This is a genomic window from Cedecea selenatireducens (assembly GCF_042138895.1).
Classification (GTDB): domain Bacteria; phylum Pseudomonadota; class Gammaproteobacteria; order Enterobacterales; family Enterobacteriaceae; genus Cedecea; species Cedecea selenatireducens.
Genome location: NZ_JBHIKW010000008.1, coordinates 113,806 through 171,476, shown reverse-complemented (window position 1 = coordinate 171,476; position 57,671 = coordinate 113,806). Strand labels below are relative to the sequence as shown.

Sequence of the window (57,671 nt, the reverse complement as noted above, 5' to 3'; positions counted from 1 at the left end):
GCCAGCTCCAGCCTGGCGAAGAGTCCGTGTACGATAGGCCTGTGACCAGCACCTGCGAAGAAACGCTATGGTTGCACTGCGTAAAAGCCATTAAGCACGGGCTGCGGTTTGGCCCGCATGGCCTGCCGCTAATGGGCGCAGGTGACTGGAATGACGGCATGAACCTGGTGGGCATTGAAGGCAGAGGTGAAAGCGTCTGGCTTGGGTTCTTCCTGTATGACATTTTACAGCGCTTCGCGGACCTTGCAGAGCAGCGTCGGGACGCTGATATTGCTTCACTGTGCCGCACGCAAGCGCTACGTTTGCAGCAACAGCTTGAGGCCACCGCCTGGGACGGAGAATGGTACCGGCGAGGATATTTTGACGAGGGCACCCCTCTTGGCTCTAAAGCCTCACAGGACTGCCGAATTGACGCTATCGCACAGAGCTGGTCGGTGCTGTCCGGAGCCGCCAGTCCGGCGCGCAGCGAGCAAGCCATGCAGGCCCTGGACAAGCACCTTGTGGATGAAGATGCCGGGTTGATTAAACTGTTAACGCCGCCGTTCGACGGCCATGGGCCTAACCCTGGCTATATCCAGGGTTATCTGCCGGGCGTGAGGGAAAACGGCGGGCAATATACGCACGGAGCTATCTGGGCAGTTATGGCGTTTGCCAGAATGGGCAATGCAGAGCGAGCCTGGCGGCTGTGGTCGCTTATCAGTCCGATAAATCACACAGGAAACTCCGCCTCAGTCGGCATATATAAAGCGGAACCTTATGTAATGAGCGCGGATGTTTATAGCGTCAAGCCACATACAGGGCGGGCGGGATGGAGCTGGTATACCGGTTCCGCTGGCTGGGCATATCGGCTCCTTACGGAGGAGCTACTGGGGATTACATGTTACGCCACCACCTTTACGGTTCACGCTCGGCTGCCGCATCACTGGCCGTCTGTTTTTATGAATTACCAATACAAATCAAGCAAGTATGAGATAACTATTACTCGAGGTGGTGAAGATTACCAGGTTGCCCTTGACGGTGTGACGCTGCCGGACGACAACATTCCGCTACTTGATGACGGGCAAAATCACCGGGTTGATATTATTCAGCGCTGAGGTGGCACTCAGCTACACGCATGGGCGGAAGTGAAGCGAAGCAGCTGTTCAAACGTTCATCGGCATTCTTTTATTGATTAGCCGCTATACCTCGCCCGCAGGTGAGTTAAGCCTCACCTGTTCCGTTGAAAGGTATAAAACCAGCAGCGCCTGCGCCTCGGCGAGCACCGCCTTACGCTCCTTTTCATTCTGAAGATTGGCCGCCGCCGCGCCTTTGAGCATTTGCAGAATCACAATAGTCATCAGGCCGGCTCGTTCGGCGGATAAACCAGGGATAACAATCTGGAGCGCGCTGGAAAACCCGCCACGCATGGCATCCCTGAACTGAAGTCGGGCCGCTTGATGCTCGCCGCGCTCTTCCACCAGCCTGAGGGCAAAGGTGCGCTGTGACTGAAGCGAGAGCACAAAGCGGGTGAACAGGTCTGCCGCCTTCGGAATATCCACCCCGGTCACGCTGGCCTCCAGCACCTCCAGCCGGTCAATCACCTCGCGGGTGTACTCCAGCAGCAACGCATCGGCCAGCGACTCTTTGTTCGGGAAAAACCGATACAGCGAACCGATTGCCGTGCCGGAGCTGGCGGCGATTTCGGTCATAGTCACGGCATCAAAGCCCTTTTCGGCGAAGAGCCGGGTTGCCGCTTCGGTGATAGCCGCCACGCGGAGATGGCCACGCAGGCGTTTAGGCGGTGTGGGCGTTAAGAGAGCTGGTTTTGTCATAAAAGTATTTCGTTTCCATCCGCTAACATTTAATCGCATGCATCGATTGAGATATGCGAGGACATCCTCTAGAATCCTGAGTTATGCGAGGACTCCCTCGCATAATGTAACTTCCCATGAGTTTAAGCCACGGCTCTGGCGCGAGCCAGCTTAAACCGAATATTCTTCCGCGCTGCGGGCGGCTATGGAACGATGAAGAAACAAGATCCTGCTCAACCCAACGGTAATCGCCTGCTGTCACCCCAGCGTATGCAGTGGAGCACGCTGATTATTGCCACCGTGCTTTGCGGGGGACTGCTGACCTGGCTGAACATTCCTGCCGCCCTGCTGCTGGGGCCGATGATAGCCGGGATCGTTATCTCCCTTAACGGCGCCAGAATTCAGCCCAACGGCACGCTGTTTCTCATCGCCCAGGGCATCATCGGCTGCATGATTGCCAGCAAAATGCCCCACAGCCTCGCCGACACCTTTGGCGCTCACTGGCTGCTGTTTATCGTCTGCGTCTTTTCGGTGATTTTTATCTGTATGCTGCTCGGCTGGATATTAACCCGCATGCGTATCCTGCCCGGCACCACCGCGTTCTGGGGATTAAGCCCCGGCGCCGCAACGGCCATGACGCTGATGGCCGAAGCCAACGGCGCGGACACACAGCTTGTCGCCGCCATGCAATATCTGCGCGTGATCATGGTGGCAAGCGTTGCTTCCGTGCTGATGAAAGTCTCAGGCGAGCACGTGCCTGCCACGTCGGTGGCGATAGATCTTTTTGCACACGGCTCTTACGTTGCGATGGCAGAAACCTTCGGGCTTATCGCCTTCGGCTGTATTGCGGCCAGACTGCTACGCCTCCCCGCCGGGGCGCTACTGATAACCCTGGTGGCTGGCGTGGTGCTCTCACAAAATAACTGGATAGAGATAGCCCTGCCGCAGTGGGTGCTGGTCCTCGCGTACACCATTGTCGGCTGGCGTATTGGGCTGAAATTCACCCGCCCGCTGCTAAAACATGCCGCCCAGGTACTGCCCCGCATCGCGGTCAGCATTGTGATTCTGATTGCCCTTTGCGGGGTGATGGCGGCGGTGCTGGTGAAAGTTACCGATATCGACCCGCTCACCGCTTATTTAGCCATGAGCCCCGGCGGCGCGGATTCCATAGCGATTATTGCCGCCTCCAGCAAGCACATTGACATCGCCTTTGTGATGTCGATGCAGATGACCCGCTTTATTATTCTGGTCGCCTTCGGGCCAATCATCGGCAATATCATGAGGCGGCAGGCTAAGAGGTAAAACTCAATTCCTGGCTGAACCCCGTTTCATCGCATCTTCAATATAGTTTTCGATATGAATGTTGTGCTCCTTGCTCACTCGCTGAATAAACTCTGGGAGGAAATCGGACGAAGCGTGAAGCGTATTCGCGACAGGGGCGTCAAAATCACGCAGAGTGAAACGAATATTTCCCCTCAATGTCGAATGCTGCAACAAACCGTGTGCAATCATCTCGAGGACAGCACGTCTGTCATCATCCCTATGCAGATCATCCAGATCGGCAAGGTGAATCTCAAAGTCGAAAGAGTAGCCCATAAAACCTGACTCAACCGGTTGCGAGTAAATCAGTCGCTCACCTTCCTGGTTCGCACAAGGTTCCAACCCATCACCCAATAATCGAGCTGACTGCACAACTTCCTCCATCTGATGTTGATTCTTTCTTATCAACGGAAGAGCGGCATGGGCTGCAGCTTTTAATGTTGTATTATTTTTCAAACACCTACTATTTAATTAACAAACCTTACCAGGGTATGCACAAAATATAAAGGTATCTGTTTGAAGGCTCATCGGAATTGGTCACAAGATACGCAAATAAACATACTGTCGCGCCGCAAGACTACCGCCTGGTTATGCATGGCATATAGCAATATCAGTTCCGTAACGACTCTATAGTGCAGGGGTCGGAAAATGACACATATAATGGCTGCCCGATATCCCTCACCTGAGGATAAGAACAGTGATAATTAATAAGAAACCCTTATCAACCTACGCTGCGGGTTGCTGGTAACGCGGCTAACATGTACAAATCCACATCGTTTCCCGGCATTGCCAAATAACAACTGAACACATACTTTCAACATATTTTCAAAAAACAATTTACTCACCAACTCATTCGCATTTATAAATGCACAATATTACACAACCGAGCACAAGAAATCATAAGAAAAACTAGTGCAATTACTCATTATATGCGCATAAACGCAGTAATACAGGCCTAAAACTTAAGAAACTCTGATTTAAATGTTGTATTTATCTCTTGCACAATGTAAAAAAAAACATAAACAAAAATGTATGATTACACATTGTAATCAAATAAGAATGTGCTAATTTAGTCATTACAAGGGAAGTTCAAAGCGCTAAAAAAACATCTACACTGCCTTCTTTTATTTAAACTTCACACGGTGATCACCCATAAATTCGATACAAGCGCCTATTAGAAATGGAGTTATTATGTCAACCACAATACCTTATCAAGCCGTGTCTCGTTTAGGGAATAAGATTAAAAATCACAAAAACACTTTAAAACTTTCTGTAGGTTCAAATAAAAACATCAACTTCGAGCCCTTTGGAAAAAAATGCATTATTTACTTAGACGAAGGTAGCATTAGCTTACATCGTAAAAAAGACAGCGTGTTACTTTTTAAGTTTGACTCGCCATTCATCGTCGGTCTTGATCAGTTGTTTTTTAGCACGGAATATTATTACATCACTCCAAATGATAATGTTTCACTGTATTTGTTATCACATGAGGACGCTATTGAGATATTTGATAAAGATAAATCGTGGAAGGATATAGCACAATTAATGAGCTATTTCATGGGGCTTAATGAGCATCGCAGCCACAATCTGGCAGAAAACAGAAGTGTTTATGACATAATTAAAATTCATCTGGAGATAATTTGGGCATTACCTGAGGCTGAGCGAGAAAAAACCTCAGTATTTGATTATATTCTCAAAAGACATAAGATATCCAGAAGCTCGATCGCTAAAATAATAAAAGAATTAAACAATGGAAATTATATCACAACAAAACGCGGCGTATTAATTAACTTTAATAAGCTACCATCAAAATTCTAAATCATCCATTTCCATAAAACGCAGAAACTCATGTTTCAATAAAGGTTTCGATAGAAAAAAGCCTTGAAACAAACATGGGTTTCTTTTAAGAAGTGAGTATTGAGCATCAGTTTCTATATTCTCAATCACTGCAATGGCATTAATACTGGCTATTAAAGACAAACACCCCGTTACAATGGATAGCGATCTTTCATTTGAGTCAATTTCATTTAGCAAATCACCAGATAACTTCACATAGTCAAAATGATATTTTGAAAGAGTATCAATGTTACTGTAGCCGGAACCAAAATCATCAAGGGACAATGCCAGTCCCATAACTTTCAATCGATTGAACAACTGCACCATTTGTTTATGATTGGGCAAAGGATAACGCTCGGTAAGCTCCAGGATAAAATTAATATTTTTCGGCATTCCCTGCACTAACGAAAAGATATCGTTAATAAAAAACTGACTTTGAAAGTGTAAACCAGACACATTCAAGCTAATGCTAATATCTTTCATTACTGACCATGACTTAATATCATCCCTGACCAAATGAAAAAGATGTAAAGTCAAAGGAATTATACAGCCAGATGATTCCGCCTGAGAAATAAATTCAAGCGGGTTGATTTCCACGCCTGCATTATTTCTCCAACGTAAAAAAACCTCTACGCAGTCAAACAACTGCGTCACATTATTATATATAGGCTGATACATAACATAAAACTCACCGTTATTAATAGCTGAGTAAATCTTTCTTTTTGATAAAAAACCCATTGCATAACCTCGACAAAACTTTTAACTAAATCTACATGCTGCTCGCTAGCGACTAAGTTAAAAAAATCCGCATATTTCTTATTTGCTGAACTTTATTATACATACCAACAACGTTGCTAACGTTTAGTTTCCTCATAATTTCAGAGCGACAATAATAAACACTCTTCATCGAAATATTAAGAATCGTTGATATAGAAGAAAAAGAATAATTTTCCATAATTAATGTTATTAACATTGTCTCTCGATGAGAAAAAAAATCCTTGTACATGCAGTTATGTATTAGCGAACCCCCCTCATCACTATTAGTAAAAGCCACTTTAAGATCATCATACAACTGTTCACAAGATCCTTTAGCGACAACATATATTGCACGACTAAAACCCCCTGGCATTTGGAACAATTTAAAATCATTTTTATGATCCATTAAAATAACGATCAAAGCATCATCATCGAATTTCTGTGCCTTACTTATTTGATAACAATATTCAGGTTCGACTAGAATAACTACGGAATATCTCTCTGGTATAAGGTGTTCAAGATTATTTATAATAGTAGCTACACCTTTGGCTAAAAAAAAATTTGCGCCAACGAATATAATTTCCTTTAACATATCACTCTGTCCCTAAGATATATATTTTACCACCCGCCGCATCTACCTTCCCGCCATAGATGCTTATAGAAATGTTTTTATTAGGCACATCCTTATCCAACAAGACATTTCTCACCGCCATAATTCGCAAATAAGTTAATCGGTTTGAAACGGCAGAACTCGCCGATGAAACACCCCAAATGAGAACTTTTTGGTTATTGGCAAAACTTTGCGAAAACAAACTATTCAGTTCAGACTTCACTTCATCATCAATTACAACAGTATCTTTAGGGTATAAAATAGCAAGCAGTTTATCTCTTTCCTTTTTCACAATAACTTTATCTATTACATTTTCGTTCTGAACGACTGGATCGCTAGTGACATTTACAATCAGAGTTTTTCCAGATGATGCTGAAGGTTTATCATTTTTTTGGTTAGATAAAGCCAGGTTATTTACATCATTAATTGCTGCACCTAAGGATGCCTTGGCTGGATCACCGTCCGCCCCTGCCTCGGATGAGGATTCATTCTTTGCCTCTACGCTACGGTCTTTGTTAATCATAAGGTCAACTCGACTTTTGTAAGGTTCTTTATTCACCGCTGCATTTTCCAGCGAAGATTTGTTTTTATTATCCGCATTAATCACGCGTAGCCTCGAAGACTCCATACCTAATACAAAGATAGCGATAGCGAATATCGCTGAGAGGAAGAGTAAATTTAAGACTAAATTCATTAGCGCATCAACATACCCTGGCCAGAAATCTATTTCTTCCTGCTTACTCATGATGCCTCACAAAAAATTAAAAAATCACTCTATCGTGGGTTTATCATCCCTGATGAATTTAATCTTAACCGCATTTTGATTACTAACATCGGGAGACACGGGGATTAATTTGACAATGACTTTTTCCCGCTCGTAACCACTGTCAAGAAAATAATTACGTACTGCAAGTATGCGTATATAAGCAATACGCGATGCAGTTTCAACATCAACCGAAGCTGATGCAGAGATGGTGACGCGATACCCCACGAGGTGTTGTTCAACTATGGTAGTTGACATTTTTTTTGCTGCCTCACTCAGCTTGTAGATCCCATCGGAAAACTGATACGTGATATCTGAATCATCTTCACTTTTTCTTTCAGACAGCACTTTTCGATCGTTTTCAATAACTACGTGATTATTAATTGAACCTTCATTGCCCGGCATGTCTAGCAAAGGATTAGAACCCTTTTTTAACAGGCCATTACTGCTCTCTTGCACTATGGAAAGTACGCGAACCGCTTCGCTACTCTGTAAATTCAACGCCGCATCACTATTCCCCATCTCTGCCACAGCAGTAGTTTTTTCTCCTTCGGATGCCGCCAGCTCTTTTTTATCATTTTGAACCTCACCTCCTACCGGAGAGGTTAATTTTATGTCACCGTCGATGTTTGGCTTAAATCCCTGGACTATTTTCTCATGAATGCTCGCACCAATTTGAAAAATCCCCAGACCAAGTACGGCGATAAGAAGCAACAAACTAATCCCCAGGCCGGCGACAGCTGCAACATAACCGGGCCAAACATTTGGCCCCCCACCAGATGTTTTCATATGATGTCTTCAAACAATAATCGTACCGTTGCTAATTAATGTATGGATATCCGTGGGCAGCGTATTAACATTTGTTAAAAATATAGTTTGGCTATTCGTGCCCGGACCATTGCCATCTACGTCAATAATAATCGCTGTCCCTGTTTTTCCACTATCCCAACCCAGTGTGCCAGCCTGAGTTGTGTTATTACGAATACTGACGATCCATTGGCTGATGTCACTGGTGTCTTTGTTATATCCTTCCAGTAATTGTGAAATATCTATGCGGTCACCGTTAGTACCATCCCAAACCTGGAAGTCACGGATCACATCAACAGAACTCCCCGTAGCATCGCCACGTTTCCAAACGAATAAATCATTATCGTTTACGTTAGTAAGATTTTGACCATTAAACCAGCCAGTGCCGCCGCGACCATACATAATATCGTTGCCCCGGCCTCCGGTAATAATATCGTTACCCCCGCCACCCATGATGTAATCATTACCTGCGCCACCATTTATAATATCATTACCCCGCCCCATATCCTGGGTAAACATGAGTCCGGTGCCACTGAGAAACTGGCTTCGTGCATCCGCAACGGTGGAGCTTACAACGCCGCTGTTGTTAAAAGTTGAGGAACCATTCGCACCGACGTCCGTTTCAGCGACATAGTCATTTATACTGCTATTTTGGACCCCCCAGCCGCCGCCATTACCTCCTCCGGGATTTCGAGTTGGGCCTAAGGTTGTTCCGCTACTACCAACGGTATTCCCCCCCCCGGCCGCTGCGCCAAGCCCCCCCGCGAAACCACCGCTGCCACCATACACGCCGCCGCCGCCGCCGCCGCCATATCCGCCAATACCATTCGAACCACTCCAACCGGAGAAACCATCACCGAATATAATATCGTCTCCCTCTCCGGCATCTATGTAATCATCTCCACCTCCGGCAAGGCCACCTCGGGAGTTCCCACTCGGATCACCGGCATAAGGGTGTCTCCCGCCGCCTCCGCCAGAACCATCGCCAAATATCAGATCGCCTTGTGCGGTACCGACAATATTATCGTTACTGCCGCCGCCATTTCCTCCAGCATAGGAACTGCCGCTTGTCCATTTTGAACTGCTCCCGCCATTACCAGACCCGTCGGCCCAAATAATCATTGCGTTATCACTGGACTTAAACGACAGAGAATCATTGATTTTGAATTCGGACTCGCTCCTTACTGAAGGCTGCGTAATGCTGTAATCCACGCGCGCGAAGCTCCCCTGCTGGTTAGCATCAGTCTGCGTATAAGCAATAGTCACTCTGCCCAGCATAATATCTTCAAGTGTTACGCTGTTCGCCAGTACACCTTCTTTATAAACTAAGGTATTCGTTAAATTATAGAATGTTATTGTAATATTTTTAGGGAAATCGCTGGCCAGTCCAAAGTGGCCTGCTGTTAACGTTTCCGTAGCCCGCGAAGAGTTTATTAAAATATTATTATCCATCGCATCAATGCTGCTTCCGCTGGATAATAACAGCGCGACTTTATCAATAAACACTGGGGGATTAACATCAGCAATAATCACTAAGGGTTGCGTTGACCCCTGCTGGTTTCCAGCAACATCGGTAACGATCACTTGTAACCTGTTGGTGTCATTGGCACGAAGATTAACAGAGATATCCTGTTTATCTCCGGTCATTGTAAAGTTAGCCAACTCCTCCCCGGCATCGAATTTATTATTATTATTTAAATCATTAAAAACAATCGCCTGGCTTCCTTTTTCGCCACTTACCGTCACCGTGACCTTAGTATTATAAGTAATATTATCATTATTAATGCCGCTATCACTCCCAGGTGTTAATGTTACCTGAGAATCAGGCACGGTATTATCAATCGTAATATCCGCCAGCTTTGTCGAAGCACTTTGATTACCTGTAATATCTTCTTGTAAGACTTTCAGATTGTTATATTCACCTTGTGCAAGATATGCAACATCCACAACGCCTTGCGCACTCCCTTTTAGGGTTGTTTGTCCAATCAACTCACCTTCATCTAACTTGTTATTATTGTTGCTGTCATTATATATTTTAACTGTTGCTCCTAGCTCTCCTTTCACGTTAAAGGAGAGGTTATTTTTTGCCGTGATAAAATCATCATTTTTCACACCAGAATCTGATTTCTTATCAAGTAGTGCTTCAGCCACGTCGGGCGCAATGGTATCTAACAAAAAATTTACCGCAGGCAAAACCTGTCCGGATGAAGTAGACCCCGTAACCACAATATTGCCTTGTCCCAATTGAGCAAGCTCTTCTGCCGTCAAAGTAATAGCAACGGGAAGCTCCGCGCCTGCCCCTGTTACCTGACGAGTTACAGTCCCATTGGTACCGGCAAATGAAAGTGATACGACTGTCCCTGAAGCTGCAACGACACTGACAACCCCGTCTGTCGACTGAGCCTCAATTGCATTCACACCGTCTATGCTTGCTTTGGTCAAATCCAATTTTGTCGGCACAGGCGTTGATGTTGGAGGAAGAGTAGTTGTTGTTGTTGCACCGCCGCTTTCGCCCCCTCCACCTCCGCCACCCAAGAAAACTCCCGCTACAGCCCCTACCGCTCCGATGATAGTTGCTGTTGGAGCCCATTTAAGTATCGTCGCAAAAATACCATCTGGTGCCACTGCCGTGGACGTGGCATTCTCACTCACAGCGCTTGCAGATCCCGCAGTCTTATTGTCCGAAGCACCACTGTCACTGACCAGTACATCCTCATTAGATTGATCCGCACTCGCAACAGCCACATCACTTAATTCACTAACTTCCATTTTACCGGCCATGCGTAACAGCGCTGCGCCTTCGATCTCTTTGTCAGTAAATTGAATTTTAAATTGGCTATCAATCATTGACCTTAGCGCACCATCCTTGATTACTGCACGTTTCCCAGACCTTAAGGTAATAACAAGGTCGGTATCTGCTACTTTTATTTCTTTAACATCACTTAGGGCAATATTATTTAATGTAATTTTCGTATCTGCGGTGGCCATATTGTTTAATCTCTATCTACTGACATTGAAACAATTGTACGTAATTTAGCTGATACACCCTCAAAGGAGTAACGGCAGGCATTTAGCCCGTCGAGAATCATCGAAACTTCATTCCCAACAGAAAATACCTTCCCCTCTGATGCATCTAATGCTTCGGCTAACAAGGTATTGAACAACGCCATTTTTTCGCTTGAGGTGTTAATAGCTTTTAATATGTCATTATTTGAAAGTAACAATTTTGTATTTTGCCCTTGCTGCTCAGAACGCAAACTAGTGAGTTGCTCATTTATTTGCTGCCATGAATCAATCCAGTGGGAGCCAGAACTCAATACAGTTGTGAATTTTTTATCGATGAGGTTACGCTCATTGAGCGCCTTTGCGGTCGCAGTCATTGCCTCTGTGACTGCACTAAGCTGCTGGGTAACATTAAAGAATTTTGATAGTAAATCATCCTTGATCATTACCAACTGAACCATCTCTGAATCGCTCACCTGCGTTTTTTCATTTACCACCTGCAGAGCAGCATAATTCATGGATAACTTATCGAAGGTATCGAATGCCGTATCGTGAACCCGCCCCAGTAATGTGGTGGCAGTTTTCCCCACGGAGAGTACAACAGCGCCGAGTATCAAAGATCCCAACAAGCCATAAAGTGAAGCAACGAATGCAGTACCCATGCTCTTCATCGGAGCCTGAAGTTGCACAAGCATGGCACTAAACATTGCCGTTGGGTCACTATTATCCCCCCCGCCGGTTAACGCGGCGAAAAGTTTGCCCAAATCCTCAAGTGCGCCAAGCAGGCCGATAAACGTTCCCACCAGCCCAATGCCAACCAATGCTCCTGCAATAAAGCCCGGGAAAGAAAGTCTCTCGCCGATCTCTTTTTCAGCATGCTCGACCTGACGCTGCAATTCATTTCGGTGATGATTTAAAGGATTTTCGACATAGCTGACTAATAAACCAAAGGCCTCTTTATAGGGCATCGCATGTGATAAACCATTGACCAGGGTGGCATATTGAGAACTATCGCTTCTACGCCATTTTCTGGCAAAAGAATCGTAGAAAAACAATTTTATTAATGTCCACCCAGCCAAAACAATACCCATAATCAAAAAAGCAAAAATAGTATATACCAATGCCGGATGCGGCGTGGATTTTATAGATGAAACGATGTCATCAAGAAAAAGGAAAACACCGCCAGCAACCAACAAAATCACTGACCAGAAGGCCTTTATAAAATAAATAAAATATCTAACCCCAACACTAGCACATGCATAAAAAGCATCGAATCTCTTGAAAGAGAAGGTTTTCATCTTCTTAGCCCCAGCGAATACAAAGTAAAATAAAATGAAAGGCACACTAACAACGCCGGCAGCCATAATTAGGCAAGCTCATCAGACACTGATATATGTGATACTTAACAACACCCGCAATCACGATTATAACTTTGCAAGCAAGAAAATTCCTAGCCAGCTCGGGATGGATGAGTAATATTACACAAAACCCAATTACGCCCTCGCAAAAAAACGCACCTCAGGAAGAGCATAACACCATGTTAAGAAAGGTTTTTTAATTTAAATAAACACTGCATTAGTACACATAACTTAAGACAAAAAGGCCGATCGCCAGAATGGTCACTGATTCATTAATTGTTTAACATTTGTTTTGAGTTAGAATGAATAAATAACACTTTGGATTTATGCAACATCTACAACTCCAAACATTTACCAACTTCTCTCTAATCATATAGAAGTGTATTTTTCTATGAAGAAAACATATTCAGCCCGCCATAAAGAATCAATTGAAAATTCCACTAAGAATAGCCAGGAACAGATCATATCAGGTCCGGGGGCAGGACAAACCACCGTTACCCCTGGCTCTCATCTGATAACCCGTGAAGCAAAAAAAAACGTTGAGAATAAAGATGATCACGAGGGCTATAAAAAACTTGGATGGTGGGCTCTGGGTATTGGCGCGCTGGGTGGCGTTACGGCAGCGATATTGGGTGGTCATAGTTCAGGAGATGAACCACGCCCTGACTTGCCAGCCAGGCCAACGCCGCCTGAAGGTGTGACGGCGATACCCGGCGCAGAAATAACCGCGATCAATGATAATGTTGGCCCCATTATCGGGAATATTACAAGAGGTGGGATTTCAGATGATGCAAATCCTATATTAACAGGCAAAACCACAGCCCCCCTCACCGCCAGACAAACCATAAACATATTCGACAACGGTAATTTCCTCGGCAATGCCACTTTCGATGCTGCCACCCTGACCTGGCGTTATGCTGATACCAGATCGTTGAAGAATGGTGTTAATCCGTCCTATACCGCTCAGGTTATCGATAGTGATGGCACAGCGTCGCAGGTGAGTGAGTCTTATGAGATTCATATTGTCATTCTCCCCACCACGACCGCCAACATTAACAGTGTGGTGACTCATACTGGCACCGTCATGGAGAATGGCGGAGCAACGAATGAGACAAGTTTACAGCTCTCTGGCTCGCTAAGCGCCCCACTGAAAGACGGTGAAACTGTTCGCATCTATGACGGCAAAACCTTCCTGGGAACGGCTATCGTGGACAACATCGGGCAGACCTGGCGTTATATCGATGCCCGTACACTTAGCGACGGCGACAAACCATCTTACAACGCCCAGGTTGCCGATTCTGATGGGAATTTTAATTCATCCGGTGCGTCATGGAGTGTGTCTATAGATACATCCCCGCCTACGACAACGGCAACCGTGACCGGAGTTGAAGATGACGTTGGGATTATTACCGGCAATGTTACGAGCGGCAATACAACCGATGACTCGCATTTATTTATCTCCGGGACGCTTAACGGCCCCCTTGTGGCGGGTGATACCATCCGCGTCTATGACGGCATGACGTTTCTTGGTATGGCCAGCGTTGACAGGGTAAATCAAACCTGGACATATACTGACTCCCGTACCCTGGTTAACGGTGCCATCCCCTCCTATACCGCGCGAGTCACCGATGCCGCAGGAAATCAGTCCGCTGCAGGTGTGCCCTATAGCGTAACCATTGATACTTCTGTGCCAGCTACCTCAGCAATAGTCACCGGCGTAGCTGACGATGCTGGGGTCATCACGGGTAATGTTGCTAACGGGGGAACAACTGACGACACCAGTTTGGTTATTTCAGGTACGCTTAGCGCCGCAGCAGCAAACGGAGAGACCATTCGCATTTATGATGGCGCCACCTTCCTGGGTATTGCTACCGTTGATTTAAGCAACAATACCTGGCGTTATGCAGACACGCGAAGCCTGAAAAACGGCGCAGCGCCTTCTTATACAGCACGAGTTGCTGATGCAGCAGGAAATATGTCTGACGCAGGTACGCCCTATAGCGTCACCATAGATACGACTGTCCCTGCCACGACAGCTACTGTTACCGGAGTAACGGATAACGTGGGTGCTGTCACCGGCAACGTGGCAAACGGCGGTACTACCGATGACACCAATCTGGTTATTTCAGGTACGCTTAGCAAAGTCCCCGCCTTACAGGAAACTGTGCGTATATATGACGGTACGACATACCTCGGCAATGCCACGATTAATGTCAGCACTAGCACATGGAGTTACACCGATACACGAACTCTGACGAATGGCACGTCTCCCTCCTATACCGCACGGGTTGCAAACAGTATTGGCGCTCAGTCAGATGCAGGTGATGCTTACAGCGTCACGATTGAAACCAATATAGCCGAAGTCACTGCGGTAACTGACAATGTAGGTATTGTCACAGGCGAGGTCGCTGCTGGCGGCACAACTGATGACCAGAGCCTCGAAATAAGCGGCACGCTGCACAAGGCACTGGAGATCGGAGAAAGCGTGCGTGTTTATGATGGCTCTACCTTCCTGGGTACCGCTACCGTTGATAACGTAAATAAAACCTGGCATTACACCGACACCAGAATCCTGGATGATGGTGCAACACCTTCTTTTACGGCACAAGTTTCTGATGCTGCTGGTAATCTCTCTACGGCTGGAACAGCATGGAACGTGACCATTGTGACTTCCGTGCCGGAGACGACAGCTAGCGTCACTGGCGTTGCCGATGATACGGGAATTATCACCGGCAACGTTGAAAATGGCACAACGACTGATGACACCAGACTGGTCATCACCGGGACGCTTAACGCAACCCCGGCAACCGGCGAAACGGTCCGAATCTATGACGGCACGGTATTTCTTGGCGTGGCTACAATTAACCCCAGCACCAACAACTGGAGTTATACCGACACTCGTACCCTACTCAACGGTGCAATCACTTCTTATACCGCACGGGTTGCAGATACAGCCGGCAATATGTCAGCGTCAGGCACGGCTTATAGTGTGACTATTGATACCACTGCCCCGACAACCACGGCTAGTGTTACCGGAGTAGCCGACAATGTTGGTATAGTTACGGGGAATGTTGCTAACGGAGGGACAACTGACGACACCCAGTTGGTCATTTCCGGTACTCTCAGCACATCTCTGGCTAACGGTGAAGTCGTGCGTATATATGACGGCGTTACTTTCCTCGGAATTGCTTCCGTTAATAATGCTACAAACAGTTGGAGCTATACGGAAACACGCACTCTGGCAAATGGTGCAACCCCTTCTTATACCGCACAGGTGGCAGACGCAGCAGGTAATCTTTCAACAGCGGGTTCTGCCTACCATGTGAATGTGGTAACCACAGGTCCGACAACTGTCGCAGCGGTGACCGGAGTAACGGATAGCGTGGGGCCCGTTACCGGCAACGTCCCCAATGGAGGCACAACTGACGACACAAGCCTGGTAATTTCGGGCACATTGAGTGCAACACTTGCTACAGGTGAAAGTGTGCGTATCTATGACGGTTTGGTTTTCCTCGGCACCGCCACCATCAATACAGCCGGTGGAACCTGGAGCTACACCGATACCAGAACGCTCTCGAGCGGAGATAAACCCTCCTATACCGCCCGCGTAACTGACTCATTAGGTACACAATCCGCCGCCGGAACCGCTTATACCGTGACGGTATATACAGGAACTACACCTATCACGCCCTCAACGCCTACGCTTGATCTCAGTGCGTCCTCCGATAGCGGTACATCCGATACGGATAATGTGACTAACGTTACAACAATGACCTTTAATCTCACAGGAACCGATGGTTCTGCCGTTCGCGTATTCAATGATGTTAATAACAATGGTGTGGTAGATGCAGGGGAATTACTGGGGAGCGGAACCCTCAGTGCTAATGGTACAACCAGTATTACAACCACGGTTATGGCCAGCGGGACTTACAATAATATTAAGGCAATCGCGAATAATACCGCCGGAAATAGCTCCTCCGCATCTGCGGCACATAGCCCAATAATTCTTGATACCAGCTCGGTCATTACGGCAAAATTAAATAGCGGCGCTAACGACGATGGTATTATCAGTACAGAACCCCAACTAACAGGTACTGGTGAAGTATCATCCACCATTATCTTTTTTAACGACACAAACAATAATGGTGTCGTTGATACAGGCGAGCAACTAGCGACATTTACCACCAGCGCCGCCACGGCAACATTGGATCAATGGGTAAATATTCCTGCTGGCAACTATACCAATTTAAAAATTCAGCAGGTCGACCTCGCGGGTAACCGCGCTGTGATATCACTTGGCAGCCAGCTTGTGGATGCTTCTGGCCCTCTTGCCAGCCTGCAGCCACAAACAGCCCTTCAACTCAATCGCTCTACTAGCAGTTCCGATCAACCATCAGATGGATTTTTAGTCAATGGCTCATCCAATGGAGAAATACTGACATTGGCTCATTTTGGCTTACAGCCGGATGCTCGCCCCGATAAGATATTCATCACCTTTGACATCCTCACTAATGCCACTGTTTATCTGAACGGTAACGTCACAACCCGAATCACTATGCAAGATATCGTATCCGGTAAAGTGCGCATTACCTATAACCAAACCCCCTCATCGCTTATTGAAAATGGTACTGCAGCTGAAGTTTCTTATACCATTTCTGAACCTGATGCATGGGGCCGTCAATATGATATTCATGGCAATCTCCAATTTAATATAGGAAATTCACAGGCTGTTATTTGGGGAGATGAATCAGGAAAAGGAGGAAAAGGTGCAATAAGTGTCTCATCGGGAACCGGTGAAGCCGGTAGCGCCGGCATTGGCCTCGCCGATACTTTAATTGGTACCACAGAGAACGATCTTATTTTCGGCGATGGTTCTGGCGGTGGGGGTGGCGGTGGAGCGTCAGGAACACGCACCGGTGCACCTGGCGCAGGCGGCGGTGGCGATGACCGAATCTTTGGCGGGGCTGGGAACGATATTATTTTTGGTGATGGATTCTCTGGTTCTAACGTCAATAACACCATGAACGGCTCAGCAGGTGGATATGGTGGCGGTGGTGGCGGCGGCGGTGGTTTTTATGTTGGAGGGTCAACAGGTGCCGTGGGTGGAGTCGGCGCCGGTAATGGAGGCAATGGTGGCACAAATACAACCAGCATTTCTTCAGGCAGCACTCTGGGTGCAGCCGTTAGCGGTTCAGCCGGATATGGACCTGATGGTAGCAACAGAACCTCCGGCGGTGGCGGTGCAGCCGTTGACGCAGATTCAGATAATACGACGAATAAAGGCGCGGCTATCATTGAATCTGATGGAAAAAATATTGCTGGCGCCACAGACAATACCGGAACTACTGCAGATGCGTACAACACTACCCTGAATGCTCTAAGAGATGGACCCGGCGGCAGTAACACAGAAAACCGGATGTTTGAGCAAGTAATGGGTGGTGGCAATGATTATATCGACGCAGGGGACGGCAATGACTGGATAATGGGCGGTTATGGTAATGACACTATTATTGGTGGCCGCGGCAATGACACTATGTGGGGTCGGGGCGGAGGTATCGGAGGCACAGCCACGGATAACGATTTATTTGTCTGGCGTGCGGGAGATGCCACTGGCAACGCCACCGATATCATCAAGGATTTTGAGGCGTGGAATGGCACAAGCGGCGACAAACTAGATATCGGCGACTTACTGGTTGGCTTAAAAGGAAGTAGCGGATCTAACATAGCCGATTGGGTAACCATAACCACCGGGGGTGGTAATACCAACATTACGATTGATATCGATGGAAAAGGTACAGGCACTACAATGCAAAATATTATTTTGCAAGGTACAGTACTGAATACTACAGATGTTACGACCCTGATAAACAGCCATGTAATCATCATTTAAAACGCAGACCGATCGATTTAGTTTAATGAAGTGGCCGATTATAAAAACCTGATAAAATCGGCCTCTCCTTACACGTGCTAAAGTATTATCAAGCGATACTTCCCCCTTCATCACACTCCAACTACACAAGCAAAAATACACATGTGTAAAGTTACACAATAAAATAAACACAAAAAACCAATCCAAATCAAATCAAATCAAAAACACAATTCATTGTTTTTATTGATTTTTAACAAAAAGATAAACACATAACGGCGGATAAAAATTAAAATATAAAATAACGCATCAATACTCTAATCTATTGTACATACAGTAATTCTGGTTAAACTAAAAAAAGAAAATTAAAAAGGGAGTGCTTTACCCTTCGCTTGCTCATTCTCATTTCAGTGGAAATCAATTAAACATGAAGCCGAAAACACCATTAAGTAACACCCCTTCACCAGCGCTCAATATAAAAGATAATAACCAGCCGGTTATAACAGAGGTAAACAGCGCCAGGAATACTATTGCTCAGGCAAAAGCCGAAGTGACGAAGGACGCTAAAAAAACGATTGATAAAAACGATGATGACGACGATAAAAAAGTCGCATGGTGGTGGGCCCTGGGTGCCAGCGCTGTAGGCGGCGCTATGGCTATTTTATTTAATAATCATCATTCAGATCATGATTCCAAACCCAGCGCCCCTACCAACCCCATATCTCCGGAGGTAACTGAACTTCCAGTCCCTGATATTACTGGAATCAATGATAATATCGGCACTATTATCGGGAATATTGCAAGAGGTGGTACATCCGACGCGACAAATCCGGTGCTATCGGGCTCAATCAGCGCCCCCCTTACCGCCAGTCAGAGCATAAAAATATTCGATAACGGTAATTTGTTGGGCAATGCGATTTATGATAGCGCCACCAATACCTGGCATTATACGGATACCCGATCGCTAAAAAATGGTGATAATCCGTCTTATACTGTGTTGGTTTCCGACAGTGAAGGAAGACAGTCACCGCCCAGTACACCTTATGTTATTCATATCTCTACCCTGCCACCAACAGCTACGGCAGCCATCACCTCTGTTATTGATGATGTTGGCGCAATAACCGGTGAGGTCGTCAACGGGGGCAACACCGACGATACACACCTGCAGCTTTCAGGGAATTTGAGTGGTTCACTTGCTGATGGCGAGACGGTCCGTATTTATGACGGCGGCGTCTTCCTGGGAACAGCTACCGTTGATAATACCAGCAATACCTGGAGCTATAATGATACCCGAACGCTGGTAAATGGTGATAAACCTTCCTATACCGCACAGGTCATCAATTCCACGGGCATAGAGTCGGCCGCTGGGGTTGCCTACAAAGTAAATATTGTTGATCTTTTGCCGGCGGCGACAGCTAGCATTAGCCGTGTGCAAGATGACTCAGGACAAGTCGCACGTGGTGCAGTAACGAATGATACCACTCTAGAACTGCAAGGAACGTTGGACAAGGCGCTCGAGGCTGGCGATACCGTACGCATTTACGACGGTACGTTGTTTCTGGGCACTGCCGTTATTGATAATCTCAATCTTACCTGGAACTTCACGGATCCCCGAACGCTCGACGATGGTGCTAAACCATTCTATACAGCTAAAGTCACTAATGCCCTCGGTAGCGAGTCGAATGCCCAGCCTGGGTATAATGTTATTGTGGACATCACTCCCCCATCAACTACGGCATCGGTCACGGGCCTTGCGGATGATGTGGGTATTGTGACCGGCAACGTGGCCCGGGGTGGCAGCACCGATGACACCAGCCCGGTCGTCTCCGGCACACTCAGTTCAGCCCTGGTAACCGGCGAAACCGTGAAGGTCTATGACGGTACCACGCTCCTGGGAACCGCTACCGTTGACAGCGTCAACAATACCTGGAGCTATGCCGACACCAGAACGCTGGCCAATGGCTCAACGCCCTCCTACACCGCTCGCGTGGCCGATGCCGCCGGTAATCTGTCCGCAGCCGGAACAGCTTATACGGTAACCATCGACACAACGGCGCCGATAACAACCGCCTCCGTCACGGGCGTTGCGGATGATGTGGGTACTGTGACCGGCAACGTAGCCCGGGGTGGCAGTACCGATGACACCAGCCCGGTTGTCTCCGGCACCCTCAGTTCAGCCCTGGTAACCGGCGAGACCGTGAAGGTCTATGACGGTACCACGCTCCTGGGAACCGCTACCGTTGACAGCGTCAACAATACCTGGAGCTATGCCGACACCAGAACGCTGGCCAATGGCTCAACGCCCTCCTACACCGCTCGCGTGGCGGATGCCGCCGGTAATCAGTCCACAGCCGGAACAGCTTATACGGTAACTATTGAGACAGCGGCGCCCACAACGACCGCGAATATCACCGGAGTTGCAGATAATGTTGGGGTAACGACCGGAAACGTAGGTAATAACAGTTCGACCGATGATTCCAGTCTGGTTATTTCAGGGACAATCAGCGCAACGCTAAGAAGTGGCGAAACGCTGGCCATATATGACGGCAATACAAGACTGGGAACAGCAACAATTTCCCAGGGAACATCATGGTCATATACAGCCTCCTCTCTGAGTACCGGCACCCATAGTTTCACCGCCAGGGTAGAAAAAGATACCGGATTAAATGGCGCTGATTCAGCATCGTTCAATACCAATATTACGAGTTTATCCACCCTTAGCGCTTCAGATAATGTTGGTACATCCACTGGAGTGCTCACCAGCAGAAGTAGTACCGATGACGCAACGCCAACGTTGAGTGGTACATTAACAGCGCAACTTCTAAGCGGTGAAAAAGTGGGCATTTATGATGGCACTACACGTTTGGGATACGCCACCGTTAACGCATCAGGAACAGGATGGGAATATACGCCAACAACAGGCCTGAGTTCAGGTGAGCATACGTTCTCGGCAAAAATTGAAAAAGCAGACGGTACCATTCTGATTGCCAGCGACGATTTCACGCTAACATTCGTGCCTTACCAGACGGTTGAGATAACTACCGTTAACGATAATGCTGGAGGATCTCAGGGAAACATAGCGAATAATGGTGTTACCGATGATATCACCCCCCTTATCGGCGGAACACTTTCTGCCACTCTGGGCTCGGGGGATAGCATAGTGGTATACGATGGTACAACCAGACTAGGTACTGCAACAGTAGACAGCAGTAACCCGAGCGCACTCACCTGGTCACTGGCAGTAGGTCCACTCAGCGGCGGCACTCATAATTTGACTGCCAGGGTTGAAAACACCAGCGGGCAAAATGGTGCAACATCCGGTGAGCGAGTGTTTATTGTTTCTGGATTAACAATTGATACTTTTACCGATAATACCCCAACGCTAAACGGTTCGACGTTTAATACAGGCGACCTACCGCTAAATAACCCAGTGCGCTATGTGCGCTTGTCCGGACTGACTGCATCAACATTTGGTGCCGGTGATGTTGAAGTATGGGCGATGGTTAACGGCGTTCTAACCAACGTTGCACTAAACAAACTGAATATAACGTCTAGTGGTGGCGGGAACACTCTTCTGAACAATGGAGCGTCGGGATATGGAAATATTGGATATGTAGCGAACCCTGATGGTAAAGGATGGTTTGAAATAGATCTAGGGGCAAATTATAACATAACACTTATTTATCTCAGAGCTTCTGGGTATGGCAACACCCAGCTCGACACCGTGCTTTCAATATCATCAACATCGATGATAAATCATTCCAATTCTGATTTATTATTAGGAAACAACCCTGACATTAAATCATATTACAGACCTGGACAAAAAGATGGCAACTATACGCTTACAAACCCAGGTGTAGTATCAGATGACAGTACTCCACTTTTATCCGGCAGTATTACATCTAAGCTAAGCACGGGACAGCATATATATATCTATGATGGTACTACACGACTGGGAGAAGCGACTATTAACGAAACGACACAACGTTGGTCATTCCAGGTTCAAACACCCTTATCTGATGGCAATCATGCTTTTACCGCAAAGGTTGAGAGTGGCTCAACCGTATTACTCACAGCAGACACGATTAACGTCCTCATTGTACCCTCTCAGGTTATTACAATTAACGGAGCGACGGAGGATTCAGGTCGTAACCTTGTGATCCCAGATGGGGGTGTGGGTTATGATAGCACTCCAACATTTACGGGAACACTTTCAACTGCCTTAAAAGCAGGGGAAGTATTGGCTATCTATAATGGTACAGTACGTTCGATAATTACATCCATTGATAACAATACTTTAACGTGGACTTATACTCCTGCTGAGCTAACCTCATCCCAAAATAATTATACCGTTAGGGTTGAAATGGAGAGCGGTTCATTTGTAACAAATAGCTCACAAACAACATTTACCTATAATTATTTGACTTCATCTTTAAAGATGAGCGACAACGTAGGAACTATAACCGGTAACATTGAAAAAAATGGAACAACAGATGATACGACACCTTTATTAAGTGGTGTTTTAAGTCAACCATTAGCCAGCGGTGAACAATTAGCAATTTACGACAAAACTCTCGGTCGAATTGGTTATGCTGTAGTCGATGCTGTAACACGAACCTGGTCGTTTACACCAACGTTGACTACTGGTTCATACAATCTAAGTGCTGTTATAGAGAACAGTGCAGGAACGGTTATTAGCTCACCATCTGATTATCAGATTAATGTTGTAGATCCAGGTTATGTACCAACTCAAGTTGTCGCTATTACAACAGTGACAAACGGAGGTGTCGTTGTACCCGACGGGCACTCAATTGCTATTCCCTCTAACAGCACAGCAGTTGTACTTAACGGCACACTATCAACACAGCTAAAACCTGGTGATGTGATACGTATTTATGCCAGTGGTACTTTATTGAATGGTTATGCAACTGTAGACAGTACTGGATTAGCGTGGTCATATACTTATTACTCAGCAGGCCTGAAAAATGTCACCGCCGAAGTTTATAACCAGGCGACCGGTGGAACATCAGTATCATCAGCGGCTAAAGTAGTGAATGAAATAATCACCACTAATGCATTCGGAGGCACTTACGGAGATGATGTAGGTAGCGTTACCGGGGAAACACTATTTAGAAACACTTCCTCTACATCAAGACTAAATACAGATGATAATGAACCTGAGGTCAAACTTAATTTTACTTCTGCATTGTTAAGCGTAGAGCAGGTATCAGTATATCTTGATGGTGTGAAAGTCGGCATGGCGACATTAAATGCTGCCAGAACCGTTGCCACATACGCATTTTTAACACCACTCGCATTGGGTCAGCACAGTATTGAGCTTAAAGTAGAAAATCAGGACGGCACCTTATCCAATATTTCCGTTAGCGGTTATGTTAATATCATTGTACCAAGTACAGGAGCATTATTAACAACGACTGACATTACCGGTTATACCGATAATCAGGGGGTCAATCAGGGGACAGTGACTACGTCTGTTTCTACAGATGACAATACCCCCACGCTGAGAGGTACCATCAGCAACGCGCTTCGGCCAGGAGAAAGCGTGGTCATATACCGTAATGGTACAAAATTAGGTTCCGCAATCGTCGATGCTTCAGGACTAACGTGGAGCTATACTCCGAGCCTTGCAGCAGGTGAAAGTAACATCACAGCCCGAGTTGAGAACAGCGGCACCGGGGATCTAGGGAATTTCTCACCAAGGTTCACCTATAACTATGCGGTAACCAGTATCACTTCTTTAAACGATGACTCTGGATTCCACACGGGATTATTTGCGAGTGGATCAAGTAGTGATGATACAAGCCCTGATTTAAGGGGCACGCTTACATCGCCTCTTCTCGCTGGTGAGCATGTGGCGATATATGTTGATACAACAAAGCTGGCTGGCTATGCCACCGTTGATCCTATCACCAATACATGGACTTATTCTGCATCTGGCTTAACTGTAGGAAACCACAATATAACAGCTAAAATTGTAGCTGCAGATGATACTATTCTCAGTTCCTCCAGTGCCTATACTATTAATATAGTTACAAACGAACAGTTGAATATTGTTGTACAGACTTCTCTTAATGGCTCGGCTATCGGTAATAATAGTGCCTTACCAGGTGTGCAGGTTACCAATGGAAGGCAAATAGATTTTACCCAACTCTCCTCACATGGAAAAGTTGCTCGCGTTGATTTGGGAGATGATAAAAGTGCGCTGACACTATCCCTGTCGGATGTATTGCAGTCGGACAGTAACATCTTTGATGATAAAATTTTTGCAGGTTTAAATACTGCCAATGGCCAACATCAAATGGTGATCACTTCAGCTAGCGTAAATGCAGGTACATTAACCATCACCAGCGGTACCTGGGTTTATAGCAATGATGTCACTGCCGGAGGACAAACTTATCATGTTTATAACACCGCTAACAATTCAGCACAGCTGATAGTAGACACCGATATTAAAAACTCAATAACCTCTGTAATCTAACCGTAAAGGCCTGATACGGTTTTTAATTTCCGTGTCAGGCCTTTAAAATAAGGAAATGACAATTGAAAGATTTTACTATCTTCATCTCGTTTCCAATAACAGTAAACCAGTAGCCCTCTATTTCACTTCGCCCCACATCATATAAAAAACAAGAACCGCCATTAGAATATATAAATTTACACATAAAAAAATGCCAGTCCTAGTGATTGAAAAATAACCACAGGGAAAAATGCAATAAAATCAGTCAATTGAGAACAAAGGCGAATCTCACAAACGGTAATCTGAATCAATAAAAATCTCATGTAGATTATATTGCATTGGACATCAGCATTGCGAAAAATGCCATTCACCCTAAAATAAAAAATAATCATAAATCTGACTGATTTATATCATCAGTAGCATTAAAGCCATTCACTATTATTTTATAAAAATCAAAAAAATTTATTTCAATTTCAAGGATTAAGTATGTTCAGCAAGCCAGGGGTTAATTTCTTGAGAAAGCATCTGACAATAGTATTATTAAGCGCTTCAGGCTCTACCTTATCGATAGCATCACCAAACGCCGAAAGCCTTCACGTTTCGGAAACAAAATATATTTCTGTAGAAGAGATGATTGGTATTGCTTTTCAATACAATCCCAACGTTACATCCAGTCAATTCAACGTCGATGCAGCGCTGTCAGAAGTCAGCGCTGCAAGAAATCAGTTTCTTCCTACCCCCAGTATATCGTACGGTAATGCGAATAAAGGACGTGATAATTTTAGTGCTAGTTTAACCCAGCCGTTATGGACAGGTGGCAAACTTACATCGGGTCTTGAATATGCACAAGCCAGAGTCCGATCGGCCGAGGATGGCGTTTACGAAGTCAAATATAAATTAGCATTGAGTATCATCGATCTCTGGCGAACCTATCAAAGTAAAGTAGCAGAGGAAAAAGTCATATTACAAACTCTCGCACGCTATCAGCGCTATCAAAATATCATCGAAAATCGCATAGCAGGCGGTCGGTCAAGTGAAGCAGATCTGACCTTTATCCGATCCCGAGTAATGCAGGCGGAGAGCGATCTTGCCACTATTAACGCAGATAAGATAACTGCGTTAAACAATCTTTCACGTGTTGTTGGTATTGGTCTTGATTCCAAATACCTTGCATTCTCCTTCCCATTGAATGAAAAAAGTTATCCGCTGGAGAAATACCTGGAACGCTCTGTTGAACACTCACCTACTCTCAAAAGGCTTCATAGTGATATTCTGGTAGCCAGTCGTCAAGCAGATGTCAAAAGGGCTAATTTATTCCCCAACATTAACCTTGTGGCCTCACGGGAGCAGTATAAAAATAATAATAGCGGCACACTCACTGACAATAAAATCATGGTCAATATCCAGTATACTCCAGGGGCTGGATTTACCAGTTACTATGATTATAGTAACTCAACACAGCGTGTCGACGCCCTGAAATATAACCTTGAGAGTGAAAAAATTTATCTTCAAAATGATATTTACAGTACAGTCGTTAGCCTTAACTCTGCATTATCGAGAATCAACCTCATCAAAAACCAAACTACTGAAAATAATAAAGTACTTGAATCCTATACGCGACAGTTTGAGTTTGGACAAAAAACATGGATTGACCTGTTGAACGCAGCCCGAGAGCTTAGCGCCTCTGAAATATCCTATGCCCAGCTACAATCTTCTATTGCCGCTTATGAGTGGAAATTAAAAATATATACTGGGGAATATAAAAAGGAAGGTTTTTCCACCCATGAATAAAAACAAAGCAAATAATGAATACAAAAAAACAATGTCAGTTAAAAAACTCGTTACCGGGCTATTAAATGATAAGAAATCCATATGGCTTTATGTTTTCCTTGCTGGCTCCACTATCAATTTAATTGCTATTGGTACTGCGTTGTATAGCATGCAGGTATATGACAGAGTTTTACCAAGACAAGGTACTGACACATTAATTGTTTTGACCATTGGCGTTTTACTGGCCTACTGCTTCCAGTATACATTACAAAAATTACGCAGCAGAATTGTTGAACATATCGTGTCCTATTTGGACAAAACGATTTCAGTTTATATTTATGATTCATTGATGAAAGTCCGCCTTGACGTTATTCCAGTCAATTCCGGGACCTTTTCTTCACAACTACAAGGTTATGAAGCAATAAGAGGTTTTTTTGTCACTCTATTTTCATTTGGCATTGTTGATGCCCCCTACGCTATTCTATTTTTATTTGCCCTCTTCCTGCTTTCCGGCCCTCTGGTAGCGTCTATACCAGCAGTGATCTTCCTTATGATGGTTTTGTATGGTGTATTACAACATTACAGAATAAGAACTTATTCAAGAAAGAAATTTACCACTCAGAACCGTAAACAAGGATTGCTTCTGGAAACCATTCAAGGGTTGGAAACCATTAAAGCAAATAACATATTTACGGCATTATCTTCTCGCTGGAATAAGATGTCAGTTGAAGCGTTGGAAAACGATATGGGTATCAGACATATTTCCGAATCAACCGCCTATACGGCACAATTTTTCCAACAAGTAGGCTATGCGCTTGTCGTAGCCGCAGGTGCAGCATTGGCTGCCACGACAACCAATATCACTAGCGGAGCCATTCTTGCCAGCTCAATTATTGCCGGACGAATATTGGCTCCCGTTGCAAGCATTCCTATGCTGTTAGTTCAGGCCGCTCAGGCAAAAGTTGCTGAGAATGCATTAAACCAGTTTCTGAAAATGGAAACAGAAAACCAACTAGAAAGTAACACCCTTTCTCCAGATATTTTAAATGGCGAGTGGTGGATTGATAGTATGACTTATGAGTTTCCAGGTCGCCATCACCCCTTACAGGTTCCGCGTCTGAAAATTGAAAAAGGTGAAAGAGTAGGGATCATCGGTTCGGTCGGTGCTGGAAAATCAACCCTACTGAAACTGCTGATCGGCCTTTACCCTCAAACTTCAGGTCAGATACATCTTGATGGCCTTGATATCAGGCACATATCGCGTGAGTCACTAAGCAACTCCATCGCTTATCTTCCGCAGTCTCCGACCCTTTTTGCCGGTACCTTGCGATCTAATTTCCAGGTAATCTGCCCTGAGGCAACTGAGCAAGAGATTATAAATATTAGTAAAACAACCGGGCTTATAGATCTTATCGCCAATAATCCAAAAGGCCTTGACCTGCCTATTGGAGAAAAAGGAGATGGTTTATCGGCGGGACAGCAGCAGCTAATCTCTTTGTCTATGGTATTGCTGAGAAACAAAAATATATGGCTTTTCGATGAACCAACCTCTTCTCTTGACCCGGAAACAGAAAGGCGAGCAATCACAGCAATTAATAATGTTCTAACTGAGAATAGCGTAATGATCATGGTGACGCATAAATTTAGCACTCTCGAACTGGTGAATCGACTCATTATCATTACGGCTGACGGTCGATTTATTGATGGCCAAAAAAATGATGTCCTCGAATATCTTAAGAACAATAATAAATAGGCAATAATAATGAGAACAAAATTTGATTACATTCGCGTAAGTCTATTAATACTGATAATTGTTACTCTACTTGCCTGCTTAATTGTATGGGCATCAGTTAGCAAGATTGAATCGGTTGCACGAGCTCGAGGCAATGTTATAGCAGCCCAGCGCACCCAAGTAATACAGGCATCTACAGATGGTGTTATATCACAAATAAACATCAGCGAAGGTCAGCACGTAAAAAAAGGGCAAGTGCTTGTTAATATGGAACAAGAACAAGCTCAGGCTGCATTACAAGATCTTGAAGGAAAAGTTGCTGCACTACGCACTTCACTTTCGCGTTTACAAGCAGAGGTTTATGGCAGGCCTTTGCAGTTTCCAGAGTCTACCCAAAAATATGATGTTTTTATCTCGAACCAGACCGAACTTTATAACCGTAGGAAAGAAGCACTGTCTGCCGAAATTAATGCGTTAACAAAAAGCAAAAATTTGGTTTCACGTGAAAGAGAGTTAGCAAGCCGGTTGCTTAAAACCGGTGATATTGGTCAGGCTGATGTACTGCGATTGGAGCGGCAGCAGGTTGATCTAGAGGGACAAATAACGGCTAAGCAAAATAAATTCTTCCAGGATGCGCAAGCTGAACTAACAAAAGTTGATGAAGAACTATCCACTCAGGAACAGGTCCTGGCAGATCGCGAAATTAACTTCTCACGCACTCGTATCATCTCACCTGTGGACGGCATAGTTTCAAAAATAGAAATTAATACTGCAGGTGCCAGAGTGCGTCCTGGAGATATTATAATGAACATACTACCTACCTCTTCAAAGTTAATTATTGAGGTTAAAATGCCACCTGCTGACATTGGGAATATTCGAGTTAACCTTCCAGCATCAGTTAAACTAGATGCTTATGATTACACTATATATGGCACACTCCCCGGCACCGTATCTTATATAAGCCCAGATGCCCTGGTGGACAAGACAGCTAAAGGTGACGAATTTTACTATCGCGTACACATCGTGATTGATTATGCATTCCTTCTCGAACACAACAGAGAAAAACCATCTCAAAAAATTGATTTACAACCCGGAATGACCAGTACCGTAGAGGTTTTTACTGGAGAACGAACTATTTTAGAGTATATGGCAAAACCGCTTATAAAAACCTTTTCCGAGTCTTTAGGCGAAAAATAATAACAATCAACCAGCTCATCAGAAAAATTTACCAACAAAGGGAGAATACCAAAATGAAACCACATATATTCATCTTTTTAGCTTGCACTACTTCTATAGGTGCATTGCATGCATCAACAAACAAAGTAATGAAAAGTTTTTCAGCTGATGGTCAATTACTTAGCCAAATCCCTGTAGGTTCAGGCCCTATTGGCTTTGGAAAAGACTGCAAGCAATCACAGTGTTTTTACGTCGGAAAAGAGTCTGATAATTTTAATTTCACTAATGAGAAAAATTTACAACAACAAAGACGACATGACCCATCAGCAAAATATAGTATGGACGATGGTGATGGTAGCCCCCCATCAATCGGCTTTGGTTACACCTGGAGCCTTGACGATTAATTAACAACAAAAGTCCTGCAAGATACTTTCTTGCAGGACTTATAAATTTAAAGCTATACAGTAACTCACCCATTATTATACTCAATCACTAATGATTATCTCATCCCATCCACGGCTATACATGCAGTTTCTGATCAAGACTTCTCGATATTGGCTGTTAGCATCATCAATATCATTTTTTATCCACACGTCATAATTTTCTTTTTCCCATTTACCATTCCCTTTCTTATCTTTTTTTTCATAACTGTAACCATGAGAGCTACTATTAAAAATTTTGTTATCCGGCGGTAAATTTTCCAGAGCCATTGCATGGCAAGAAGTATACTCCTTACTCATCTCCAGGTCATTCTTACCTGGTTTCACCCACTTGTATTGAGTGCAGGAAGAAACAGAAAATACAATAAGAAAAAATAAAACAATCTTCATACTTACACCTTAGAATTAAGAACTGTGAATTAGAACGCAAAAACTCTATTACTAGCATCGCATTGAGGTAGTCAACACTTATGTTACAATGCATCCGCTACATATCAAAACCACTGGGATATGTAAAAAAATACAATTGAGGATAATAGTGAGTTAAACACAAAACTCTAACTCCGGTATGGATTAGGATTTTTTCCAGATATGATGAATTAATCTTATTTTCGAATAAAACACTACCATTCCCTTTAATTATAAATTAAAATTTGATCACATTGTGTTGACTTTCACCTTGTTAGAATTGGCATCATATTAAATACGCGCTCCGTCAGGGGCGTTTTTTTATGCTTTATTCATACGTAAAAATCAAGGCATCAAGAATAAAAACCGCGTACCCCACATTATATACATTGCATATAGAATCTGGCACATCTCCACGTGATCTGTAAAACAACAGCTAACGCGGAGATGTGCCGTATCGATGAAGCACTTACGTCCGTTCTGCAGTTTCCTCACTTCTTTTTAAATGAATTATCTGCCCAATCTGGTCGTGATAAACCGTGAGCTGGTTGTACTGGCTCATCTCCGAAACGAGCTGCGTCGACAGGTTAAAACTGCGGGCCAGCTCGCTAAGCTGAAGCGGGCTATGCTCGTCGTGGTATCGGTCGCTGTACCGGCGCAGGCTGTACTGATACCAGAGGATCAGCAGCCAGCCGTTTATCCCCGCAATCAGCAAATACAGCAGCACGGAATTGAGCGACTGCGCGAAGATTTCCCCGCGCTGGCCGGGCAGCAGCATCAGCTGAAGCAGCAGATTTTTCCACACAAAGAACAGAAAGCCGGCCCAGGCAATCGCGGTTAACAGGCCGTCGAACAGGCGCGGCCCCAGTCGGTCTTCGGTCAATATCAGCGTGTTGGTCTGCATCATATTCTTCCTTTTCCACGGTCAGGACTTACCCAGCGCGCGCGGGCGCGGCGGCGTTTAAGCATTACTTTCGGGAATGACACCAGGGTGGTTAACAGGCCTATCATCCAGTACATCAGCGGGAACCAGACGATCCAGAACAGCGATCCGGCTATCCGATTTTCATAACGCCGCTCGATGAACAGGCTGACCAGGAACTGCATCAGGCACATCACCCCCAGCAGCAGCCCGGTAAACTCCGGCGGAAAGAGCGTTTCAACCACCAGATTAGCGGGCAGCGTAGCCAGATGGCTGGCAATAAACAGCAGGATGGTTATCGCGTAGGCGAAGGCCCACACCGTCGAAAGCACGTACTCCATAAACAGCGGCCACATCCGCCGGTGCTCCCAGCGGAACAAGCGACGCAGGTTGACCAGGAACACTTCCGCCCCGCCCTGCGCCCAGCGCAACCGCTGCTTCCACAGCCCTTTGAGCGTTTCGGGCATCAGGATCCAGCCCAGCGCACGCGGCTCAAAATAGAGCGTCCAGTGATGCAGCTGTAGCTTCCAGCTAATATCAATGTCTTCGGTGATCATATCCGGGCTCCAGTAGCCCACATCCGCCAGCGCCTGGCGGCGAAAGGCGGCAATCACGCCGGAAACGGTAAATACGCGGCCATAAATGCGCTGAGTGCGTTTAATCAGCCCGATAATCGAAGAGAATTCACCGACCTGGATACGGCCAATCAGATTCGAGCGGGTGCGGATTCGAGGATTTCCGGTAACGGCGCCCACGTTTGGGTGGCGAATCAGCGGCATCACAAGGTAAGCCGCAGTGTCCCGCTCCAATAACGCGTCCCCGTCAATACACACCAGCAGATCCCCGCGAGCGGCGGCGGCACCGGCTTTAAGCGCCACAGCTTTGCCCTGATTTGCGGCCAGATGAATCACCCGCAGCTTCGGGTATTCCTGCGCAAGCTGGTTCAGGATCTCAGCGGTGTTATCCCGCGATCCATCGTTGATGGCGATAACCTCGATATTGCTATAGCGCTGGGCCAGCGCGGCCTCTATCGTTTCGCGGGCATTTTTGCCTTCGTTAAAACAAGGGATAAGGATAGAGATCAGCGGATTGCCTTCCAGCTGCGGCGGCGGCACGTCTTTGCCCCACGGCCAGTGGCGCTCCAGCCGGAACCAGAAATAGAGCCCACCGGTCATCCACAGCACCGACATGAACAGCGGCCAGAAGAACACGAAGTCGAGCAAGATTTTTCCGGTAAACACCGCCGCCATGCCGAGCGGCAGCCCAAAGACCAGGCCCAGAATCAGCAAGGAGAGAAGACGATCAGTCATTGTTTGGGTACCAGTAAGAGGAAATTTCAGGCCTGATGTGCGAGATATCGGGCTGGTTATTGATGAAGTCATCCGGGTAGTAGCCATAATGCTTCACGCCGTTCAGCTGCAGCAGCTGCATCCACTCCACCAGCTGTTTATCGGCTATGCCTTTCTGCGCTTTGTGGTTCCAGTCGCGGGCCTGAAGTTCAAAAATGGTTTTATTCATTCCCGAAGGCTTCACCGCCACGGCCTTGATCAGTCGTTCCAGCCAGCTATTGCTCTCTTCCAGCAGCACCGACTCCATCAGCGGCATCGCCATCGGCACCGTCCAGTCGTAGGCAGCCAGAAAATCGTCAATGTTCTGGGCGAACCACGCCTCGCTCTCTGGCTCCAGAATCGGCAGCGCAAAGATATTTCGGGCAGTTTTTATCTGCGGGCCACGAATATTCCGCACCGCGGCGGTCAGCTTGCGGGTGAACTCAATCAGCGTCTGGCTTTTAAAGCGCGTCCAGCGCTGAAGTTCAGCCGGGTTTTGATGAATGTCGCCGATGTTTCCCTGAAACCCCGCCTGCCGGTAAGCGGTCATAGCGTCCGGCCCGGCATCTTCAAAGTCCGTGAGCAGCGCGTCGTCGTGGAAAAGAATGCCGTCAAACACCGCATGCCGGGCGAGATCTTCATAGATGTCGACAATCTGATGCCGAACCTGCCGGTTCCACGGAGAAAGCCGCAAATAAGGGCTGGTGGCCCGATGCGTTTTCCCGCTGGCGGCGTCCCAGCTTTGCACCCTGGGCAGCGCGGCGTTCAGGTCAAAAGAGAGCACCGGCAGCCAGGCGAACACTTTGGCATCCCCCCGCGTGCGAAGCTGCCAGGCGACGAAGTTAAACAGATCGGCGCGCATCGGCAGCCAGCGGTTAGGGAAATAGAGCGACCTGATATTGCCGTCGCCGAGCGGGTCAGAGAACGCCTGCAAAAAGACATGGCTGATTTTCATGTCATACACCCGCTGCACCAGAGCATCGATGTTCTTCGTCTGCTGCGTCGGGTTTGGGTCATAGACGTAATCAAGATCCACATGCATAACGCGCACCGGATCCGGCTCCCGGACGCGGCTCACGATATTGGCAAACGCCTTGAGCGTTGGGTTACCGGCTATCAGAACGCGTGGAATATTATCCAGGTCGCGCACGTCGGCCAGGCCATCGTTGAGCGTGAACGCCATCTGGTAGCCTTGCTTTTTGATGACGCCCAGCGAGGTGCCGTTGGCCGCGCCATAGGGCCAGACCCAGGTGCGTGGAGCCTTGCCGCTGACCAGCTCTATTTTGCGGCTGATTTGGTGCACGTCGTCGCCAATGCGGCGGGTGAACTGCTCGTCGCTTTCATACTGGCCGGTGAGTTTATTCCACGCCCGGTTGGCTACAGCTGGCTCACGGCTGCCCTGGGGATTCGCCGGAATACCGTAATGTGAAGCCCAGGTGTGCGAACCGATCTCAACCAGCGGGGACTGGCTTAGCTCGCGCACCATATCCCAGGTGGCAAACTTATCGCGGGCGGTCATCAGCCCGCCGAAATCCACGTTCTTCCCAGGCGGAGTGTCCACCCAGCTGCCGACAGGTGCCCAGAGCGCGGGCACATTATAAGCCTTGAGCAGCGGCCAGACGCGGGTGTAAAAACTGCTGTACCCGTCATCGAAGGTGAGCAAAAACGCCTTTGGCGGCAGCGGGGTTCCCCCCCGATGGGCATCCAGAATCGCCTGCACGCTTACCGGCCGGTAGCCGTTCTGCAACAGCCAGCTGATTTGCTCGTTAAGGGCGCTGGTGCGCACCGCCAGATAGCGCTGATCGGGGTCATTGTCTTCAACGTCATGGTAGGCCAGCACCAAAAAATGGTTCTCAGGCCAGGGTTTATTGGCTTCAGGCACCGGCCGCTCTTTTGGCGGCAGAAAATGAATCTCCTGCGCGCACAGGCCAGAAAAGGTCAATAACCAGCCAAAAACGATCAGGCCGAGACGAAAACTGTTGGTCAGCATGTTTGTCCTTAAAATCGTAAATTCGCATCAAAAGCGACGGCGAGATGAGTTTCCCGCTTGCCGTCCCAGGGCCGCTTTTCCCAGTTCAGCATGGCCCCGGTGTCGAGGACGTTGTTCCACTGGATACGCTGGCCATATCCCAGCGACGTCATCGCCCCTGCTCCATAGTTTTTTTGCCGGTAAATACCCGCCCCGGCGCTAACCTGCTGGCTCCAGACGGTGTCATAGCGCTGATACATCACGTGGTTAGCGACGAGCGTGGGCGCGGCAGATAAGTCCCATTTCGGGCTGTAATACACCGTGTCGGTCTGGCTGTTGGTGCTGTAAGCCACGCCGGGCTGCAGGTCGAGCGCGATCCGCGCCGTCTGCCACAGCCGCTCTTTGCCCTGCAATGTGTATTCCTGGCGGTGGTTATGGTCTGAGAACCAGCTGGTCGCGGTCGCCAGCTGATATTCACGCAGTTCGCTTTGATGCCAGCGCAGCCACAGGTTGGCCTGATTGGCGCTTACCCCGTTGCGCAAAGCCCGCAGCGGAGTTGCCCGTGCCAGACGTTCAACCTCGCCCCCCACGCGCCAGCCGTCGCTGAAGCTGTGCCAGGCCGAGACGCGGCCGCCCGGCTTATTGCCGCCGTTGAAGTTGTTGTTCGCCAGTTCAAGCTCGACCCAGCTATTGCGCGGCCGCCACTCGATTCCCCCAAACACGCTGCGGCTGGATCCCTTGCCTTCTTCAAAGCGTCCGCTGTTAAAACGGTGGCCACCAAACAGCCGCCAGCTGTCGGCCACGGGTGGGCCATAGACGGCCATATCCCAGTTAAAATCGTGCGCCCCGCTGACGGGCGTATCAGAGTGGATCCCCTGCTGGCCGTTAATGCGCAGTTCGGACATCCGGTGAACATCCCGCGAGCGGTTCAGCCGCTGAGAACCGATCTCCAGCGGGTCGCGCAGCATCACATCGTCGGTCAACAAATCCATTTGCCGCCACTCGTGAAGATCCTGCGCGACATAAGCCTGCTGCCGCTCAAGCTCAAGGTTGGACGGCTCGAGCACTTCCGCTTTTTTTAGCTCTCGCTCGGCGGCCAGCGGCAACCCACGCGCCTGCAAAACCCTGGCATAATCGATACTTAATCCCTGATTCCCCGGCGCGGTTCTGGCCAGACGTTGAGACAGCGCCTGTGCTTCTGGCAGCGCGTCAGTGGCTAAAAGATATTGAACAGCGAGCGTTTGCGCCTCCAGCCAGCGGTCATTCGGCTGGGGTGCCGGGAAGCCCGACACATAGCGACGATAGGGCGTTACCTGAGTCAGGTTTTGCAAATATCGACCGGCGGCGTCGTACTGGCCGCTGTCCAGCAAGGCATAAAACATCGCCTGCTCGTTCTCATTCGCCGCGCCGCTGAACAGCTGCGGCGTTAGCGCCTGCGCGCTTTCTACCTGTTTTTCTGCCAGGTAAGAAGCAATCACCCAGCGTAAAGCCCAGGGCGGAACGCGCACGTTTTCTGAGGCCAGGGCTTCATATTCCTGAATGACCTTTGGGTAATAATTGTGGGCGTAGAGCGCGCCAAGCCTGTCTATTCGCGCCCGCGAGATGTCCCGCTGAGCCTGCGGATCGCTGCGCCATTTGGTGAGTAAGGCGTGGTAGCGATCCAACGCCCGCTGCGCGACGGTAAAGCGCGCTTTTTCCTCTCCCGGAGGAATTTCAGCGATACGCACCATTTCGGCCGCCGCATTCACCTCCAGATTTCTGCGGTCGGATGCCGGAAGTTCCGCTTCGTTGGCTAACGCCAGCGCCGCAGTATTCACCCTATTCACGGTCAGGCTGGCTATCAGGTTTTGCAGCGCGGTTTTATCCCCTGGCGCAAGTGCCAGGGCTCGCGTGTCGCTTAGCAACAGGTCCCAGGTCATCCCTTGCCGCAGATAGACATAAGAGAGCGTCTGTAAATGTGCGAGGTCGGGCTTTTCCTCGACCAGACGCAGCGCCTCTTCCCTCGCCTGCCAGCGCTGTTGGCCGTCGGCCAGCGTTTTAATTTGCCCCATGCGGTAATCATCATTGCCGGGTGAAAGCCTGAGCGCTTCTTCCCAGAGAGAAAGTGACTCCGTCCAGCGCTTTAAATTACGCAGAGATTGCGCGGTAGCGGCCAGGCCGCGAGCCGGGATGGACATTCGCCGCTGATAACGCTGCCAGACGCTGACGACCTCATCATCAAGTCCTGCCCAGGAGGCGACCTGAAGCCAGTCTGCCACCTGCTCCGGGTTAAGTATCCTGACCTGCTCCTCATGCTTAAGCGCGTCCAGCAGAGGGCGATAATCTCCGCCGCGAGCCTGTAATACCTGCCTGTCATATGACGATGTTGCCCCCATTCCTTGCACCGAAAAAAAACCTGGTATGACTAAAAATAGCGATAGCTTCACGCCACGATAAAAGAATAACTTATTGATACTCCGCCGTTGTCCCATAAATATCTATTATTCCATTATGAATGAGCATGGTTCATGCTCCGCATTTGAATGCCGGAATTCGGCATCAGCGGAAAAAACTGGCACAGTAAAATGCCCTCTGACGTTCAAAGTGTTTTATTGCAATAGCGTCGACGACAGGAATGATAAGTTACTGGCAATAATTTTGTGAATACAGCACACAGGCTGCAAAGATGCTTTTAAGAATACTCTGCACTGGGTTTTCAATAATGAAAAAACCATACCGCGACATCATGCAATGCATTGATTTTAAATATAAATAAAATCACAAGCCTGCTTATGAATGAGATTCATGTTGCGATTCCCGGTATTTCACGGTGTATTTCCCTGTACCGATCAGGAGGTTTCCTGGCAAAGAATCCTAATTTCCATTTCAGCGCCTTTTTTCTTATTTCTTTTTATTTATAATTCTCCCCGCTGATAATAAAGAAGGACGTCCCTGCATTTACACCTCATTCTTAAAAAGACTTCCCGCCTAACTTACCTAAAAGTTAGTTAGCTCATTTTTAAATGAAATAGTGGAAATACGCTGTATTCGCGCATGCCCCAGGCTCAATGGATATGCATTCAGGATTTAAGTGATATTAAAGGGATATGCTGCGGTGAATGCGACAATTTTGATAACCCAGGATCGCTATCTTTACCAGGGAATAAAAGGCTATTTTCCCGACCTCATTCTGTTGTGCTCCGTGGAAAGAAGGAGTTTTAGCTTTGGCTACGAAGAGTACGCCGTGCTGGTCGATAGCCGCCTGCCGCTGGTGCAGTGGGAAAACATCATTACCAGCGCAGAAAAGGCCGACGCGCCCGTGCTCTGCATCATGCTTGATATGCGCCACAGCGAACTCTCCCCGCTCAGGCTCAAGTGGAGTCTCGACATGTCTATGTCGCACAAGGACGTGGAAGCTCTGTTCACGCTGCTGCAAAAGGTGAAAATCGACCGCCAGGCCAGGGAATGGTTTTACGACATGCGCCTTAGCGCAGACGAACGCACAATGATGGCCTTGCTTAGGAAGGGGTTACCCATGGAGGCCGTGGCCGCAAAACTCAATACGTCGCTTAAAAGCCTGTATCGCAGGCGAAGCGAGCTTTACGAAAGGCTTGGGCTGAGCAATTTTAACGAGGCCTGCCTGCTTATGTTTACCGATGAAGAAAACAACTATCCGTGATTCAGGCGGCGGTTACGTTTAGGTAGCCGCCACCATTGGGGCTCAGGATTGCTGCAGCGGCAATGTAGTCATACAGGTTTGGCTGTCATCAAAGGTGGCAAAAGCGGAGTGCGCGGCGCGGCCCTGATAGCTGACGCTCACCGTCCCTTCGGTATTGCGCGGCAGCCACACGCCGATGAAGCCGTTTTGCTGGCTGGTAAGCGTTTTATTCAGGATAACGTTGCCCGCTTTATCGGTAATTTTGACCTCAAAAGGCGTATTGGCCATCTCACCCTGGCAGCCGGAAAGGCTGTGATTGAAGCAAGGATGCGTTTGCTGCAGGTATGGCGCAAACGACAGATAGAACTTGTCCCCCAACGGATAGCTAAACTTCTGCTGCCCGTCCGAAAGCACCAGCTCGCGGCTGGTGATCCCGGCGCTAAAGCCCAGCGGGCGAGCCTGCGGGGACTGGTCGATAGCCTCAACCATTTGCTCGGTGGTTTTTCCCGCCAGCCCGTGTTTCGCCAGAAAGGCATTTGCCTCAGGCGTTGATGCCAGAGCGGTGCCGCTGAGAGTCAGCGCCAGTAACGCCGTCATGATACGTGTTTTCATTCTGTTTCCTTTTCCAGAGTAAGGTTTAACCATCACTGACGCGGACGTTACACCTTCCCCCTGGGGGAAGGTCAAAGGTGTGACGGTAAAGAAAGGTAAGGCGATGTATTTATGGCGTTTTAATTGATTTTTATCAAATTTCCTGACACCTCTGGCTGAAGTGAATATCCACTTTATTCCCGGTGACGAAAGCTTCACCCAGGGCGCCCCTGGACTTCATCTGCTCATCCACGCAATGGGATCTAAATCACAATTTTCAGGGAGTTAGCGCCGGGTAAAAACCGCTTAGCCTGCCCCACAACCGCTTATCCCTGAATACGACCACTCGGCCACTCTTTTTCCCCTCTTGCCGCGAAAATCGCCACGCTATAGCTGGCCTATTTTTATGCCCTTCTTTTACACCAACCAGGTTCAGCGAGACGGCAAACAGGCATGACGCCGGGGCTGACAAACGGATGAATTATGAATAAAAATAAATTTCTCAAACATATACCCTGGGTGATTCTGGGGATCATCGGGGCCTGCTGTCTGGCCGTCGTCGCCCTACGGCGGGGGGAACACATCAGCGCCCTGTGGATAGTGGTAGCCTCGGTGTCGGTCTATCTGGTGGCCTACCGCTACTACAGCCTCTACATCGCCCAGAAGGTGATGAAGCTCGACCCAACGCGAGCGACCCCGGCGGTCATTAATAACGACGGCCTGAACTATGTTCCCACTAACCGTAATGTCCTGTTTGGTCACCACTTCGCGGCAATAGCCGGGGCGGGACCGCTGGTCGGCCCGGTACTGGCAGCGCAGATGGGCTATTTGCCCGGCGTGCTGTGGCTGCTGGCGGGCGTCGTGCTGGCCGGGGCGGTGCAGGACTTTATGGTGCTGTTTATCTCCTCACGCCGAAACGGGGCTTCCCTTGGCGAGATGATCAAAGAAGAGATGGGGCCGGTGCCGGGCACCATTGCCCTGTTCGGCTGCTTCCTGATCATGATAATTATCCTGGCCGTGCTGGCGCTTATCGTGGTGAAAGCGCTGGCCGAAAGCCCGTGGGGCGTATTTACCGTTTGCTCGACGGTGCCAATTGCGCTGTTTATGGGCATTTATATGCGCTTTATTCGTCCGGGTCGGGTCGGCGAAGTATCCGTTATCGGGATTGTGCTGCTGGTCGCCTCGATTTACTTCGGCGGTGTTATTGCCCACGACCCTTACTGGGGCCCGGCGCTAACCTTTAAAGACACCACCATAACCTTTACCCTGATTGGCTATGCATTTGTTTCTGCTTTGCTGCCGGTGTGGCTGATCCTAGCCCCACGCGATTACCTGGCCACCTTCCTGAAAATTGGCGTTATCGTCGGCCTGGCGATTGGGATTGTTATCCTCAATCCTGAGCTGAAAATGCCGGCGATTACCCAGTACGTGGACGGCACCGGCCCGCTGTGGAAAGGCGCTCTGTTCCCGTTCCTGTTTATCACCATTGCCTGCGGGGCAGTGTCCGGTTTCCACGCGCTTATCGCCTCCGGCACGACGCCAAAACTGCTGGCCTGTGAAACCGATGCTCGCTTTATCGGCTACGGCGCGATGCTGATGGAGTCCTTTGTGGCGGTGATGGCGCTGGTTGCGGCGTCCATTATCGAACCGGGCCTCTACTTCGCGATGAACACGCCCCCGGCGGGTCTGGGTATTACCATGCCAAACCTGCACGAGCTGGGTGGTGAACACGCGCCGATGATTCTGGCGCAGCTGAAAGATGTCACCGCTCATGCGGCGGCAACCGTCAGCTCCTGGGGCTTCGTGATTTCGCCGGAGCAGATCCTGCAAACGGCGAAAGATATCGGTGAACCTTCCGTGCTTAACCGCGCAGGCGGTGCCCCTACGCTTGCCGTCGGTATTGCGCACGTGTTCCACAAAATCGTGCCGGTAGCCGACATGGGGTTCTGGTATCACTTCGGTATTCTGTTTGAGGCGCTGTTTATTCTTACCGCGCTGGATGCCGGTACCCGCTCCGGCCGCTTTATGCTGCAGGATCTGCTGGGTAACTTTATCCCGTTCCTGAAGAAAACCGACTCGCTGGTCGCAGGTATCATCGGCACCGCTGGCTGCGTAGGCCTCTGGGGCTACCTGCTTTATCAGGGCGTGGTCGATCCTTTGGGCGGCGTCAAAAGCCTGTGGCCGCTGTTCGGCATCTCCAACCAGATGCTTGCCGCCGTCGCGTTAGTGCTGGCAACCGTGGTGCTGGTGAAGATGAAGCGTACTCAATACATCTGGGTAACCGTCGTCCCTGCCGTCTGGCTACTTATCTGCACCACCTGGGCGCTGGGCCTGAAGCTGTTTAGCAGCAACCCGCAGATGGAAGGCTTCTTCTTCATGGCCAACCAGTATAAGGCGCGCATCGCCGCAGGCGGGGCCGATCTCACGGCCCAGGATATCGCCAATATGAACCACATTGTGGTCAACAACTACACCAACGCTGGCCTGAGTATTCTGTTCCTGGTGGTGGTTTACAGCATCATTTTCTACGGCATTAAAGCCTGGAAAGAGGCGCGTAAATCCGACCAGCCGACGGACAAAGAAACGCCGTACCAGCCGGTGCCTGAAGAAGGTATTAAGATTTCTTCCGGCCACTGATCGCAACATTTTACAGCCCCACATTAGTGGGGCTCAGATTGATGACAAACAGCCGAAAAACGTGGTTTTCGACTGTTTGGGGCAAACCAGAGAACATTATTCATTGTTTTTAGTAGACCAGGGGTCTGACTTTTTTAGAGCAATGAAATTTGTCAGCAGTCTCAGCCCCACATTAGTGGGGCTTTAATCACTTAAGGAGCGGCGGATGTTTGATAACTTAGGCGCTGCAAAAAAATATCTCGGCCAGGCGGCACGAATGCTCGTTGGCATCCCGGACTACGACACTTACGTGCTGCATATGCAGACGAACCATCCGGACCAGCCGCCCATGACCTATAAAGAATTCTTCCGCGAGCGCCAGCAGGCACGCTACGGCGGAGATGGCAAAGGCGGCATGCGCTGCTGTTAACAGGAAAGACGCGATGACACCGATTGCAGTGACCGTATTAACCGGCTTTCTCGGCGCAGGGAAAACTACCCTGTTACGCCATATCCTGCATACCCAGCAGGATGAGAAAATCGCCGTTATTGAAAATGAATTTGGCGAAACGCCTATCGACAGCCAGCTGATTGGCGACCGCGCCACCCGCATCACTACCCTGAGCAACGGCTGCATCTGCTGCACGCGTTCGAGCGAGCTGGAAGATGCCCTGCTGGACCTGCTTGAGAGTCGGGACAAAGGTGAAATTCACTTCGACAGGCTGATTGTCGAATGCACGGGGATGGCCGATCCAGGCCCAATACTTCAGGCCTTTTTCGCCCATGAAATCATCTGCGAGCGCTACCTGCTGGACGGCGTAATTACGCTGGTGGATGCGGTACACGCGGCTTCGCAGCTGGATCAGTTCCCGCTGGCGCAGTCGCAGATTGGCTACGCCGATCGAATTCTGATCACCAAAACCGATGTCGCCGGTGAGTCCGCTGATTTACTGGAACGCCTGCAGCGCATTAACGCTCGCGCCCCGGTTTACCCTATCGTGCACGGCAATATAGAGCTGGCGCTGTTGTTTAACACCCGCGGCTTTATGCTGGAAGAAAACGTCGTGGCGACAAAACCTCGCTTCCACCGCATTGCCCCACAGCAAAATGAAGTCTCATCCATTGTGGTGACGCTGGATTATCCGGTGGCGCTGTCCGCCGTTTCCTCCGTAATGGAAAACCTGCTTTCCGGCTTTGCCGATAACCTGCTCCGCTACAAAGGAATGCTGTGGATTGAAGACCAGCCCTGTCGCCTGCTGTTTCAGGGCGTGCAGCGCCTTTACAGCGCCGACTGGGACCGCGAGTGGCAGGCGGATGAAACGCCGGGCAGCACGCTGGTGTTTATCGGCGTCTCGCTCCCGGAAGCCGAGATCCGCGACGCCTTTGCAGAATTAAAACAATCCGCATAACACAGCAGCATTACAGCCCGACCGCCTCTTTCAGTGACTTCAGGTAGCGGCGGCTCACCGGCACGGTGCGGCCATCCCGCAGCAGCAGCTCCGCCTGGCTGTTATCCTCCAGGCGGATCTCCTGTAAATAATTCATATTGACCAGATATTGCCGGTGGCAGCGCAGCAGCGGCGTGCGGCTTTCCAGAGTGCGCAGCGTTAGCTCGGTAAACCCTTCTTTGCCGTCACGGCTGGTGACATACACCCCGCTCATCCGGCTGCTGACGTAGGCCACCTCTTCCATTTGCAGCAGCCAGATTCGGCTGTGGCCGCTGCACGGGATGAATTTCAGCGGCAGCTGGCTGTCCGGCAGGCGGGAAACATCCTGCGCTTCGTTTTCCTGATGCAGGCGAGCCAGCGTTTTTTGCAGCCGCTGCGCCTCTATCGGCTTGAGCAGATAGTCAAAAGCGCACTCCTCAAAAGCCTGCACGGCGTATTCATCAAAAGCGGTGAGAAACACAATACGCGGCCGGTGGCGTTCATCCAGCATGCCCACCATTTCCAGGCCGCTAATGCGCGGCATCTGGATATCGAGAAACAGCACGTCCGGACGCAGCTTGTGCACGGCGCTAATCGCCTCTATCGCGTTGGCACATTCCCCGACTATCTCAATCTCACCGTCGCTCTCAAGCAGGACGCGCAGGTTCTCACGCGCCAGCGGCTCATCATCAACAATCAACGCTCTCAACATACCAACTCCTCGGCGGGCAGGCGCACGGTGATGCAGGTAAAAAGATCGGGCTCACAGCTCACGGCCAGGCCATAATCCTCACCAAACTTCGCGCGCAGCCGCTTGTCTACCAGATTCATCCCCAGCCCGTTACCGTTCTCATTTGGCCGGTACAAACCGGCATTGTCCTCAACGTCAACAAAGACGTTTTGCCCTTCTTCGCGTGCGCGAATGGTAATAATCCCGCAGCCCAGCAGCTGAGAGGTGCCGTGTTTAATGGCGTTTTCCACAATCGGCTGCAGGGTAAAAGCCGGCAAATGGTGATGAGCCAACGCTTCCGGCACCTGCAGTTCAACCGTCAGCCGAGTCTGGAAGCGAGCCAGCTCAATTTGTAGATAGGCATTCACATGCTCAATTTCGTCGGACAGCGTGACGATTTCCGACGGGCGTTTCAGATTTTTGCGGAAAAACGTCGAGAGGTACTGCACCAGTTGCCCGGCTTTGTCACCGTCGTGACGGATAACCGCTTTCAGCGTATTCAGCGCGTTAAATAAGAAGTGTGGGTTCACCTGCGCATGCAGCAGCTTGATCTCTGACTGCGCCAGCAGCGCTTTTTGCTGCTCGTATTTGCCCGCCAGGATTTGCGCCGAAAGCAGCTGCGCAATCCCTTCGCCGAGCGTACGGTTGATCGAGCTAAACAGCCTGTTACGTGCCTCGTAGAGTTTTATCGTGCCGATCACCCGCTGGTTTTCGCCCCGCAGCGGGATAACTAGCGTCGACCCCAGCTTGCAGTTTGGGTGTAGCGAGCAGCGGTAAGGCACCTCATTACCGTCGGCGTAAACCACTTCATTATTTTCGATGGCCTGCCAGGTGTAACCCGACGAAATTGGCTTGCCCGCCAGGTGGTGGTCGGCCCCGGTGCCGATAAACGCCAGTAGCTTTTCTCGATCGGTGATCGCCACGGCGCTGATGTCCAGCTCCTGATGCAGCACTTTCGCTACCTTCAGGCTGTTTTGCTCGTTGAAACCCTGTCGGAGAATACCCTCGGTCGAGGCGGCTACTTTTAGCGCGGTGGCGGAGAACGCCGAGGTGTACTTTTCAAACATCGCGCGTTTATCCAGCAGGATGCGCATAAACATCGCCGCCCCCAGCGTGTTGGTGACCATCATCGGCGCGGCGATGCTTTCTACCAGGTGAAGCGCGTCTTCAAACGGCCTCGCGATCAGCAAAATGATCATCATCTGCACCAGCTCGGCCACAAAGGTCACCCCTCCGGCTACCAGCGGGTTAAACAGCTTATCCGTTCTGCCGCGCTTGATTAAAAAGCTGTGGATCAACCCGCCAATCAGCCCTTCGGCGATGGTAGAGATCATGCAGCTTAGCGCCGTCATTCCACCGAGTGAATAGCGATGCAGCCCGCCAGTTAGCCCCACCAACCCGCCAACCACCGGCCCGCCCAGCAGGCCGCCCATCACCGCGCCGATGGCACGCGTATTGGCAATGGAGCCTTCAATATGCAGGCCAAAGTAGGTGCCCATGATGCAGAATACCGAGAAAGTGATGTAGCAAAGCAGCTTGTGGGGTAGCCGCACGGTGACCTGCATCAGCGGTATAAACAGCCGGGTTTTGCTCATCAGCCAGGCAATGACCAGGAACACGCACATCTGCTGCAATAGCAGCAGGACCAAATTGAACTCGTACATCTGCAGACACTCTCCGTTCTCAACGGCGGGAAAGATACAGCGAGCAGAATATAATTTCCGGGGCATAGCTCAGATTTGTTAAATTTGAATTCCAAAATAAGTCAGATTGTTGCGGCTGACAGCCCGGATATAAAACTAAAAAAAGCAAAACGAACAATTATCGAGCAACAAAAAGGACAGCCGATAAAACGCATTCATATACAGGTTTTTATTTATAATCGTCGCCATCAGGACCCACCCCGCCGAATGTTATTTAACTTTTCTAATTAACCGCATTGAATATAAGCAATGCCATATTTCAGCTAAAGAATATTCTCACCAGGCAGAAAAAGCCGATGGATTATTTATATTTCTTATCGCTATAAGTCATATTTTTATATTCTTCTGGCAAACAGTATTAGCAGGTAGTATCGACCAAATACAGACGACTCAACGCCCAGAACGCGGCACGCGTGCGGCTATTGCCAGCAGAACATGCTGTTGTCGTGGGGAAGTTTCAGCAGTTAAGGAAAAGAATAATGATCGTTCTTTCGGGCGTATCAAAAGTATTTGCCAGCAAACATGGGGCGATTACCGCCGTAGATAATATTCACCTGTCCGTAAATAAGGGCCAAATATATGGCATTATCGGCTACAGCGGGGCAGGTAAAAGTACGTTAATCAGATTATTAAACGGGCTTGAAGCGCCCTCTTCCGGATCGATTATCGTGGCCGGGCAGGACATTGCGAAAGCCAACGGCGAGCGGCTCCGCCAGGCCCGCTTAAAAGTCAGCATGGTCTTCCAGCACTTTAACCTGCTGTGGTCGCGCACGGTTGCCGAGAATATTGCGTTTCCCCTACAAATTGCCGGCGCAAACAAACGTCAGATTCAGCAGCGTGTTGATGAGTTGATCAAACTGGTTGGCCTTGAGGGCCGCGAAAACGCCTGGCCATCCCAGCTTAGCGGCGGCCAGAAGCAGCGCGTTGGCATTGCCCGCGCCCTGGCAAATAACCCGGACGTGCTGCTTTGCGACGAGGCCACTTCAGCGCTGGATCCGCAAACCACCGACGCCATTCTCGATCTGCTGCTCGACATAAACCGCCAGCTCAACTTAACCATCGTACTCATCACCCATGAGATGCACGTGGTACGCAAAATTTGCCAGCGCGTGGCGGTGATGGAAAACGGCAAGATCGTTGAAGAAGGCCCGGTACTGGAGATTTTTACCCACCCTAAACAGCCCATCACGCAAACCTTTGTGCGCCAGGTGACTAACCACGGTGCGGCCAGCGAACCATTCAACCCGCATTGGGTTCAGGGCTTAAGCGGCAGCATTCTGAAACTGATTTTCCCCGGCGGAGAAGCTCAGCAGCCGGTGATAGCCGACGTTATTCAGCACTTTCACGTGGCGCTGAACATTCTGCACGGCAACATTACCCAGACGGCAGACGGCGCGTTTGGCGAGCTGTACGTCCACGTGGATGACGCCAGCCAGCTAGAAAATATTGTGCAATACCTGAATCAAAAGCGGGTAGAAACTGAGGTTATTCGACATGCTTGAGCAATACTTCCCGCATTTAAAACTCGACAAGCTGTGGGCCGCCACGGGTGAAACGCTCTACATGACGGCCTGGTCCGGGCTGGCAACGCTGGTCTTTGGTATTGCGCTAGGCGTGCTGCTGTTTCTGACCTCTCGCGGCCAGCTGCTGCAAAACCGCCTGGTTTATTCAGTGGTCACCGTGCTGGTAAACGTCTTCCGTTCGATCCCGTTCATCATTCTGATCGTCCTGCTGATCCCGTTCACTAAAACGCTGGTCGGCACCATTTTGGGCACCAATGCCGCGCTTCCGGCGCTGATCGTCGGCGCCGCACCTTTCTACGCACGGCTGGTAGAAATTGCGCTGCGCGAAGTCGACAAAGGGGTTATCGAAGCCACGCGTTCGATGGGGGCGAAAACCCACACGCTGATTTTCCGCGTACTCCTGCCTGAATCTTCTCCGGCTCTGGTTTCCGGCATCACCGTCACCCTGATCGCGCTGGTGAGCTACAGCGCTATGGCCGGGGTTATCGGCGCGGGCGGGCTGGGCAACCTCGCCTATCTGGAAGGGTTCCAGCGTAACCATAACGACGTCACGCTGGTGGCCACGGCCATGATATTAGCGATCGTTTTTATTATTCAGTTTATCGGCGACCGAATTACGCGCCGGCTCGATAAGCGCTAACGGTTCTTCAGCTTTCGGGCGGCAGAGACGCATTCTGGCGCCCGGAGTTCCACGGCAATGCACTTCTAATCACTAATGACGACTGGACGAAATAATGAAAAAACAGTTTATGATGTTAGCTCTGGCTTCTTTAACCGCCTTAAGCCTCCAGGCCAACGCCGCTGAAAAGCTGGTTGTGGGCGCTTCCAACGTGCCGCACGCGGAAATTCTCGAGCAGGCGAAGCCGATTCTGGCAAAAGAAGGTATCGACCTTGAGATCAAAACCTTCCAGGACTATATCCTGCCGAACTCCGCGCTTGCCGAGCGTGAAATTGACGCCAACTACTTCCAGCACCAGCCGTATCTGGACTCGGTTCTGCAGGATCATAAAGGCGATAAAAACTACGATTTCGTCAGCGCCGGGGCTATCCACGTGGAGCCTATCGGCATCTACTCAAAGAAATACAAAAGCCTGAAAGATCTGCCGCAAAACGGCAAGGTGATTATGCGTGACTCGGTGGCCGAAGAAGGCCGCATTCTGGCTATCTTCCAGCGCGAAGGCGTGATCGCCCTGAAGCCGGGCATCAAGCCGGTTAATGCCCGTATCAGCGACATCGCCAGCAACCCGAAAAATCTGCAGTTCAAAGCGGATATTGAAGCCGCCCTGCTGCCGCAGATGTACGCCAATAACGAAGGCGACGCGGTGGTTATCAACGCCAACTACGCGCTTGATGCGGGCCTGAACCCAATCAAAGATCCTATTGCCGTAGAAAGCACCGAAGGTAACCCGTATGCCAACATCATCACCGTGCACAGCGCCGACGTGAAAAAACATGACATCGTCGAGCTGGTGAAGGTCCTGCACTCTAAGCAGATTCAGGCCTGGATCAACGAGAAGTATCACGGCGCGGTTGTGCCGGTTAACCAGTAATCCTGAAAAAGGGGTGCAATGCGCCCCTCTTCTTAGCCGCGAGTTAGCGCCGCCGGCACAGCGATGGAGTTAAACAGTCGTGAACCTCTTATGAACCGCTGCTTTTACCGCTATATTGACTAACACAAGCCCGACACCACCGAAGGTAACACCACGATGCGGCTGACTACTGCCCTCCGCCTGATGAGCATTTGTCTTATCTGCCTCACCGTCTTGCTGCAGGCTCAGCCGGCCTTCTCTGCGCCGTTATCGCTGGCCGATCCTCTGGCGTTAACCCCGCAAGAGCGTGACTGGGTTGCGGCTCATCCCCTTGTACCGGTGCTGGTGGTTAACACCCATATCCCGCTGACCTTTATTAACCAGGAAGGCGAGCAAAGTGGCTATGCCGTGGCGCTGCTGAACAGCATTGGCCGGCAAACCGGGCTGCGGTTTACCTGGCATCCCTTCAATAACCTGGTCGAGATGCGCGAGCAGCTCAAAAAAGCCCCCGACTCGCTCATTGCCGCAGCGGATGCTTCCGCCACGGGGCCAGACGCCGGGCTGATCTATACCCGCCCAATACAGGTGACCGACTGGGTGCTGGTCACGCGCAAGAAGTTTCCCGTCGTCACCACCCTTGCCGACATGAAGGGCAAAAAGGTTGCGGTCTTTACCGGCAGCTATTACCTGCCGGAGCTGCGCAGGCAATTCCCGCAGGTCGAGTTTGTTGAGCAGGACTTTTCGCTGGAAACCGCGCTGGCGCTGTTTGTTCACAATCTGGACGGCGCCATCGTGCCGCAAACCGCCGCCAGCTTCGTGCTAAAAAGCTATCTTGAGGATCGTTTCCGCATCGCCATGACGGTGCCCGTTCCCCCGCTACGGCTGGCGATGGCTTCCGGCGAGCAAAATCGCCCGCTGCTGTCGATAATCGATAAAGCCCTGGAGCGGCTCCCGCCGCACGAAATGGAGGAGCAGCTCAACGGCTGGCAGATGCGCTACGCTCTGGAGCGCTTCGAAGTTTGGGGGCATTACCGTACCGGTATTATGATAGCTATTGTTATCCTCAGCCTGGCAGCGATGCTGCTGGTGTTCTATTTCTGGCGCAACCGCCTGCTGAGACGCACGCTGGCAACCCAGCAGGCGCTGCAAAATAAGCTTCAGGCTTCGCAGGCACGACTGCAAAAAGCCAGCGAGTCGAAAAGCCAGTTTCTGGCGCAAATGAGCCACGAAATACGCACCCCGATGAATGCCCTGATTGGCCTGCTGGAGCTGGAAAACGCCGGGCGCAGTACCCCCGAACAGCGGCGAAATAACATTGCCGTCGCCTACGAATCCTCGAAGTCATTATTGATGCTGGTTGGGGATATTCTTGATATGGCAAAAATCGAATCCGGCACCTTTACCGTGCGCAGCGTGCCGCTTTCTCTGAGCGAGATGATCAACAGCGTCAGCACCCTGTTCCGCTACAGCGCGGAGGAAAAGCACCTTGCGCTAAGTGCCAGCGTTGAGGTGCAGGACGATCGGATCCTGTTCGACCCGGTAATGCTCAAACAAATAGTCTCTAACCTGGTGAGCAACGCCATCAAATTTACTGCCCAGGGCGAAGTTGAAATCATTATCTACCAGGCCAAAAAGCAGGCTGCTGAAACAGGCGATTACGTACTGGAGGTCTGTGATACCGGCGTGGGGATGAGCGAGGAGCAGCAAAACGCGATATTCGAACCGTTTGTGCAGCTGGATGCCGCGCAAAGAGAGCACCACGGCAGCGGGCTGGGGCTGAGTATTTGCCGCCAGCTAGCGGCGCTGTTGCACGGCAGCCTTGAGGTTGAAAGTTCGCCTGGCGAAGGCACCATTTTTATCTTCCGGTTCTCTGCACCTGTGGCACCGCCTGAACAGGCCAACGCCTCTACGGAGGTCAGCCCGCGCCGCTCGCGAAAAATTTTAGTGGTGGACGACCACCCTGCAAACCGGCTGCTGCTGATGCAGCAACTGGAATTTGCCGGCCATCGCAGCGTGGCGGCAGAAAACGGCGTCCAGGCGCTGCGGCTGTGGGAAAAAGAAAATCCACCGTTTGACGTCGTCATTACCGACTGCAATATGCCGGACTTAAGCGGCTTTGAGCTGGTAAGGCAGCTGCGTGAGAAAGAAAAGTTGATGGCAAGAGAACCTCAGCCGATGTTTGGCCTGACCGCCATGGCGGAGCAGCAGGTGCGCGACCGGGGAATACAGGCCGGGATGACCGACTGCCTGTTCAAGCCTGTGGAGCTGGAAAAGTTACTTGCCCGTATCGATAAACACTCAGAGCACACAGCTGAACCTTCATCACGCCCGCTGCTTTCGCTCAGCAGGCTGGCCGAGTCTCAGCCGGAGGCCTTCCGTGCATTAGTTAAGACCGTGATTGAGCAAAACCAGCTGGATATGGCCGCGCTAAAAAGCGGCATCGCCAGCGGAGATTTCGGGCTTATCAAAAGCAGCGCTCATCGCCTTGCCGGCAGCGCAAGGCTGGCCGATGCTCCCAAGCTGTCTGCTATTTGCGGGCAAATTGAAGCGGCGGCAGAGGCGCAGGACAGCGAGGCCGTTCACACTTTAGCGGCTGACGGCGAACGGCATGTGAAAGAGCTGGAGAATGCGCTGAGCCACCTTGCTATACTGCCTTAACCAGTTGAAACCTAACCTTCGGGCCGCCCTTTTATGAGTAAGATTTATATCGTCGACGATCACCCTGTTTCACAGCTTGCGGTCAGAGTAGTCGCGGAAAATAACGGCTACGAAGTGGCGGGGATCAGCGACAACGGGCGTGACGCGATTAACGTCCTGCGTGACAACGCGGAGGTGACGCTGGTGGTTATCGACATTGAAATTCCACCGCCTAACGGCCTGGAAGTGATTAAGCGCCTTCGTCAGTACGGCTTTAGCGGCGGCATATTGGTGCTCACCGGCTATAACGACAGCCACTTTGTGGACCGCGCCCGCCGGGCGGGTGCCAACGGGTTTATCAGCAAGAATAACCATCTCGATCAGCTGGTGGACGCCTTCAAGGCCATTCTTAGCGGCTATGAGTTCTTCCCCCAGAGGCCGCAGGCGGTGAATGTCTCAGCCGGCGTACAGTCTGAAAGCGAACTGCTTGGCACGCTGTCTAACCGCGAACTTGAGGTGCTGGGGCTTATCTCTCGCGGCGAGATGCTGATTGATATCGCCGCGCAGCTGCATGTCAGCAATAAATCCATCAGCACCTATAAACGCCGCATCATGGCCAAGCTCGGGTTCAGCAAAACGCTGGAAATGATCGAATTCGCCAGGCGCAACAACCTCGCCTGAGTCAGGCTCACTGATAAGTCATCGTGAAGGTAGCATTAGCATCGGCCCTGCCGGGCGTGACGTTAGCCTGAGTCTGGTAATAACGTGCCGCCAGCGGAAGCGAATAAGCACCGTCCGAGCTAGTGGTAGCGATACTCATCATGTTGCCCAGCTCAAGCGGCGCGTTGTTATACAGCACCTGAATCCCCACGCCGGTCGCCGTCTGCCCTGCCTGGGCAGCGTCCAGATTAAGAATGCCCCTGCTGCTATCCAAAGCCCCGCCGCTGCCAGGCGCAAGCGTCAGCCTGATCTTCGTCTCGGCGTCACAGTTCAGCTTAATGGCGAAATCAGCATCGCCGCTGGTGCTGCCTGGGCCGGAGAAATCGGTGTTTTTCGCCTTACCCATCCGCACCGTTATTGCGCTATTGAGGACGGAGCAGGCGACGGTTTGCACGCTGCCGCTGCCGATGGTGTAGTCCATAACGTTGGTTTCACCCACCACCTGAGCCTGAGTAATGGAACCCATTGTTATCGGGCCTGAGCCGGTCACCGGGGCAATTTTCACCAGCTGTAACCGGTAGTTACCCCAGGTGCCGCCGCACAGCCGCCACCAGTCGGCAGACCAGGTACAGGCGGTGTTAGCAATCTGCCGGGGCAAAGGTCCGGTGCCGTAGCGACCGGCGGTTGATCCAGCGCCGCTGGTGACCACCCGAAACGCCAGGCCTGGCACGCCCGACTGATACAGCGTTTGTCCGTTATAGCTGACCGGCAGAAAGCCTCCGCTACCCTGAGCCCAGCGGGTTACAAAGCCCGAGCTATCGCACTGAATAAAGCTGTTACGGTTGCCCAAACGGGAGTCATTGAACGTGGCTACCACCGTGCCCACAGGGGCATCTCGCTGCACGACTATATGCCCGAGATCCAGCGTTACCGAATCGTTGGCGTTAAAGCGGCTGTCCATAAACGTGCAGCTTGCCTGGGCGCTTTTAGCTGCCCCGAGCAGCAGTACGCTACCCCAGATAACTTTGCTGAATAATGTCGTCATGTTCGCGACCTGCCCTACTGGTATGTCAGGGTAAATGTGGCGTTGGCATTGGCCGTGCCGGGCGTCACCGCTGGCTGCGTCTGATAATAACGGGCCTTCAGCGGGATGGCGTAGCTGCCGTCAGCGGTCGTAGTGGCCACCGCAATTCTGCTGTTCAAAGCCAGAGGCGCGTTGTTATACATCACCTGCACGCCAACGCCGCTGGCGGTTTGCCCCGCTCCTGCATTGTCGATATTAAGAATGCCCTTCGCCGCATCAGCCGCGCCCGAACTGCCTGGCGCCAGGGTGAGATTAATATTGGTAGAGGCGTCGCAGTTCAGGTCAATGGAAAAATCAGCGTCGCCGCTGGTGCTGCCGGGGCTGCCGAAGTCGGTGTTTTTCGCTTTGCCCATCGTGACGCTGATATTGCTGTTGGTGACCGAGCAGGCGACCGTCTGCACCACGGCGTTGCCGATGGTGTAGTCGATAACGTTGGTATCACCCACCACCAGCGCCTGAGCAATCAGGCCGGTGGTCATCGGTCCCGAACCGGTTGTCGGAGCAATCTTTATCAGGTGGAGGACAAGGTTACCCCACGTGCCGCCGCACAGCCGCCACCAGTTTCCCCCAGTCAAACAAGATACGTTCGAAATCTGGCGCGGCAGCGGGCCGGTGCCGTAGCGCCCGCCGGTCGTACCTGCTCCGGATGTCACAATGCGGATTGCCAACCCAGGTACGCCTGACTGATAAAGCGTTTGTCCGCCGTAGATAACAGGTGCAAACCCAGGCCCTACGGCCCATTGCGTGGTAAAGCCAGTGGCATTGCATTGCATAAAGTTGTTACGACCGCCGAGCGTGCTATCGCTGGTTCTGGCAACTATGGTTCCCACCGGCGTATCCCGTTGTACGACTATCGTGCCCCAGTCCAGCGCAACCGAATCGTTAGGCCCAAATCGGCCGTCCATAAACGTGCAGGTGGCCAGCGCGCCTTTTGACGCCATCAGCAGCAGTGCACAGGCCATCACGCGCGGGCGAAATACTTTTTTCATAACTCGGTTCATCGTCATCTCTTTTTCCGAAGCCGCGCTTAGCGACACTGTGCGTCAAGGGAGGAAATAGCCGCCGTCGTCTCATCATGGGTCAGGCTGTAACTCACCCGGCACTGGCGATCCGCACCTTTGCCCCACTGCACCAGCAGCGTACCTTTAGGCTGCAAACCGGCGAGATAAACCTGGCCGCCGTCCCCGACGATACCGCTGCCGCCGCTGCGGTCGGCTTCATTGGCAACCGTGGCGCCAAACGGTACGGCTTTGCCGTTCGGGCGAATCAGGGTCATCAGCACCCGCAGCCCGACCTGGGCGCGGTAATCGGCGCGCACTACGGCCCCGCGCGTGGGCACCACGGTGCGGCTGGTTTGCTCGAGGTCGACGTTTTCTTTCAGGCTTTCGGTGCTCAGCGTGACGTCGTTATGGCGGTACGGCATTAAGTTCGGCACCAACGCGTAGCCGCGATAGTCGGTTTTAACCCCGGTCTGGTTATTCACCGCCACACCTGAAGCGCCCGGCACTTTCACCAGGCCGAACGTCTCGCCAAGCTGCTGCCCGGCGGTGATGCCGTCCGCGTGGGCCACAATCGAACCCTGCACGCCATAGTTCAGGTTGCGCTGCCCGCTGGCGTAGCTGTAAGCCCCGTTCACTTCGCCGTAGGTGCCGCGATAGTTGAGGCTGGTGTAGCCGGAGTTTTCACGCTCACGCGAGGCATAACCCTGGGTCACGTTCCAGTTAAGGTTTTTGCCTTCCAGCGCGGTGCCGTTCAGGCCAACGCTATTCACCGTTCCGCGCGACTTGCTGCTGCTGACGCCGTAGCTGGCGTAGCTGTTGCTCAGCCAGCGGCCCAGCGGCAGGCTGATATTCAACGACACGACCTGGTCACGTTCGTAGGTTTTGCCGTACCCGGTCGTCGCCCCCGCCTGGGACGTGTTGCGGTTCAGGGCATAGTTCAGGCTATAGCTGATGCCGTTCCAGCTGTTGTTGTAGCCCACGTTCCACGAAGCGGTTTTCCGGGCGCCGTTCCAGTAGTCTTCGCTGATAGCCCCGACGGATAAATACCCGCGATCGCCGCCGAGATCCTGGCTCAGCGTCAGCTCCGCACGGTTGCGCTTTCTGTCGTTTCTCAGGGCATAGGCATTATCACGGTAGGTTTCCAGCACATCCGACAGCGAGGTAAAGCCTTCGGTTGAGTAGCGATAGCCGGCGATGGCGACGTGCGTGCCCGTCTCGGCGAGGCTTTTGCTGTAGCGCACCCGCCACGACTGCCCCTGGCTGGCCGCCTGTTCCTTCGGCTGGCCCCAGGACTGGGTCAGATCGGCAGAAATCGCCCCGAGGGTACCGAGATTCTGCCCGACGCCCGCGGCGAACGAGCGATAATGCTCCGCCAGCTGAGCGCCGCCGTAAACGGTCATGCCTTTTCCAACGCCGTAAATGGCGGTTCCCTGGCTGAACGGGGTCTTTTCGACGCTGCTGTCATAGGCACGGTATTCGCCGCCGGTCAGGCTGAAGCGCAGCCTTCCTTCTCGCTGTAATACCGGCAGGGATGCAAATGGCACCACCATGCTCTGCTCGCTACCGTCGGCTTCTTTTACCGTCACGTACAGGTCGCCGCTGCCTCCGGTCGGGAACATGTCGGTAATTTCGAACGGGCCTGCGGGGACCGTGGTCTGGTAAATCACGTAGCCATTCTGGCGAACGATCACCTGAGCGCTGTTGCTGCGGGCAATGCCGCGTACCACGGGAGCATAACCGCGCTGGCTTTCCGGCAGCATTTCATCGTCGGAGGCCAGCTGCGCGCCACGGAACGGCACGCTGTCGAACACGTCAGACGGTGCAAGGCTTTCGCCGAGCGTAAGCTGGCTTTTCAGCGAAGCAATACTGCGCTGAGCATAGCTATAAACGGTGCTCCATTTATCCCCTTCGCCGTTGCTCCGCGACCACGTGGAATAGTTGCGCAGCCGCCACGGACCGAAGTTAACGCCCGGCCGCAGGTTCAGATACTGGCTGCTGCCCGCCCCGCCGTGCTGGCCGTCAAGATCGCTCATGCCGTTAAAGCTGTAGTTCAGCAGCGCGGCATTGATGCCCTCATCCCACTGAGAAGGAGGCACATAGCCGCGAATGCGCGGGCTAACCGCTGCCTGGGGAATAGAGAGATCGAGACGTTGGGCGCTAAAAACAAATTCAGCATTCCCTTCGGGGATCGCAGCCAGCGAAGCACAGTTTTCGCCTGGCGTTTGCAGCTCGGGATATAAATCCACCCGCACGCCATACTGTGCCAGCTCCGCCGCGGTCAGGCACGGCTGCAGCCCTTTATCCTCGGTCTGGAAAAACGTCACCGCCCTGCTGTCCACCTGCTCGCCGTTGAGGTAGATATCCACCGGGTAGCTGCCCGGAAGCTGACCGCCGTTTTCAAACGCCGAGAGATCGGGCGCGGTGCCGGCGTCACCCGTGTGCTGGAGCAGCGCAGGATTAAAGTAATCCTTTGCCTCCACCGACAGCGAAGCCAGTAGCAGTGCGATAGTGGTGGCCAGACAGGTTGGCCGCGTTTTTCCGAAGCAAGCAAAAAAGGGCATAGTTTTATTCCAGCGAATTCGATTCTTTAAAGGGAGGCTTTGTGCGCTGCGCCAACGGCGCCGTAGTCGCTGATGACCTTCCATTCGACCTGGCCGCCGCGTACGTCAGCAGGCAGTTCAATCCGGGTCGAGGAGCGTGGTGCCACGTAGGTGGCCTTATCAAGCGGGCGGCCATCGAAGCTGACCGACTGGAAGTTGATGTAATAAGGCGTCGGGTTGGTGACCGACAGAGCCTGGCCCTGGCGTGCCCATTTAAGCTGGCTGCTGGCGTTGTCCGGCGTTTCGCCCTTCAGCGCAGCCGGGCGATAAATCAGCTTGATGCGGGTGTTGATAGCCAGCTGCAAGGTATTTTCAGCCACCGACGCGTCGGTCGCGGGAATCGATTTAATATTCAGCCAGAACAGCGTTTCGCGGTCCGCCGGCAAACCGGCCCCGGTCTGCATAATACGCAGGGTGTTCTTTTGTTTGGCGTCGAGGCGGAACAGCGGCGGCGTGACGATAAAGCTGCGTTTATCGCTGTTGCCCGCTTCGTTCTCCACCCACGACTGAATCAGGTATGGCGAGGCATCGGGGTTGTCGAGACCGATTGCCGCTTCTTTTTTCTCACCGTCGTAAATAACTCGCGTGCCGCCCACGACAACGCCAGCGTGAGCAAGACCGCTTCCTGCGAGTAAACCTGCTAACAGCAGAGAAGAGAGTGTTGTCTTCACAATAGAGACTCCAGAGAGAGGGAATAAAAGCCGGCCCGCTGGCCGGCTGGAGTAATTGCGTCAGGCAATCAGTTGTAAACCACGCTGAAGGTAGCGGTGGCGTTTGCCGGACCGGCGGTCACGGTTGCCGCTTTAGCCACATAGGCCGCGTTAAATTTCAGCGTGTTGGTGCCAGTCTGAGCCAGAGCGATGCTCTGAGAAGGCGTGAACAGCGGCAGCACGGTGTTGTCCGCGTTACGGATCTGAATGCCTACGCCGGTTGCCACGCCAGCCCCTTGGGTCAGTTCCAGCGCAGAGTTATCGCCCTGGTATGCGGTGCCGTCGAATTTCACGGTAGCGCTGGTCACGGTTGCCGGGCAGCTGGTCAGGTCAATCTGGAAGGCCGTTGCGCCCGCAGTGTCACCCTGTGCGGCGAACGCTTTATCGCTCACCTGCCCCAACGTAACGGTCTGGCTGGCGCTAGCAGGGGAGACGGTGCAGGCCGCATCGATAATTTCGCCGTTAAACTGAATGGTGCCGTCGGCCGCGTTAGCCGTTGAAACTGCCGCCCCGCTGATAACGGAAAGTAATGCCAGAGCGTGTAATTGTTTTTTCATAAAATGTAATTCCTGTGAATAAATGAAGTTCAACGCCGGACACCGTATTAACCTTCCTGCATAACCGTATGGGTTTATGAAAGATACGCATGCGAAACTTTTCGATAAAGAAAAGGCAGTGAGTTATCGGTCATTCCTGTATTAAGTTAGCAAGGCGAGTCATATTGTGAACATTCATAAATGTCGCATTCACACACGAACCATTAATTAATTTTCACTTTACATGAACCAACGCATATCCTTTGCAGCCTGTGGTGAATATACGCTCCGGTATATCCCCGCCTTGTGGAACTCACTATACCCCGGCTAAAGAAATAAACATTCAGAATGGCGT

General features: G+C 50.4%; 39 protein-coding genes (1 of these 39 running past the window's edge). 18 read left to right on the top strand and 21 right to left on the bottom strand.

Going from position 1 to position 57,671, the window contains the following annotated elements:
- Window positions 1–1,094, top strand: the 3' portion of a protein-coding gene (locus ACE38U_RS14710; protein ID WP_375530025.1) for a glycoside hydrolase family 94 protein. It extends 7,474 nt beyond the left edge of the window; the window shows 1,094 of its 8,568 coding nt (coding positions 7,475–8,568); its start codon lies beyond the left edge, outside the window; it ends in the stop codon at window positions 1,092–1,094.
- Window positions 1,095–1,178: 84 nt separating this feature from the next.
- On the opposite strand, the gene ACE38U_RS14705 is transcribed toward ACE38U_RS14710, so the two are convergent.
- Window positions 1,179–1,811 carry a TetR/AcrR family transcriptional regulator gene (locus ACE38U_RS14705; RefSeq protein WP_375530024.1) on the bottom strand — a complete coding sequence of 211 codons (633 nt, stop codon included), beginning with the start codon at window positions 1,809–1,811 and terminating at the stop codon, window positions 1,179–1,181.
- A 192-nt stretch (window positions 1,812–2,003) separates the two neighbouring features.
- Here ACE38U_RS14705 and ACE38U_RS14700 point away from each other — a divergent pair, with 192 nt between their 5' ends.
- Window positions 2,004–3,092, top strand: coding sequence for an AbrB family protein (locus ACE38U_RS14700; RefSeq protein ID WP_375530023.1), 1,089 nt, complete (start codon window positions 2,004–2,006; stop codon window positions 3,090–3,092).
- 3 nt (window positions 3,093–3,095) lie between these two features.
- Here the strand turns inward: ACE38U_RS14700 and ACE38U_RS14695 are convergent, their stop codons facing one another.
- Window positions 3,096–3,566, bottom strand: a complete 471-nt coding sequence (locus tag ACE38U_RS14695) for a hypothetical protein (RefSeq protein WP_375530022.1) — start codon at window positions 3,564–3,566, stop codon at window positions 3,096–3,098.
- A 735-nt stretch (window positions 3,567–4,301) separates the two neighbouring features.
- On the opposite strand from ACE38U_RS14695, the gene ACE38U_RS14690 reads away from it, so the two are divergent.
- The gene (locus ACE38U_RS14690) at window positions 4,302–4,928 is read left to right on the top strand and encodes a helix-turn-helix domain-containing protein (protein WP_375530021.1); all 627 of its coding nucleotides are present in this window, start codon (window positions 4,302–4,304) and stop codon (window positions 4,926–4,928) included.
- Here ACE38U_RS14690 and ACE38U_RS14685 read toward each other — a convergent pair.
- Genes ACE38U_RS14685 through ACE38U_RS14660 form a run of 6 tightly spaced genes read right to left on the bottom strand, consistent with a single transcriptional unit; the run spans window position 4,917 to window position 12,249 of the window.
- Window positions 4,917–5,684, bottom strand: a complete 768-nt coding sequence (locus ACE38U_RS14685) for an EAL domain-containing protein (RefSeq protein WP_375530020.1) — start codon at window positions 5,682–5,684, stop codon at window positions 4,917–4,919. The genes ACE38U_RS14690 and ACE38U_RS14685 overlap by 12 nt on opposite strands.
- Window positions 5,685–5,736: 52 nt before the next feature.
- Window positions 5,737–6,294 carry a helix-turn-helix transcriptional regulator gene (locus tag ACE38U_RS14680; RefSeq protein WP_375530019.1) on the bottom strand — a complete coding sequence of 186 codons (558 nt, stop codon included), beginning with the start codon at window positions 6,292–6,294 and terminating at the stop codon, window positions 5,737–5,739.
- A gap of 1 nt (window position 6,295) precedes the next feature.
- Window positions 6,296–7,057: a hypothetical protein gene (locus ACE38U_RS14675; RefSeq protein ID WP_038472986.1), complete on the bottom strand. Its 762-nt coding sequence runs from the start codon at window positions 7,055–7,057 to the stop codon at window positions 6,296–6,298.
- 24 nt (window positions 7,058–7,081) lie between these two features.
- Complete coding sequence (locus tag ACE38U_RS14670) at window positions 7,082–7,864, bottom strand: hypothetical protein (protein ID WP_375530018.1); 783 nt, start codon at window positions 7,862–7,864, stop codon at window positions 7,082–7,084.
- A 9-nt stretch (window positions 7,865–7,873) separates the two neighbouring features.
- Window positions 7,874–10,870 (bottom strand): calcium-binding protein, encoded by a 2,997-nt coding sequence (locus ACE38U_RS14665; RefSeq protein WP_038472991.1) that lies wholly within the window; start codon window positions 10,868–10,870, stop codon window positions 7,874–7,876.
- Window positions 10,871–10,875: 5 nt separating this feature from the next.
- A complete protein-coding gene (locus tag ACE38U_RS14660) occupies window positions 10,876–12,249 on the bottom strand; it encodes a hypothetical protein (RefSeq protein ID WP_375530017.1) in 1,374 nt (457 codons plus the stop codon).
- A gap of 373 nt (window positions 12,250–12,622) precedes the next feature.
- Between ACE38U_RS14660 and ACE38U_RS14655 the strand changes: the two genes are divergently transcribed.
- The 6 genes from ACE38U_RS14655 (at window position 12,623) to ACE38U_RS14630 (ending at window position 29,669) form a co-directional block, all read left to right on the top strand.
- Complete coding sequence (locus tag ACE38U_RS14655) at window positions 12,623–18,133, top strand: beta strand repeat-containing protein (RefSeq protein ID WP_375530016.1); 5,511 nt, start codon at window positions 12,623–12,625, stop codon at window positions 18,131–18,133.
- A 403-nt stretch (window positions 18,134–18,536) separates the two neighbouring features.
- On the top strand, window positions 18,537–24,608 hold the full coding sequence (locus ACE38U_RS14650; RefSeq protein WP_375530015.1) for a beta strand repeat-containing protein: 6,072 nt from the start codon (window positions 18,537–18,539) through the stop codon (window positions 24,606–24,608).
- 465 nt (window positions 24,609–25,073) lie between these two features.
- A complete protein-coding gene (locus ACE38U_RS14645; RefSeq protein WP_375530014.1) occupies window positions 25,074–26,378 on the top strand; it encodes a TolC family protein in 1,305 nt (434 codons plus the stop codon).
- Entirely contained in the window at window positions 26,371–28,110 is a 1,740-nt protein-coding gene (locus ACE38U_RS14640) for a peptidase domain-containing ABC transporter (RefSeq protein WP_375530013.1), read from the top strand. The genes ACE38U_RS14645 and ACE38U_RS14640 overlap by 8 nt, the downstream gene beginning before the upstream one ends.
- Window positions 28,111–28,119: 9 nt before the next feature.
- A complete protein-coding gene (locus tag ACE38U_RS14635; protein WP_038473002.1) occupies window positions 28,120–29,286 on the top strand; it encodes a beta-barrel domain-containing protein in 1,167 nt (388 codons plus the stop codon).
- A gap of 53 nt (window positions 29,287–29,339) precedes the next feature.
- Window positions 29,340–29,669, top strand: coding sequence for a hypothetical protein (locus tag ACE38U_RS14630; protein ID WP_144244019.1), 330 nt, complete (start codon window positions 29,340–29,342; stop codon window positions 29,667–29,669).
- Between the two features lie 81 nt (window positions 29,670–29,750).
- On the opposite strand, the gene ACE38U_RS14625 is transcribed toward ACE38U_RS14630, so the two are convergent.
- The 5 genes from ACE38U_RS14625 to pgaA form a co-directional block, all read right to left on the bottom strand.
- The gene (locus tag ACE38U_RS14625; protein WP_375530012.1) at window positions 29,751–30,095 is read right to left on the bottom strand and encodes a hypothetical protein; all 345 of its coding nucleotides are present in this window, start codon (window positions 30,093–30,095) and stop codon (window positions 29,751–29,753) included.
- A gap of 487 nt (window positions 30,096–30,582) precedes the next feature.
- The gene (pgaD, locus tag ACE38U_RS14620; protein WP_375530057.1) at window positions 30,583–31,017 is read right to left on the bottom strand and encodes a poly-beta-1,6-N-acetyl-D-glucosamine biosynthesis protein PgaD; all 435 of its coding nucleotides are present in this window, start codon (window positions 31,015–31,017) and stop codon (window positions 30,583–30,585) included.
- On the bottom strand, window positions 31,017–32,345 hold the full coding sequence (gene pgaC / locus ACE38U_RS14615; protein WP_375530011.1) for a poly-beta-1,6-N-acetyl-D-glucosamine synthase: 1,329 nt from the start codon (window positions 32,343–32,345) through the stop codon (window positions 31,017–31,019). The genes pgaD and pgaC overlap by 1 nt, the downstream gene beginning before the upstream one ends.
- Window positions 32,338–34,353 (bottom strand): poly-beta-1,6-N-acetyl-D-glucosamine N-deacetylase PgaB, encoded by a 2,016-nt coding sequence (gene pgaB / locus ACE38U_RS14610; protein WP_375530010.1) that lies wholly within the window; start codon window positions 34,351–34,353, stop codon window positions 32,338–32,340. Before pgaB ends, pgaC begins: the two co-directional genes overlap by 8 nt.
- A gap of 8 nt (window positions 34,354–34,361) precedes the next feature.
- Window positions 34,362–36,803, bottom strand: a complete 2,442-nt coding sequence (gene pgaA / locus ACE38U_RS14605) for a poly-beta-1,6 N-acetyl-D-glucosamine export porin PgaA (protein ID WP_375530009.1) — start codon at window positions 36,801–36,803, stop codon at window positions 34,362–34,364.
- Between the two features lie 623 nt (window positions 36,804–37,426).
- Here pgaA and ACE38U_RS14600 point away from each other — a divergent pair.
- A complete protein-coding gene (locus ACE38U_RS14600) occupies window positions 37,427–37,990 on the top strand; it encodes a LuxR C-terminal-related transcriptional regulator (protein ID WP_370527408.1) in 564 nt (187 codons plus the stop codon).
- Between the two features lie 42 nt (window positions 37,991–38,032).
- On the opposite strand, the gene cueP is transcribed toward ACE38U_RS14600, so the two are convergent.
- Window positions 38,033–38,581, bottom strand: a complete 549-nt coding sequence (gene cueP / locus ACE38U_RS14595; RefSeq protein ID WP_375530008.1) for a copper-binding periplasmic metallochaperone CueP — start codon at window positions 38,579–38,581, stop codon at window positions 38,033–38,035.
- Between the two features lie 462 nt (window positions 38,582–39,043).
- Between cueP and ACE38U_RS14590 the strand changes: the two genes are divergently transcribed.
- The 3 genes from ACE38U_RS14590 to yjiA all read left to right on the top strand — a co-directional run bounded on the left by ACE38U_RS14590 (window position 39,044) and on the right by yjiA (window position 42,585).
- A complete protein-coding gene (locus tag ACE38U_RS14590; protein ID WP_375530007.1) occupies window positions 39,044–41,197 on the top strand; it encodes a carbon starvation CstA family protein in 2,154 nt (717 codons plus the stop codon).
- A gap of 205 nt (window positions 41,198–41,402) precedes the next feature.
- Entirely contained in the window at window positions 41,403–41,606 is a 204-nt protein-coding gene (locus ACE38U_RS14585) for a YbdD/YjiX family protein (protein ID WP_008460696.1), read from the top strand.
- A gap of 13 nt (window positions 41,607–41,619) precedes the next feature.
- Complete coding sequence (gene yjiA, locus ACE38U_RS14580; protein WP_375530006.1) at window positions 41,620–42,585, top strand: GTPase; 966 nt, start codon at window positions 41,620–41,622, stop codon at window positions 42,583–42,585.
- A gap of 10 nt (window positions 42,586–42,595) precedes the next feature.
- Here the strand turns inward: yjiA and btsR are convergent, their stop codons facing one another.
- Window positions 42,596–43,315: a two-component system response regulator BtsR gene (gene btsR, locus ACE38U_RS14575; protein ID WP_038473017.1), complete on the bottom strand. Its 720-nt coding sequence runs from the start codon at window positions 43,313–43,315 to the stop codon at window positions 42,596–42,598.
- Window positions 43,309–44,997, bottom strand: coding sequence for a LytS/YhcK type 5TM receptor domain-containing protein (locus ACE38U_RS14570; protein WP_375530005.1), 1,689 nt, complete (start codon window positions 44,995–44,997; stop codon window positions 43,309–43,311). The genes btsR and ACE38U_RS14570 overlap by 7 nt, the downstream gene beginning before the upstream one ends.
- Before the next feature lie 518 nt (window positions 44,998–45,515).
- On the opposite strand from ACE38U_RS14570, the gene ACE38U_RS14565 reads away from it, so the two are divergent.
- The 5 genes from ACE38U_RS14565 to ACE38U_RS14545 all read left to right on the top strand — a co-directional run bounded on the left by ACE38U_RS14565 (window position 45,516) and on the right by ACE38U_RS14545 (window position 51,406).
- Window positions 45,516–46,538 carry a methionine ABC transporter ATP-binding protein gene (locus ACE38U_RS14565; RefSeq protein WP_375530004.1) on the top strand — a complete coding sequence of 341 codons (1,023 nt, stop codon included), beginning with the start codon at window positions 45,516–45,518 and terminating at the stop codon, window positions 46,536–46,538.
- Window positions 46,531–47,199 carry a methionine ABC transporter permease gene (locus tag ACE38U_RS14560; RefSeq protein ID WP_038473019.1) on the top strand — a complete coding sequence of 223 codons (669 nt, stop codon included), beginning with the start codon at window positions 46,531–46,533 and terminating at the stop codon, window positions 47,197–47,199. The genes ACE38U_RS14565 and ACE38U_RS14560 overlap by 8 nt, the downstream gene beginning before the upstream one ends.
- Window positions 47,200–47,293: 94 nt before the next feature.
- Entirely contained in the window at window positions 47,294–48,109 is an 816-nt protein-coding gene (locus ACE38U_RS14555; protein ID WP_375530003.1) for a MetQ/NlpA family ABC transporter substrate-binding protein, read from the top strand.
- 156 nt (window positions 48,110–48,265) lie between these two features.
- Complete coding sequence (locus ACE38U_RS14550; RefSeq protein ID WP_375530002.1) at window positions 48,266–50,746, top strand: ATP-binding protein; 2,481 nt, start codon at window positions 48,266–48,268, stop codon at window positions 50,744–50,746.
- A gap of 33 nt (window positions 50,747–50,779) precedes the next feature.
- Window positions 50,780–51,406 carry a response regulator transcription factor gene (locus tag ACE38U_RS14545; protein WP_038473026.1) on the top strand — a complete coding sequence of 209 codons (627 nt, stop codon included), beginning with the start codon at window positions 50,780–50,782 and terminating at the stop codon, window positions 51,404–51,406.
- A 7-nt stretch (window positions 51,407–51,413) separates the two neighbouring features.
- Here ACE38U_RS14545 and ACE38U_RS14540 read toward each other — a convergent pair whose 3' ends face one another.
- The 5 genes from ACE38U_RS14540 to ACE38U_RS14520 form a co-directional block, all read right to left on the bottom strand.
- Window positions 51,414–52,430 carry a fimbrial protein gene (locus ACE38U_RS14540; RefSeq protein WP_375530001.1) on the bottom strand — a complete coding sequence of 339 codons (1,017 nt, stop codon included), beginning with the start codon at window positions 52,428–52,430 and terminating at the stop codon, window positions 51,414–51,416.
- Between the two features lie 14 nt (window positions 52,431–52,444).
- Window positions 52,445–53,458, bottom strand: a complete 1,014-nt coding sequence (locus ACE38U_RS14535) for a fimbrial protein (RefSeq protein ID WP_375530000.1) — start codon at window positions 53,456–53,458, stop codon at window positions 52,445–52,447.
- Between the two features lie 38 nt (window positions 53,459–53,496).
- Complete coding sequence (locus tag ACE38U_RS14530; RefSeq protein ID WP_375529999.1) at window positions 53,497–56,031, bottom strand: fimbria/pilus outer membrane usher protein; 2,535 nt, start codon at window positions 56,029–56,031, stop codon at window positions 53,497–53,499.
- Window positions 56,032–56,057: 26 nt separating this feature from the next.
- Window positions 56,058–56,741 (bottom strand): fimbria/pilus periplasmic chaperone, encoded by a 684-nt coding sequence (locus tag ACE38U_RS14525; RefSeq protein ID WP_375529998.1) that lies wholly within the window; start codon window positions 56,739–56,741, stop codon window positions 56,058–56,060.
- 68 nt (window positions 56,742–56,809) lie between these two features.
- Window positions 56,810–57,337: a fimbrial protein gene (locus tag ACE38U_RS14520; protein ID WP_176982921.1), complete on the bottom strand. Its 528-nt coding sequence runs from the start codon at window positions 57,335–57,337 to the stop codon at window positions 56,810–56,812.
- Window positions 57,338–57,671: the final 334 nt, after the last annotated feature.

Bases quoted from the DNA above. Each gene is read 5' to 3' on its own strand.
- ACE38U_RS14585 (WP_008460696.1), top strand. From the start codon at position 41,403: ATGTTTGATAACTTAGGCGCTGCAAAAAAATATCTCGGCCAGGCGGCA.
- ACE38U_RS14705 (WP_375530024.1), bottom strand. From the start codon at position 1,811: ATGACAAAACCAGCTCTCTTAACGCCCACACCGCCTAAACGCCTGCGT.
- ACE38U_RS14665 (WP_038472991.1), bottom strand. From the start codon at position 10,870: ATGGCCACCGCAGATACGAAAATTACATTAAATAATATTGCCCTAAGT.
- ACE38U_RS14625 (WP_375530012.1), bottom strand. From the start codon at position 30,095: ATGAAGATTGTTTTATTTTTTCTTATTGTATTTTCTGTTTCTTCCTGC.
- ACE38U_RS14555 (WP_375530003.1), top strand. From the start codon at position 47,294: ATGAAAAAACAGTTTATGATGTTAGCTCTGGCTTCTTTAACCGCCTTA.
- ACE38U_RS14685 (WP_375530020.1), bottom strand. From the start codon at position 5,684: ATGGGTTTTTTATCAAAAAGAAAGATTTACTCAGCTATTAATAACGGT.
- ACE38U_RS14630 (WP_144244019.1), top strand. From the start codon at position 29,340: ATGAAACCACATATATTCATCTTTTTAGCTTGCACTACTTCTATAGGT.
- ACE38U_RS14670 (WP_375530018.1), bottom strand. From the start codon at position 7,864: ATGAAAACATCTGGTGGGGGGCCAAATGTTTGGCCCGGTTATGTTGCA.
- ACE38U_RS14660 (WP_375530017.1), bottom strand. From the start codon at position 12,249: ATGGCTGCCGGCGTTGTTAGTGTGCCTTTCATTTTATTTTACTTTGTA.
- yjiA (WP_375530006.1), top strand. From the start codon at position 41,620: ATGACACCGATTGCAGTGACCGTATTAACCGGCTTTCTCGGCGCAGGG.
- ACE38U_RS14680 (WP_375530019.1), bottom strand. From the start codon at position 6,294: ATGTTAAAGGAAATTATATTCGTTGGCGCAAATTTTTTTTTAGCCAAA.
- btsR (WP_038473017.1), bottom strand. From the start codon at position 43,315: ATGTTGAGAGCGTTGATTGTTGATGATGAGCCGCTGGCGCGTGAGAAC.
- pgaC (WP_375530011.1), bottom strand. From the start codon at position 32,345: ATGACTGATCGTCTTCTCTCCTTGCTGATTCTGGGCCTGGTCTTTGGG.
- ACE38U_RS14650 (WP_375530015.1), top strand. From the start codon at position 18,537: ATGAAGCCGAAAACACCATTAAGTAACACCCCTTCACCAGCGCTCAAT.
- ACE38U_RS14530 (WP_375529999.1), bottom strand. From the start codon at position 56,031: ATGCCCTTTTTTGCTTGCTTCGGAAAAACGCGGCCAACCTGTCTGGCC.
- ACE38U_RS14690 (WP_375530021.1), top strand. From the start codon at position 4,302: ATGTCAACCACAATACCTTATCAAGCCGTGTCTCGTTTAGGGAATAAG.
- ACE38U_RS14520 (WP_176982921.1), bottom strand. From the start codon at position 57,337: ATGAAAAAACAATTACACGCTCTGGCATTACTTTCCGTTATCAGCGGG.
- ACE38U_RS14545 (WP_038473026.1), top strand. From the start codon at position 50,780: ATGAGTAAGATTTATATCGTCGACGATCACCCTGTTTCACAGCTTGCG.
- pgaD (WP_375530057.1), bottom strand. From the start codon at position 31,017: ATGCAGACCAACACGCTGATATTGACCGAAGACCGACTGGGGCCGCGC.
- pgaA (WP_375530009.1), bottom strand. From the start codon at position 36,803: ATGGGACAACGGCGGAGTATCAATAAGTTATTCTTTTATCGTGGCGTG.
- pgaB (WP_375530010.1), bottom strand. From the start codon at position 34,353: ATGCTGACCAACAGTTTTCGTCTCGGCCTGATCGTTTTTGGCTGGTTA.
- ACE38U_RS14590 (WP_375530007.1), top strand. From the start codon at position 39,044: ATGAATAAAAATAAATTTCTCAAACATATACCCTGGGTGATTCTGGGG.
- ACE38U_RS14645 (WP_375530014.1), top strand. From the start codon at position 25,074: ATGTTCAGCAAGCCAGGGGTTAATTTCTTGAGAAAGCATCTGACAATA.
- ACE38U_RS14550 (WP_375530002.1), top strand. From the start codon at position 48,266: ATGCGGCTGACTACTGCCCTCCGCCTGATGAGCATTTGTCTTATCTGC.
- ACE38U_RS14635 (WP_038473002.1), top strand. From the start codon at position 28,120: ATGAGAACAAAATTTGATTACATTCGCGTAAGTCTATTAATACTGATA.
- ACE38U_RS14675 (WP_038472986.1), bottom strand. From the start codon at position 7,057: ATGAGTAAGCAGGAAGAAATAGATTTCTGGCCAGGGTATGTTGATGCG.
- ACE38U_RS14560 (WP_038473019.1), top strand. From the start codon at position 46,531: ATGCTTGAGCAATACTTCCCGCATTTAAAACTCGACAAGCTGTGGGCC.
- ACE38U_RS14540 (WP_375530001.1), bottom strand. From the start codon at position 52,430: ATGACGACATTATTCAGCAAAGTTATCTGGGGTAGCGTACTGCTGCTC.
- cueP (WP_375530008.1), bottom strand. From the start codon at position 38,581: ATGAAAACACGTATCATGACGGCGTTACTGGCGCTGACTCTCAGCGGC.
- ACE38U_RS14570 (WP_375530005.1), bottom strand. From the start codon at position 44,997: ATGTACGAGTTCAATTTGGTCCTGCTGCTATTGCAGCAGATGTGCGTG.
- ACE38U_RS14565 (WP_375530004.1), top strand. From the start codon at position 45,516: ATGATCGTTCTTTCGGGCGTATCAAAAGTATTTGCCAGCAAACATGGG.
- ACE38U_RS14640 (WP_375530013.1), top strand. From the start codon at position 26,371: ATGAATAAAAACAAAGCAAATAATGAATACAAAAAAACAATGTCAGTT.
- ACE38U_RS14535 (WP_375530000.1), bottom strand. From the start codon at position 53,458: ATGAAAAAAGTATTTCGCCCGCGCGTGATGGCCTGTGCACTGCTGCTG.
- ACE38U_RS14700 (WP_375530023.1), top strand. From the start codon at position 2,004: ATGAAGAAACAAGATCCTGCTCAACCCAACGGTAATCGCCTGCTGTCA.